Source organism: Mycobacterium intracellulare ATCC 13950 (genome assembly GCF_000277125.1).
Taxonomy (GTDB): Bacteria; Actinomycetota; Actinomycetes; order Mycobacteriales; family Mycobacteriaceae; genus Mycobacterium; species Mycobacterium intracellulare.
This window is the reverse complement of the sequence record NC_016946.1, coordinates 5,133,279-5,189,907: the sequence shown is the minus strand read 5'-3', so window position 1 is coordinate 5,189,907 and position 56,629 is coordinate 5,133,279. Positions and strand designations below refer to the sequence as shown.

Sequence of the window (56,629 nt, the reverse complement as noted above, 5' to 3'; positions counted from 1 at the left end):
ATGCGGTTCGCCCTCGACGCCGAACACGGCATCACCGAGGTCCAAGACCATGGCCTGCAGAACATTTCGATGCTCTCCGAACACGGCCAGCTGATGGCCGAGGCGGCCGACGGAGTCGCGGCCATCCTGGCCACGCCCGACGCCGACGGGCGCCGCCCGATCGACGACGAGGCGACGAAATACCGCCTCGGGCGCGCCATGGCTCGGATCGAGGCGGCCATGTCGACTCCCGGGATGTACGGGCGCGTGGGCCTCATCCAGACCATGCGGGAGGTCTCCCAGGAATTGATGGACCTGCTGGGGACGGCCTCGGCATTGCCCACCGACACAACGGGTTCCGCGGACGACGGTGCCATCGAGTTCATCTTCCGCCACGGCGTGCCCGCCGGAATCTACGGCGGCACCATGGAGGTGTTCCGCAACATGATCGCCCAGCACGAGCTGGGGCTCGGGCGTCCCAGCTACGGCCGCTGACTTTTGCCGCGAGAGTGTCACCACCGACGGTGGCACCCGGGAGATGCGTTGCCAGTTACACTCTCGCGGGATCGCGGGGGCCACCGGGCAGCTCGGCGAGCACGTCGGCGCGGGTGTCGTCGAAGCTGAGGAATCCCTTGATCGGCAGGCTTTCCGGCGGCGGATCGGGATAACACCAGGCGACGTCCTCGACGACGCGCTCACCCGAGACCAACGACCAATACGTCGCAAAGCCCTTGTAGTTGCAGTAACTCGACGTCTCGGAGCGCACCAGCAGATCGGTGCGCACGTGTGCCGGGTCGACATACAACCTCGGCTCGAGCGCCGTCTCGAAGAGGATCGTCGTGTCGTCGGTGTCGACCAGCGTGGTGCCGCCGACGCGGACGCGCAGGCGGCGCTGCGTCGGACGGCAGTCGACGCGGTGATACGGATTGGGCGGATAGTGCACGAGTTTGCGCCCCTCCTCGAACCACGTGTCCACCGCGTCCCAGGGAACGTGAACGAAACCGGGGGCCTCCGGCTCGGGCTCATTCGGCAGGTCGCCGACGTCGTCGGGCGCGAAGACGTAGCTCAGCGGTCGGCCCCGCCGGTGCACCATCAGCGCCCGCTCTGTGTCGATCACCAGCCGCCCGTCCTTGACCGCCTGCACGCGCCGGGGATGCGGCTCGACGTACACAATCCCTTCTGGCCCGTCGGGTATCGCGGGCGAGAAGCGCCCCGCCGGATCGCTGCTGAGCGGTCCCCGCCCGGCCACCAGAGTCATGCGTTCCTCCCGGTTGCAACCACTCATCTAGCTCCCGCGTAGGCCATTGTGGTGCACACCGGCCTCGATCCGACAGACCCGGTTAGGGCGGGAGCCCGACCGCAGCGCGGCCGAGTAAGCGTGGCGGCATTCGGATTCGTGATTGCGAGTCAGGATGTGACGGGATCTCCGGGTGCGAGCAGGGCCGCGTACTGCTGCTCGAGCAGCTTGGCGACGCCCACCTGCCAGCGCTGCGCCAACGAACGCGACATCGGGTCGGGAAAGATCTCGTCGTCGCCGTTCTCCAGCCCGTCGAAGATGCCTTGTGCCACGGATTGCGTTGAGGCCTTGGGGATGTCGAGGCCTCGGGTCATGTCGGTGTCGACGGGACCGGTCAGCACCGCATGAACCCGCACGCCCCGCCCGGCCAGGATGACACGCAGCGATTGCGTGAGGGAGAACGCCGCGGCCTTGGAGATCGAATACGCCGGGATCAGCGGCAACGGCGCCAGGGCGTTCACCGACAGGTTGTTGACGATCGATCCCCCGGATCGCGTCAGCATCGGCAGGAAGGCCTGAATCACGTCGTACGTGCCGAGCAGATTCACCGCAAGGTGCGTCCGCAGTGCGGAGGCGTCGCCGAGATCGTCGTACACCGCCAGGCCGGCGTTGTTGACCAGGACATCGAGCGAGTCGACCCTGGCCACGGCCCGCCGAATCTGCGCGGGGTCGGTGATGTCGAGGGCCAGCGGTGTCACGCGGGAATCGCCGTTGCCGGCCAAGGCCTTCCGGGTGCCGACGTACACCCGTCGGGCGCCCCGGCGTAAGGCCTCCGCGACCAGCGCGGCGCCGATGCCACGATTTCCCCCGGTGATCAGCACCGTCCTGCATGAGATTGTGGCCACGATGACGGCCTCCTTCATTGATTGGTGTCGGATTGGGCAGGCCGCATAGGTGAGGTGGCTTGCCGCGGCCAGTCGTTGCGCGACGCCCGCATGTATTCCGATACACGGGGCCACCCAGATTCATCGGCGGGCAGATCAGAACGGCGAACCGGATGACCCGGTGGCAACGGGCGGCCGGCGCAGGGAGTAGGAACTTACGCATGGCGGGACCGGTGGAAGGCGTCAAGGTCGTCGAACTCGGGGTGTGGGTGGCCGGACCGGCCGCCGGCGGCATCCTGGCGGACTGGGGCGCCGACGTGATCAAGATCGAGCCGCCGACGGGCGACCCGGCGCGCATGTTCGGCCGCATGCTGGGCTGCGACATGGGCCTCAACCCGCCCTTCGAAATGGACAACCGCTCCAAGCGCAGCGTGGTCCTCAATCTCGGCACCGACGCGGGCCGCGCCACCGCGTTCGAATTGCTCGCCGGCGCAGACGTTTTCCTGACCAACGTGCGACCCGGCGCGCTGCAGCGTCTGGGGCTGGACTTCGAGTCGGTGTCGGCGGCCAACCCCCGCCTGGTCTACGGGCTCATCACCGGGTATGGCGAAAACGGGCCGGACGCCGATCGCGCCGCCTTCGACGTGGCCGCGTTCTGGTCCCGGGCCGGGGTGGCCCACCTGCTCACCCGGCCCGGCGAGACGCCCCCGTTTCAGCGTGGTGGCATGGGCGATCACTCCGCGGGGATGACGATGGCCGCGGCCGTGTGCGCGGCGCTGCTCGCGCGCGAACGCACCGGGGCGGGCCAACTGGTGACCACCTCGCTGTACCGGCAGGGCGCCTACACCGTGAGCTTCGACCTGAACACCTACCTGATGAGCGGGCAGCCGATCGCGATCGGGCAACGCGAGTCGATGGGCAACCCGTGCATGAACAACTACGCCGCCCAAGACGGGCGGCGGTTCTGGATCGTCGGCCTGGAGCCCGAGCGGCACTGGCCGGCCCTGTGCCGCGCCGTGGGGCGACCCGAATGGCGCGACGACCCGCGGTTCGCCGACGCCCGCTCCCGCGCGGCCAACTCGGCGGCGCTGATCGTCGCGCTGGACGAGATCTTCGCGACGCGCCCCCTTGATGAATGGGCGCGGATCTTTGCCGGCGAACCGGATTTCTTCTGGTCGCCGGTCAACACGCTCGAGGACGTCGTGGCCGACGAGCAGTTCCACGCCGCGGGCGGCATCGTCGACGTGCCCGACGGGGACGCGGCCGTGCCGATGGTGGCCACGCCGGCGGATTTTCACGGCACCCCCTGGGCACCGCGTTCTGCGGCACCGGAACTCGGGCAGCACACCGAGGAGGTCCTGGCCGACCTCGAGGCGCGCCGCGGGTCGTGAGGACCCGACCGGACCTTTACAAATTTCGCCGGAAGTGTCACGCTGTGCGGTGAGTCGCTTCACCCGACGCGTGCAGCGGCTCCAGCCCTTGAGAAAGCCGTGACAAGCGCGTGAGGCCCGCCAACGGAGTCGTTGGGGCCGTGGTGAGGAATGGATCGATGGTCGCTCCAACGTTCGACATCAGCAAGACCGACGCCGCCCGAGCAACCCAGGCCAACGCCGACGGCCTGCGCTATCGCCTGGACGTCGTCGCCGCCAGCGCCGTCGACGTCGTGCAATCGGCCGGGGGGTGGCTCTACGACCGGGCGATGGCCGGCTGGGAGGTGACGGTGCTGCTCCCGCAGGGCCGCGACACCCGCGCGCTGCGGATCCTGGGGGTGCGGGCGTCCGACCTCGAGCCGTCCCTGGGCGCGCTGGGTGCGGGCTCGACCAGCCTGGCCGTCAGCGCCGACGCGTTCACCGCCGACGCGCGGGTGCGCGACGCGGTGCTCGAGTCGCTGGATAACCGGCTGACGGAGGTCGCGTTGTGGGGCGACGGGTGGCCGCTGGGAGTGCAGCGTGCCACGACCCGCGCCCAGCACCTGCTCAGCGGGGCGGCGCGCATGTTCAAGGGCTATGCGCTTGCGGCAGAGGGTATTTCGGACGCCACGGTCGCCCCGACGGAGACGCTGCTGTGCGACGTGGGTTCGGGGGCCGACTCCGAGCTGATCCGGCTCGACTAGGCCATGAAGAAGTACTACAAACACGCGTTGCTCTACCTGCACGAGACGATCTCGCTGGGATCCGGGCGCAGCGACCGGTTCACCGAGGTCTTCGCCGACACCTACCAGCCGATGATGGAACAACTCGGCGCCCGGCTGTTCGCGATCTGGGAATCCACCCCGTACAACGGCCACTGGCCACAGGTGACGGTGATCTGGGAGATCGACGGGTTCGCCGATTACGCCAGGATCGGCGCCGCCCAGGCCCGCGGCGGCAGTCACGAGTCCGCCGCCGGCAAATGGTCGGCGTTCCTGGCCGACCTCGGCGCCTCGGGCGAGGGACGCATCATGTACGCCGGCCCCAGCAACAGGACGCTCGCCCAGCTGCGCGAGGCCAATTTCACTGCGCCGCTGGTGATCCAGGAGATCATGCAGACCAAGCCCGGCCGGCAGGACGACTACATCCGGGAGCTCGAGCGGCTCTACGTGCCGTGGTCGGAACGCACCGGAAAACGCTGGCTCGGTTCGTTCACGACGACCTTCCGCTTCAACGAGGTCATCCACTACTGGGCGCTGGACGGGGGATGGGACTGCTTCGCCGAGCACTACCCGTCGTGGAAGGAGAGCCCACCCGCCGAGATCGTCACCTGGATGAGCGTGGCCCCCGCGTTGCGGGACGGGTGGGAAGATTCCATCCTGCAGGCCCTCCCGCCCTCACCCCTGCAGTGACCGAGCGCCAAGGACCCATGGACCACACCGACTTCAGGTACGACCCCTTCGACGCTGCGGTGATGGCAAACCCCTTGCCGTACTACCGAATCCTGCGCGACCAGCACCCGGTGTATTACATGCCGCAATGGGACACCTTCGCGCTGTCGCGTTTCGAGGACATCTGGAAGGTGCTGGAAGTCAACAACGGCACGTTCGTCGCCTCGGAGGGCACGCTGCCGGCGGCATCGGTTCTGGCCCAACACAACTCCGGACCGGTCGACGACCCGCCGCTGCACCCGCTTCCGTTCCACGCCATGTTCGACGCCGACCTGTACGGCGAGATCCGGCGCACGCACTCCCGGCCGTTTCGGCCGCGTTCGGTCACCGACCTCGAGGGCAGGATCCGCGAGCTGGCCAACGAACGCCTCGACCTGCTGTTGCCGCGCGGCTCGTTCGACCTGACCCAGGACTACGGCGGCGTCGTGGTTGCCGCGATCGTCTGCGAACTCCTCGGCATTCCCACCGATCTCGCGCCGCAGGTCCTCGCCGCGGTCAACGCCGGCAGCCTCGCCCAGCCGGGTGTCGGCGTGGACACCGGGCAGGCGCGCCCGAACTATTTCGAGTTCCTGCTGCCCGCGGTCGCGCGCCGCCGCGCCGACCGGTCCGGGCCGCCGCTGGACGTGGTCGACGGCCTGCTCGGCTACCACCTGCCCGACGGCAGCGCCCTGGACGACATGGAAGTCGCCACCCAGATGCTGTGCATCTTCATCGGCGGAACCGAGACGGTCCCCAAGATCGTCGCCCACGGGCTGTGGGAGCTCAGCCGGCGGCCCGACCAGTTGGCCGCCGTGCGCGCCGATCCCGAAGGCAACGTGCCCGTCGCCCGCGAGGAGATGATCCGATACTGCGCGCCCGCGCAGTGGTTCGCGCGAACGGCGCGCAAGCCCTTCGACATTCACGGTCAGACCATCAATCCCGGCCAGCGCGTCATCACCCTGCTCGCCTCGGCCAGCCGCGACGAGCGGGAATACCCCGAGCCCGACGAGTTCATCTGGGACCGGCCCATCCGCCGCTCGCTGGCGTTCGGCCGCGGCCAGCACTTCTGCATCGGCTACCACCTGGCCAGGCTGGAAATCGATGTGCTGCTTGCCGAATGGCTGCGTCGGGTGCCCGACTACGCGATCCAGACCCACGCCGCCACCCGGTTGCCGTCCAGCTTCCAATGGGGCTGGAACAACATCCCGGTGGAGGTCTGAGGTGTGGTCCTACCGGCTCATCGCCCCGTATCTGTTCGAGCGGACGACGATCGCCGACACCGCCCCTGAGTCCCTGACCGACGGGCAGGTGCTGCTGCGGTTCCTGGCCGCCGGCGTCTGCGGCAGCGATCTGCCCGCGTTTCGCGGCGCCAAGGGCCGAATCCCCGGCGACGACGGCCGCAGCGGACCCGAGAAGGACGGCTTCCCCATCCACGAGGTCGCCGGCGAGGTGATCGCCAGCCGCCACCCCGCGCACCGCCCCGGGGACCTCGTCGTCGGCTGGGCCTCCGGGTTCGACGGCATGATGGAACGCATCGTCACCGACGGTGACGGTTTGGCGCCCTACGACCCGGCGCTGACGCCGGCGCAGGCGATCGGCCTGCAACCGCTGGCCTGTGTGCTCTACGCCTGCGAGCAACTCGGCGATCTGGCCGGGCGGCGCGTCGCGATCATCGGCCAGGGATCGATCGGCCTGCTGTTCTCCTACGTCGCCAAGGCGGCCGGTGCGCGCCGCGTCACCGGGGTCGATCCGATCGACCGCCGCGATGTGGCAAGGGCATTCGGCGTCGACGAACCGGTGCGCGCCACCAGCGACCGCTGGGCGAGTCAGCTGGAACCGGGGGACCGCGCCGACGTCGTCATCGAGGCGGTCGGTCACCAGGTGGCCACCCTCACCCACGCCATCGACGCCACCGCCCCCGGCGGCACCGTCTTCTACTTCGGTGTCGCCGACGACGAGATGTATCCCATCAGCATGCGGGCCATGCTGCGCAACAACCTGACGCTGAAATCCGGTGTGACGCTTGACCGTCGGCGGATGCTGGAGCTCGCGAGCAAGTTCGCCGCCGAGCATCCCTGGCTGCTCGGCGCGTACCTCACCCACACGTTCGGCGTCGAGCAGGTGCAGGACGCGTTCGAGCTGGCCTGCCGACCGGTGGCCGAGCGCATCAAGATTGCGATCGCCGGGTGAGGGGCCGACCGTGACCGACGCTTCGCCGGGCAATCTGCAACTGGCGCTCAGCAGCAAGCCCGCCATCTTCGGCGGCTGGGTCACCGGCCCCACCTGGCTGGGACCCGAGGAATTCGCCCGCGCCGGTTACGACTACGTCGGATTCGACGCCCAGCACGGCTATCTCGACGACGCCGGCATCGCCCGCATGCTGCGCCGCACCGAACACCTGCCGCTGGGCACCGTCGTGCGCCTGCCCAACGCCGACGCCGCACCGATCGGGCGGGTGGCCGACGCCGGGGCCGACGCCGTCGTCATCGCGATGATCGAATCGGCCGGCGAGGCCGCCGCCGCCGTGGCCGCCACCCGCTACCCGCCGGCGGGCGTGCGCAGCTTCGGACCGCTGCGCGCCAGCCTGGGGCACGACCCCGCCGCCCACGAATCCCGGATCGGCGTGTTCGCGATGATCGAGACCGCGGCGGCGCTGGCGGACATCCGCGAGATCTGCGCGGTCGACGGCCTGACCGGGATCTACGTCGGCCCGGCCGATCTCGCCATCTCGATGGGCGCCGGCGTCCTCGGTGCGACCCGGCATCCCGAGGTGCTCGACGCGATCACGCGCATCCACCGGGCGGCCTCGGATGCGGGGCTGGTCACCGGCATTCACGCCGGGGACGGCATGACGGGCCAGGCCATGGCGCGGCTGGGTTTTCGCATGATCACGCTGGCCGCCGAGTCGCAGGCACTGCGCCGCGGGGCCGCCGAACACCTGCGTGAGGCGACGCAATGACCGCCTACCCGCCGGACGACGAGGCAGCGATCCGCGATTTGATCGCCGGCTACGCGCTCGCTCTCGACGCCGGTGATGTCGACGGTTGCGTCCGGCTGTTCGCCCCCGACGGCGAATTCCTGGCGTACGGCCGGACTTTCGCGGGCCATGACGGGATCGCCGACATGTTCCGCGCCGCGGCGCGCGGCCTGCATCTGACCGGCGTCTCGCGGATCACAGTCGACGGGGACCGCGCGAGCGCCCGATCGCAGGTGCTGTTCGTCCGGTGCGGCGATCTGCAGTTGCGGCCCGCCCTCTACGACGACGAGCTGACCCGCGTGGACGGCCAGTGGCGTTTCGCGCGGCGCCGGTGCCGCTTCATCACCAGCGGCGGACTGTCCGACAACCCCGAGGGCGCGCCGGCATGAACCCACGTGTCGCACTCGTGACCGGCGCGGCCGGCGGGCAGGGCCGGGCCATCGCCGAACGCCTACGTGCCAAGGGGTTTTCGGTGGCCGCCTGCGATCGGCGGGCCGACGAACTCGCCGCCGCGGTGCGCCAATCGGGCGACGAGGAACTGATCGCGGTGGAGCTCGACGTCACCGCGGAGCAGCAGTGGGACTCGGCCGTCGCACGCGTCGTCGACCGTTTCGGGTCGCTGAGCACGCTGGTCAACTGCGCCGGCGTGCTGCACCGCGCGTCGTTGACCGAGGAGACCGCCGAAGGATTCGAAAACTCGTGGCGGGTCAACTGTCTGGGCGCGTTCCTCGGCATGCGCGCCACGCTCGAACACCTGCGCGCGGCGCCCGACGCCTCCATCGTCAACATCTGCAGCACCGGCGCGATCCGCCCGTTCCCCCAGCACGGCGCCTACGGCTCGTCGAAGTGGGCGCTGCGCGGCCTGACCCAGACCGCCGCCGCCGAACTCGCGCCCTCCGGCATCCGGGTCAACGCGGTGTTCCCCGGGCCGATCGCCACCACGATGCTCGACGAGACCACCCAGACCCGGCTCGCTGCGGCATCGATGTTCGGGCGGATAGGCCGCGCCGACGAAGTCGCCGACGCCGTGGCGTTCCTGGTCTCCGGCGAGGCGTCGTTCATCACCGGCTCCGAACTCATCATCGACGGTGGTCAATGCCTGCAGATCCGATGACCGACCTGTCGGTCGGCATCATCGGCGCCGGCCCGGGCGGCCTGGCGCTGGGAATCATGCTGTCACGCGCCGGGTTTCGTGACTTCACCATCTTCGACCGCGAAGATGGCGTCGGGGGCACCTGGCGGATCAACACCTATCCGGGACTGGCGTGCGACGTCAAGTCGCACCTCTACTCGTTCTCGTTCGACCTGAACGCCCACTGGTCACGGCTGTGGTCGGGCCAACCCGAAATCCTGGACTACTTCCAGCGCAGCGCCGACAAGCACGGCCTGGGGACCCACCTGAAACTGCGCACCGAAATCCGTTCCGCACGATGGGATTCGGACACCCAGCGATGGTGCCTGACCACCGCGACCGGCGAACAGCACCACTTCAACGTCGTCGTCTCGGCCGTGGGCCTGTTCACCCGGCCGCTGCTGCCCGACCTCGTCGAGGAAGAGCCCTTCACCGGAACGGTGATGCACTCGTCACGCTGGGACCACTCGATCCCGCTGGAAGGCAAGAAGATTGCGGTGCTCGGCACCGGGTCGACGGCCTCCCAGCTGATCCCCGAATTGGCCAAAGTGGCCGGCACGGTGTATTCGGTGCAACGATCGCCCACCTGGATACTGCCCAAGCCCGACCGGCGCTACACCCGGGGGGAGCGCTGGGCCTTCGCGCACCTCCCGTTCGCCAAGAAGATCTACCGCACCCGGCTGTGGCTGCGCAGCGAATCCAACATCGCGGTGATCGAGCACGGCAGCGAAAAGACCGAGCAATTCACCGCCCTCGCCCTGCGGCTGCTCGAAAACACGGTCGACGATGAGGAATTGCGCCGCAAGCTCACACCGGACCATCCGATGGGCTGCAAGCGGCTGGTGTTCTCCTCGGACTACCTGCCCGCGCTGACCCGCCCCAACGTCGAGGTGGTGACCAGCCCGGCGCGCTCCCTGCGCGCCCGGTCCCTGGTGACCGAAGACGGCACCGAACGCGAGGTCGACCTGGTGGTGTGCGCCACCGGCTACGCCGCCGCCGACTATCTCGGGGAGCTGGACGTTTCCGGCGAACACGGAATCACGCTGCGGCAGGTCTGGCGCGACGGCGCGCACGCCTACCTCGGCATGGCCATGCCTGATTTCCCCAATTTCTTCATGCTGTACGGGCCGAACACCAACGTCGGCTCCAACAGCGTCATCTTCATCCTCGAAGCCCAGGCGCGCTACATCGTGCGGGCGCTGCGGCACCTGCGCCGCCGCCGCAAACGCTACGTCGCGGTGCGTGCCTCGGCGCTGGCCGAGTTCGTCGCCAAGATCGACCGCTGGATGGTGGGCACCGTCTGGACCACCCAGTGCAGCAACTACTTCCGCGCCCCCAACGGGCGCGTGGTCACCCAGTGGCCGCGCAGCGCCCGAACCTTCTGGGGGATGACGCGCAGGTTCAGGCCCGCCGACTTCCGTTTCGAACCGCCCGCCACCTCCGCCGCGTCCCCGGTCGCCGTGCCCGAGCGGGGCACCCGATGACGGAGCTCGACGGCGCTGACCGCCTCGACCCGGCGCTGCGCGCACTGGCGACCACGCGCACGGACTTCTCGGCCGCCGCGATCCAGCTGACGCGTGGACCGTTCAACGAACGCCGCCGCATCACCGCCGAGCAGACCGACGCCGGTGACGTCCGGATCGACGAGGACAACGCGGCCGGCGTCGGGGTGCGCATCTATCGCGGTGGCCCAGCCCCGGCGCCCGCCCTCGTGTATTGCCACGCCGGCGGTTTCGCGCTGGGCAACCTGGACACCGATCACCGCCAGTGCGTGGAGCTCGCCCGACGCGGTCGCTGCACGGTGGTGTCGGTGGACTACCGGCTGGCTCCGGAGCACCCCTATCCGGCCGCGCTCGACGACGCGAGCGCCGTGCTGCGCTGGGTGATCGACGACGCGGCGTCGCTCGGCGTGGACCCGGCGCGGGTGGCCGTCGCGGGCAGCAGCGCCGGCGCCGCCCTGGCCGCATGCCTGGCGCAGCGCGCCGCCGATGGATCCTTGCCGCCGGTGGTGTTCCAGCTGCTGCACCAGCCGGTGCTCGACGACCGGCCCACCGGATCCAAGTCGGAGTTCCGCACCAGTCCCGCGTTCGACGGCGAGGGTGCCGAGCTGATGTGGCGCCACTACCTCGACCCAAAGGCCGCGCCGGAGGCCGCGGTGCCCGCACGGCGACCCGAATTCGCCGGGCTGGCACCGGCTTTGATCACCTGCGCGGAGATCGATCCCTTCCGCGACGAGGCCATCGACTATGCGCTGCGGCTGCTGCACGCCGGGATCTCGGCGGAGCTGCACGTGTTTGCGCGCGCCTGCCATGGATTCGACTCACTGCTGCCGGAATGGCCGGGCTCGCAACGCCTGTTCGCGCTGCAAGGCGAGGCGCTGGCCGGCGCGCTGCACGGCGACTAGGCGTCGAATCGGATCAGCTGGCGCACGGCGGTGCCGTCGGCCAGGTGGTCCATCGCCTCGTTGATCTCGTCGAGCGCGATCGTCGACGACACCAGCGATTGCACCGGCAGCCGGCCGGAACGCCACAGCTCGACGAACCGCGGAATGTCCCGGCTAGGCACCGCCGAACCGAGATAGCTGCCGATCAGCGACCGGCCCTCGGCCACAAAACCCAACGGCGACACCGTGATCCGGGCGTCCGGCGGGGGCAAGCCGACGGTGATGGTGCGCCCGCCCGGCGCGGTCAAGGCGATCGCGGTCTCGAGCGCGGCGGGGTGGCCGACGGCCTCGACGACCACGGCCGCCTTCACCCGCGCGTCCTCGGCCTGCTGCGGCGTGTAGGCCTCGTGGGCACCCAGGGCGCGGGCGGCGGCCAACTTGTCGGGCAACTGGTCGACGGCGACGACGCGCACGTCGTCATAGGTGAGGGCGGTGAGCAGCGCCGCCATCCCGACGCCGCCCAGCCCGACCACGGCGACCGTCTGGCCCGGCCGCGGCTGCCCCACGTTGAGCACCGCGCCGCCGCCGGTGAGCACCGCGCACCCCAACAGCGCGGCGACATCGGCGGGCACGTCGGGCGGCACCGCGACCGCGCTGGCCCGATTGACGACCGCGTGCGTCGCGAAACCCGAGACCCCGAGGTGGTGAAACACCGGTTGGCCGGCCCGGCTGAGCCGGATGTCGCCGCCCAGCAGGGTGCCGGCGCCGTTGGCGGCGCTGCCCGGCTCGCACGGCGTCAGGCCTTCGGTCGCGCACGCCGCGCAATGGCCGCAGCGCGGCAGGAACACCAGCACCACCCGCTGGCCGACGGCCACATCGCCGACACCGTCACCGACCCGCTCGACGATCCCGGCGGCCTCGTGGCCGAGCAGCATCGGCACCGGGCGCACGCGGTTGCCGTCGACCACCGACAGGTCGGAGTGGCAGAGGCCGGCCGCCTCGATGCGGACCAGGACCTCGTCGCGACCCGGCGGCGCGAGGTCGACGTCGGCGATGCTGATGGGCCGCGACCGCGCGTAGGGCCGGGGCGCCCCGATGTGCTCCAGTACCGCGCCCCGAATTCCGGACATGCTGGAATACAACCATGGCGTCGGCTCCAGTAGTTCCCCCCGCCCCGGACGGGTTGACCAGCAACGACTTCCCGGTGCTGTGGCCCGTCGGGACGCGATGGGCCGACAACGACATGTTCGGCCACCTCAACAACGCCGTCTACTACCAGTTGTTCGACACCGCGATCAACGCCTGGATCAACACCGCCACCGGGCTGGACCCGATCACCACTCCGGCGCTGGGCATCGTCGCCGAGTCGGGCTGCCGCTACTTCTCCGAACTGCATTTCCCCCAAGACCTCACGGTGGGCCTGGCCGTGACCCGGCTGGGCCGCAGCAGCGTCACCTACCGGCTGGGCGTGTTCGAGTCCGGTGACGGCGACCCGCGGCCGATCACCGCGCTGGGACATTGGGTGCACGTCTACGTCGACCGGGTTACGCGCAAGTCCGTCCCGATTCCCGACCCCGTCCGGACCCTGCTGTCGACGGCCAGCGTCGGCGAATCGGCCTAGCTCCGGGCCCAGATACCGCCCTGCGCTGGGGTTTTCGCGCACCCCGTTATGCTGCGCGCATGCCAGTGTTGAGCAAGACCGTCGAGATCGGCGCCGACGCCGGGTTGATCATGAAGATCGTCGGCGATTTCGAGGCCTACCCGCAGTGGAACGAGGAGATCAAGGGTCTCTGGGTGCTCGCCCGCTATGACGACGGGCGGCCCAGCCAGCTGCGGCTCGACACCGATTACCAGGGCATGCAGAGCATGTTCATCCAGGCCGTGTACTACCCGGGGGAAAACCAGATCCAGACCGTCCTGCAGCAGGGCGACCTGTTCACCAAGCAGGAGCAGCTCTTCTCCGTGGTGGCCATGGGCGCTTCCAGCCTGCTGACCGTGGACCTGGACGTCGAAACGTCGATGCCGGTCCCGGCGCCGATGGTCAAGCAACTTCTCAACAACGTCCTCGACCACCTCGCCGAGAGCCTCAAGCAGCGCGCCGAGCAGCTGGCCGCGACCTAGAAGATGGCGGCGACCCGCTTCGCCCGACTGCGCCGCGCTCACGATCGCCGCTAGGAGATGGCGGCGACCCGCTTCGCCCGGCTGCGCCGCGCTCACGATCGCCGCTAGAAGGGATTGCCGGCGCGGTCGCGCATCTCGGTCAGCCGGGCCGCCGCGTCGGTGAACTGCCATACGGTGTGCTCGATCACCGCGGCGGTGTCGCGGTGGCGCAGCGCGGCGATCAGCTTCCGGTGGTTGTCGACGGCGGCCTTGCCCCAGTGCGGATCGGCCGCGTACACCAGCACCGGCATGTAGCGGGCGGCGTTGAGCAGGAACCACGCGAGCTTGATCCGGCCGCTGGCCTGGTTGAAGACCCGGTGAAAGGCGAACTCGATGCCCGCGATGGTCTCGGCGTCGCCGGATCCGACGGCCGCGGCGAGCGACTCGTTGATGCGGTCCAGCTCGTCGATCTCGGCGTCGGTGATGTGGTCGGTGGCCGCGGCCGCCAGCTCCTTGGCGATCGAGGCCTGCAGCCAGAAGATGTCCTCGATGTCCTGGCGGGTGAGCGGCAACACGACGTGGCCGCGGTGCGGCTCCAGCTGCACCATGCCCTCGCCGCGCAACTTCAGCAGGGCTTCGCGCACCGGGGTGACGCTGACCCCTAGCTGGGCCGCGGTCTCGTCGAGACGGATGAACGTCCCCGGACGCAGCGTTCCGGACATGATCGACGCCCGCAGATGGCCCGCGACCTCATCGGACAGCTGAGCCCGCCGCAGCGGCCGCCGGCTCCTCGGCTGCATGGACATCGGTGCGTTCACAGGGTCTGCCAGGACTTTCAGTGACTTGGCGGGACGGGATTCAAGTTTTGACGGACCTTGACGGGCGCTTGTCGAGGACTTGTCAGTGGACCGTCAAAGCCATAGTGTGACCCACACAACACTATGTTTTATCAAATATCAACCTGGCGCAAGCGGTGCGCGAGTGAAGGGAAGTGTCGAGTTTGACCGCGCAATTGGCAGACCATCTGACAGAGCAGCCGTACCTCGCCCGGCGGCAGAACTGGGTGAACCAACTCGAGCGGCACGCGCTGATGCAGCCGAACGCGACCGCGCTGAGGTTCCTGGGCAAGACACTGACGTGGGGCGAACTGCGCGGCCGGGTGGCGGCGCTGGCCGACGCGCTGAGCCGCCGGGGTGTCGGCTTCGGCGACCGCGTCATGATCCTGATGCTCAACCGCACCGAGTTCGTCGAATCGGTGCTGGCCATCAACATGCTCGGCGCCATCGCCGTGCCGCTGAACTTCCGGCTGACCGCGGCCGAAATCGCCTTCCTGGTCCAGGATTGCGAAGCGCGGGTGATCATCACCGAATCGGTGCTCGCCCCGGTGGCAACCGGCGTGCGCGACATCGAGTCGATGCTCGGCACCATCGTGGTCGCCGGCGGTTCGACCGACGACACCGTGCTCGGTTACGAAGACCTCGTCAACGAGACCGGGGAGTCGCACCAACCCGTCGACATCCCGAACGACTCGCCGGCGCTGATCATGTACACCTCGGGCACCACCGGCCGCCCCAAGGGCGCCGTGCTCACCCACACCAACCTGACCGGACAGACGATGACCGGGCTGTACACCAACGGCGCCGACATCAACAGCGACGTCGGGTTCATCGGGGTGCCGTTCTTCCACATCGCCGGCATCGGCAACTTGCTGACCGGGGTGCTGCTCGGCATCCCCACGGTCATCTACCCGCTCGGCGCGTTCGAGCCCGGGCAGCTCCTCGACGTGCTGGCGGCAGAAAAGGTCACCGGGATTTTTCTGGTTCCCGCGCAGTGGCAGGCGGTCTGCGCCGAGCAACAGGCGCGCCCGCGCGACCTGAAACTGCGGGTGATCTCGTGGGGTGCCGCCCCGGCTCCCGACGCGCTGCTGCGGGAGATGTCGGCGAGGTTTCCCGGCACCCAGATCCTGGCCGCGTTCGGCCAGACGGAGATGTCGCCGGTCACCTGCATGCTGCTCGGCGAGGACGCCATCCGGAAGCGCGGCTCGGTCGGCAAGGTGATCCCGACGGTCGCCGCCCGGGTCGTCGACGAGAACATGAACGACGTGCCCATCGGCGAGGTCGGTGAAATCGTTTATCGCGCACCAACTTTGATGAGCGGCTACTGGAACAATCCCGAGGCGACGGCGGAAGCGTTCGCCGGCGGCTGGTTCCACTCCGGCGACCTGGTCCGCATGGACTCCGACGGCTACGTGTGGGTGGTCGACCGCAAGAAGGACATGATCATCTCGGGTGGCGAGAACATCTACTGCGCCGAGGTGGAGAACGTCCTGGCCAGCCACCCGAGCATCGTCGAAGTCGCCGTCATCGGCCGGGCCCACGACAAGTGGGGCGAGGTGCCGATCGCGGTCGCCGCGGTGGCGGGCGAGGGGTTGGCGCTCGACGAGTTGGACGAGTTCCTGACCGAGCGACTGGCGCGCTACAAGCACCCGAAGGCGCTCGAGATCGTCGACGCGCTGCCGCGCAACCCGGCCGGCAAGGTGCTCAAAACTGAGCTGCGGATCCGCTACGGGGCCGCAAAAATCGACTAAATCCATTCTAGGGCAAGAGGTTTTAGGACCAGAAAGGAAATTGGGCAGGAGCTGTAACGTTTGCCAGTCGTTGGCGAAGGGTTAATTGTGCGGATGCGGTTCACACGTGCTTGGCCATCGGGTACATTCCTGTGGTCTCCGTTACTACTTGCCAGTAGGGAGCCGATGGTCACAGACGTCGAATCGGGGCGAGGAGGGGGCGTGCTATATGTTCCGCCGCGGCGCCGGACGGCGCGCGGTGACGGCCAGAGGGGGCAGCGGTGACTTCGACGTCGACTAGTCGACGGGGCCCCTACCTGGTCGGCTATGTGCGCGATCAACTGCAAACCCCGCTGGAGCTTGTCGGCGGGTTCTTCCGGATGTGCGTGCTCACCGGGAAAGCCCTGTTCCGCTGGCCGTTCCAGTGGCGCGAATTCGTCCTGCAGTGTTGGTTCATCATGCGGGTGGCGTTCCTGCCGACGATCATGGTGTCGATCCCGCTGACGGTGCTGCTGATCTTCACCCTCAACGTTTTGCTGGCGCAGTTCGGCGCCGCCGACCTGTCCGGCGCCGGCGCGGCGATCGGCGCGGTCACCCAGCTCGGCCCGCTCACCACGGTGCTGGTGGTCGCCGGGGCCGGGTCGACGGCGATCTGCGCCGACCTGGGCGCGCGCACCATCCGCGAAGAGATCGACGCGATGGAGGTGCTCGGCATCGACCCGATCCACCGGCTGGTGGTGCCCCGGGTGATCGCCGCGACCCTGGTCGCCACCCTGCTCAACGGCCTGGTGATCACCGTCGGCCTGGTCGGCGGCTACCTGTTCGGCGTCTACCTGCAGAACGTGTCGGGAGGGGCGTACCTGGCCACCCTGACCACCATCACCGGCCTGCCCGAGGTCGTCATCGCGACGGTCAAGGCCGCGGTCTTCGGCCTGATCGCCGGACTGGTCGGCTGCTTCCGCGGGCTGACGGTGCGCGGCGGATCCAAAGGCCTGGGCACCGCCGTCAACGAGACCGTCGTGCTCTGCGTCGTCGCGCTGTATGCGGTCAACGTCGTGCTGACCACGATCGGCGTGCGATTCGGGACGGGGCACTGACATGTCGACGACCACCGTCTTTCGCTCCCGCTTCCCGCGGGCCGCAGAGAATCTCAACCGCTACGGCCTGGCCGCGGCGCGCGGGCTCGACGACATCGGCCAGATGGCGTGGTTCGGCGGGGTGGCCCTGGCACACATCCCGCACGCGCTGCGCAACTACCGCAAGGAAACCCTGCGTCTGGTCGCCCAGATCGGGATGGGCACCGGCGCCATGGCCGTCATCGGCGGCACCGTCGCCATCGTCGGCTTCGTGACGTTGTCCGGTAGCTCCCTGGTCGCGATCCAGGGGTTCGCCTCGCTGGGCAACATCGGCGTCGAGGCGTTCACCGGATTCTTCGCCGCGCTGATCAACGTGCGCATCGCCGCGCCCGTCGTCACCGGCATCGCGATGGCCGCCACGGTCGGCGCCGGCGCGACGGCCGAGCTGGGCGCGATGCGCATCAGCGAGGAGATCGACGCGCTGGAAGTGATGGGTATCAAGTCGATTTCGTTCCTGGCGACCACCCGGATCATGGCCGGGCTGGTGGTGATCATCCCGCTGTACGCGCTGGCGATGATCATGTCGTTCCTGTCGCCGCAGATCACCACGACCGTGCTCTACGGACAATCCAACGGCACCTACGAGCACTACTTCCGGACGTTCCTGCGCCCCGACGACGTCTTCTGGTCGTTCCTGGAAGCCATCCTTATCACCGCGGTCGTCATGATCACCCACTGCTTCTACGGCTACAACGCCGGCGGCGGGCCGGTCGGCGTGGGCGAGGCCGTCGGCCGATCGATGCGCTTCTCGCTGGTGTCGGTGCAGGTTGTCGTGTTGGCCGCCGCGTTGGCGCTCTATGGCGTCAACCCCAACTTCGCGCTCACGGTGTAGCCATGTCAGCGCCGATCCAGACCAACGCCCCCCGGACCCCGCCGTACAAGTGGGCCGGGTTGGCGGCGCTGGTGATCGCCGCGCTGGTCCTCGGTTTCGTCTACGGCCAGTTCCGCGGCGACTTCACCCCCAAGACCAACCTGACGATGCTGGCGTCGCGGGCCGGTCTGGTGATGGATCCGGGCTCGAAGGTGACCTACAACGGGGTGGAGATCGGGCGGGTCGGCAGCATCGCGGAGACGGTGCGCGACGGCAAGCCGGCGGCGAAGTTCACGCTCGAGGTCTATCCGCGGTATTTGAAGCTGATCCCGTCCAATGTGAATGCCGATATCAAGGCGACGACGGTGTTCGGTGGCAAGTACGTGTCGTTGACGACGCCGGCGCACCCGTCGCCGCAGAAGATCTCGGCGCACACCGTGCTCGACGCGCGTTCGGTGACCACCGAGATCAACACGCTGTTTCAGACGATCACCTCGATCGCGCAGAAGGTCGATCCGGTCAAGTTGAATCTGACGTTGAGCGCGGCGGCGCAGTCGTTGGCCGGGCTGGGGGAGAAGTTCGGGCAGTCGGTGGTGAATGCGAACGCGGTTTTGGATGAGGTGAATCCGCGGATGCCGCAGGCGCGCAAGGACATTCAGCAGTTGGCGGCGCTGGGCGACACCTATGCGGACGCCTCGCCGGATCTGTTCGACTTCTTGAACAACGCGGTGGTCACCTCGCGCACGATCAACGCGCAGCAAAAGGATCTGGATCAGGCGTTGTTGTCGGCGGCCGGGTTCGGCAACACCGGCGCGGACCTGTTCACCAAGGGCGGCCCGTATCTGGCGCGCGGGGCCGCCGATCTGGTGCCCACGGCCCAGCTGCTCGACACCTACAGCCCCGAACTGTTCTGCGCGGTCCGCAATTACCACGACATCGAGCCCAAGGCCGCCTCGTTCCTGGGCGGCAACGGCTACTCGCTCAACAGCCACACCCAGGCCCTGTCCGGGCTGGGCCTGATCGCCAACCCGCTGTCGCTGGTCGCCGTCGCCGCGCTCACGCTTGGGCTCGGTGCCACGGCAGGTTTGGTCGGTGGGGCGCCCAACCCCTACGTCTGGCCCGAGAACCTGCCGCGGGTGAACGCCCGCGGCGGCCCCGGCGGCGCCCCCGGTTGCTGGCAGCCGCTCACCCACGATCTGTGGCCGGCACCGGAGTTGGTGATGGACTCCGGCAACAGCATCGCGCCGTACAACCACCTGGACACCGGATCGCCGTACGCGATCGAGTATGTCTGGGGACGCCAGGTAGGGGATAACACGATCAACCCATGAAAATCTCCGGAACCATTACCAGGCTCAGCATCTTCTCGGTGGTGCTGTTGATCTTCACCGTGATGATCTTCGTGGTGTTCGGTCAGATGCGCTTCGACCGCACCAACGGGTATTCGGCGGAATTCAGCAACATCAGCGGCCTGCGGGCGGGCCAGTTCGTCCGCGCCTCGGGCGTCGAGGTCGGCAAGGTCGACAAGGTGGAGCTGGTCGACGGCGGCAAGCGCGCCCGGGTGAAATTCAACGTCGACCGCTCCATCCCGCTGTACCAGTCGACGACCGCCCAGATCCGCTACCTCGACCTGATCGGTAACCGCTACCTGGAGATCAAACGCGGTCAGGGCGAAGGCGCGGACAAGGTCCTGCCGCCCGGCGGGTTCATCCCCTTGTCGCGGACGACGCCGGCGCTCGACCTCGACGCCCTGATCGGCGGTTTCAAGCCACTGTTCCGGGCGCTCGACCCACAGAAGGTCAACACCATCGCGACCGCGCTGGTCACCGTGTTCCAGGGCCAGGGCGGCACCATCAACGACATCCTCGACAACACCGCGCAGCTGACCAACCAGCTCGGCGAGCGCGACCAAGCGATCGGTGAGGTCATCAAGAACCTGAACATCGTCTTGGACACCACGGTCCGGCACCGGCAGCAATTCGACCAGACGGTCGACAAGCTCGAGGTGTTGATCACCGGCCTCAAGAACCACGGCGACTCGCAGGCCGCGGGGTTCGCCCACATCAGCAACGCCGCCGGGACGGTCGCCGACCTGCTCGCCGAGGACCGAGCGCTACTGCACAAGACGATCAACTACCTGGACGCCGTTCAGCAGCCGCTGATCGACCAGCAAGACCAACTGCAGGACTACCTGAAGAAGGTGCCCACAGCGCTGAACATGATCGGGCGCGCGATCGGCTCCTACGGGGACTTCGTGAACTTCTACGCCTGCGACATCACCCTCAAGATCAACGGTCTGCAGGCCGGCGGCCCGGTCCGCACGGTCCGGTTGTTCCAGCAGCCGACGGGTAGGTGCACGCCGCAATGAGAACACTGGAACCGCCGAACCGGGTCCGCATCGGGCTGATGGGCATCGTCGTGACGGTGCTCGTGATCGGCGTCGGCCAAAGCTTCACCAGCGTCCCGATGCTGTTCGCCAAGCCGAGCTACTACGGCCAGTTCACCGACTCCGGCGGCATCAACACCGGCGACAAAGTGCGTATCGCCGGCCTGGACGTCGGCAAGGTGGAGGGCATCAAGATCGACGGGGACCACATCCGGTTGAAGTTCTCCATCGGCACCAACACCATCGGCACCGAGAGCCGGCTGGCGATCAAGACCGACACCATCCTGGGGAAGAAGATCCTCGACGTCGAGGCCCGCGGCAACCAGCCCCTGCGGCCCGGGGCGAGTCTGCCGCTGGGCCAAAGCACCACGCCGTACCAGATTTACGACGCGTTCTTCGACGTCACCAAGGCCGCCCAGGGCTGGGACATCGATACCGTCAAGCAGTCCCTGCACGTGCTCTCCCAGACCATCGACCAGACCTACCCGCACCTGAGCCCGGCGCTCGAAGGGGTGGCCAAGTTCTCCGACACGATCGGCAAGCGCGACGAGGAGGTCAAGCACCTGCTCGCCCAGGCCAACCAGGTGGCCGGCGTCCTGGGGGATCGCAGCGACCAGATCGACCGGGCCTTGGTCAATGCGAAAACGCTCCTGGCCGCCTTCAACGAGCGCGGCCAGGCCATCAACGCCTTGCTGGCCAACATCGCCGCCTTCTCCGAACAGGTCAAGGGGCTGCTCGACGACAACCCGAACATCAATCACGTGCTCGAGCAATTGCGCACGCTCAGCGACATCCTGGTGCAGCGCAAAGACGACCTTGCCAATGGGCTCACCGAGGTCGGCAAGTTCCTGCCGTCGTTGAACGAGGCCATCGCCTCGGGACCGTTCTTCAAGGTGGTCCTGCACAACCTGGCCCTGTATCAGATTTCGCAGCCGTGGGTCGACGCGGCGTTCAAGAAGCGTGGGATCGACCCGGAGGACTTCTGGCGCAGCGCCGGATTGCCGGCCTACCGGTTCCCCGACCCCAACGGCACCCGGTTCCCCAACGGCGCGCCGCCCCCGGCGCCCCCGGTGCTCGAGGGCACGCCCGACCACCCGGGGCCGGCCGTCCCTCCGGGATCGCCGTGCTCGTACACGCCGGCGGCGGACGGGCTGCCCCGCCCCGACAACCCGCTGCCCTGTGCGGGTGCGGTGTCCGGGCCGTTCGGTGGACCGGGCTTCCCGGCGCCGGTGGACGTGATGACGTCACCGCCGAACCCCGCGGGCCTGCCACCCACGCCCGGCATCAATATCGCGGGCCGGCCGGGCGACCCGCCGCCGGACGTGCCCGGGACACCCGTCCCGTTGCCGACGCAGGCGCCCCCGGGTGCGCGTACCGAGAACCTGGCGCCGGCCGGACCGGTGCCGCCGCCGTCGACGTTCGCGCCGGGGCTACCGCCGGGTCCGCCGGCACCGCCCGGGCCGGGCAACCAGTTGCCGGCGCCGTTCATCAACCCCGGTGGAGCCGGAGGCAGCGGTGTCACGGGAGGTAGCCAGAATTGAGCACCATCTTTGACATCCGCAACATTCGACTCCCGAAGCTGTCCCGGGCGTCGGTGATCATCGGATCACTGGTGATCGTGCTGGCCCTCGTCGTCGGCTACGTCGGCTGGCGGCTCTACGAGAAGCTGACCAACAACACCGTGGTGGCCTACTTCCCGGCGGCCAACGCTCTGTACCCGGGGGACAAGGTCCAGATCATGGGCCTGCGGGTGGGTGCGATCGACAAGATCGAGCCCACCGGCGACAAGATGAAGGTCACCTTCCACTACGAGAACAAATACCGGGTGCCGGCCAACGCGTCGGCGGTGATCCTCAACCCCACCCTGGTGGCCTCGCGCGCCATCCAGCTGGAGCCGCCGTACAAGGGCGGTCCGGTGCTGGCCGATAACGCCGTGATCCCCGAAGAGCGCACCCAGGTTCCGGTCGAATGGGACCAGCTGCGCAACAGCATCACCAACATCATCTCGAAGCTGGGTCCCACCGCCGAGCAGCCGAAGGGCCCGTTCGGTGAGGTCATCGAGTCGTTCGCCAACGGGCTGGCCGGCAAGGGCAAGCAGTTCAACACCACGCTGAGCAACCTGTCGCAGGCGTTGACCGCATTGAACGAGGGCCGCGGCGACTTCTTCGCCGTGGTGCGCAGCCTGGCGCTGTTCGTCAACGCGCTGCACCAAGACGACGCGCAGTTCGTCGCGCTCAACCAAAACCTGGCCGACTTCACCACCCGGCTCGCGCATAACGACACCGACCTGTCCAACGCGATCCAGCAGTTCGACAGCCTGCTCACCACCGTGCGCCCCTGGCTCGACAAGAACGCCGGGGTGCTGACCTACGACGTCAACAACCTGGAGACCGCGACGAACGCGTTGCTGCAACCGGATTCGCTGAACGGTTTGGAGACCGCGCTGCACGTCCTTCCGACAGCCGCGGCGAACATCAACCAGATCTATCACCCGTCGCACGGATCGGTGGTCGCCATCCCGTCGATCACCAACTTCGCCAACCCGATGCAGTTCATCTGTAGCGCGATCCAGGCCGGCAGCCGGCTTGGGTACCAGGAGTCGGCCGAACTGTGCGCGCAGTACCTGGCGCCGATCCTCGACGCGATCAAGTTCAACTACCCGCCGTTCGGCCTGAACCTGTTCAGCACCGCCGAGACATTGCCCAAGCAAGTGGCCTACTCCGAGCCGCGGTTGCAGCCGCCCAACGGGTACAAGGACACGACCGTCCCCGGCATCTGGGTGCCCGACACCCCGACCTCGCACCGCAACACCCAGCCGGGCTGGATCGTCGCCCCGGGCATGCAGGGTCAGCAGGTCGGTCCCATCACCGCGGGCCTGATGACGCCGGAGTCGTTGGAAGAGCTCATGGGTGGCCCGAACATCGAACCCGTCCAGTCGAACCTGCAGACCCCGCCGGGTCCGCCGAACGCCTACGACGAGAACCCGATCCTGCCGCCGATGGGACTGAACGCCCCGGTGCCGATCCAGCCGCCGCCGCCCGGGCCGGGCGTGGCCCCGGGTCCCGTGGCGCCGACCCCGGCGCCGGTGTCCGCGCCCGCGCCGAACGCTGGCGGGCCGGCGTCGGCCGCTGACTTCGGAGGTGGCCAGTGACGAGCGCGATGAGGCTGATCCGGCACCGGGCCTGGCAGGGGTTGACCCTGCTGGTGGCCGCGATGGTGCTGAGCTCGTGTGGCTGGAAGGGCATCTCGAACGTCTCGATTCCGGGCGGCCCCGGCAGCGGCGCGGGATCGATGACCATCTATGTGCAGGTGCCCGACACCCTGGCGATCAACGGCAACAGCAAGGTGATGGTGGCCGACGTGTTCGTCGGCTCGATCAAGGCCATCAACCTGAAGAACTGGGTGGCCACCCTGACGCTGGGCTTGGACAAGCACACCAAGCTGCCCAAGAACGCCACCGCCAAGATCGGCCAGACCTCGCTGCTGGGTTCGCAGCACGTCGAGCTCGCGTCGCCGCCGAACCCGTCGCCCGAGCTGCTCAAGGACGGCGACACCATTCCGCTGAAGAACTCGTCGGCGTATCCCACCACCGAGCAGACGCTGGCCAGCCTTTCATTGATCCTGCGCGGCGGCGGCATCCCCAACCTGGAGGTGCTGCAGAACGAGATCTACAACATCTTCAACGGCCGCGGCGAGGCGATCCGGTCCCTGCTCGGCAAGCTGGACACCTTCACCACCCAGCTCAACGCGCAGCGCGACGACATCACCCACGCCATCGACTCCACCAACCGGCTGCTGACCTACGTCGGCGGGCGGGCGGATGTCCTGGACCGGGTGCTCACCGACATCCCGCCGCTGATCAAACACTTCGCCGACACGCAAAACCTGCTGATCAACGCCGTCGATTCGGTGGGGCGCCTGAGCCAGGTCGCCGACCAGTACCTGTCGGAGGCGCGAGCGCCGCTGTACACCGACCTGCAGGCGCTGCAATGCCCGTTGAAGGAGCTCGGCCGGGCCTCGCCGTACCTGATCGGCGCGCTGAAGTTGATCCTCACGCAGCCGTTCGACATCGACACGGTGCCGAAGATCTTCCGCGGCGACTACATCAACATCTCGTTGACGCTGGACCTGACCTACAGCGCGGTCGACAACGCGTTCCTGACCGGGACCGGGCTGTCGGGAGCCCTGCGGGCGCTCGAGCAGTCGTTCGGGCGTGACCCCGAGACGATGATCCCCGACGTGCGCTACACGCCGAACCCGAATGACGCGCCGGGTGGACCGCTGGTGGAAAGGGGGGACAGGAATTGCTGACTCCCTTCATCCGACGCCAGCTGATCGCCTTCGGGATCCTGACCGTCATCTCGCTGCTCGTGCTCGGGGTGTACTACCTGCAGATCCCGAGCCTGATGGGCATCGGCCGGTACACGCTGAAGGCCGAGCTGCCCGCCTCGGGCGGGCTGTATCCGACGGCGAATGTCACCTATCGCGGCATCACCATCGGCAAGGTCACCGACGTCGAGCCGACCGAGCGCGGCGCCGAGGCGACGATGAGCATCGACAGCCACTACAAGATCCCGACCGACACGATCGCCAACGTGCACTCGGTCTCGGCCGTCGGTGAGCAATACCTGGACCTGGTGTCGAGCGGAAACCCCGGCAAGTACCTCGCGGACGGACAGACCATCACCAAGGGCACGGTGCCCGCCGAAATCGGGCCGGCCCTGGACACGGCGAACCGCGGCTTGGCGGTGCTGCCCAAGGAAAAGATCGGCCAGCTGCTCGACGAGACGGCGCAATCCGTCGGCGGGCTGGGTCCCGCCCTGCAGCGCTTGGTCGACTCCACCCAGGCCATCGTCGGCGATTTCAAGACCCAGATCACCGACGTCAACGACATCATCGAGAACTCCGGCCCGGTGCTGGACAGCCAGGTCAAATCGCGCGACAACATCGAGCGCTGGGCACGCAACCTGAACAGGCTCGCCGCCCAGTCCGCGCAGCAGGACCAGCGTCTGAAAAGCCTGCTGCACCAGGCGGCGCCGACGGCCGATCAGGTCAACGACCTCTTCAGCGGCGTCCGGGAGTCGCTGCCGCAGACGCTGGCCAACCTTGAGGTCGTCTTCGACCTGCTCAAGCGCTACCACACCGGCGTCGAGCAGGTCCTGGTGTTCCTTCCGCAGGGCGCGTCGATCGCCCAGACGGTGGCCGCCCCATTCCCGAACATGGCCGCGCTCGACCTGGCGCTGTCGATCAACCAGCCGCCGCCGTGCCTGACCGGCTTCATCCCGGCCTCGGAGTGGCGGTCCCCGGCGGACACCAGCATTCAGCCGTTGCCGACGGGCACGTACTGCAAGATCCCGATGGAGACACCGGCCAACAGCGTGCGCGGGTCGCGCAACATCCCCTGTACGGACATCCCGGGCAAACGGGCGGCCACCCCGCGGGAATGCCGCGACCCCAAGCCGTACGTTCCGGCGGGCACCAACCCCTGGTACGGCGACCCCAACCAGATCCTGACCTGCCCCGCGCCGGGAGCGCGATGCGATCAGTCGGTGCGCCCGGGCATGGTGATCCCCGCGCCGTCGATCAACAACGGGCTCAACCCCGCGCCCTCGGACCGGGTGGCGGGGACTCCCCCGCCCACCAGCGATCCGTTGTCGCGGCCGGGGTCGGGTAGCGTGCAGTGCAACGGCCAGCAACCCAACCCGTGTGTCTACACCCCCAGCGGGCCTCCCACGGCGGTCTACAGTCCCCAAAGCGGTGAACTGGTGGGGCCAGACGGGGTTAAATACTCCGTCGAGAACTCGACCAGAACAGGAGACGACGGATGGAAGGAGATGCTGGCACCAGCCGGCTGAACCCCATCGACACGGACGACGATTCGTTGAGCCCCGAAGACAAGGACGAGGATTCGACGGCACCCGACAGCGGAGCCGAGCAGGCCGATCCGCAGGGTGACCCCCAGGATCCGGTGGAATCCGGTGAGCCCGGTGCGACCGCGCCGCGCGGCCCGTCGCGGGTGGGACGCGGGTGGCTGGCCGCCATCGCGGTGCTGCTGGTGCTGTGCGCCGCCGCGATCGGGGCGGGGGGCTACCTCGCGCAGCGCTATCACCGCGACAGCCTGGTGATCGCCCGCAACGATGCCACCGCGCTCAAGGCGGCGGTCGAATGCGTCACGGCGACGCAGGCGCCGGACACCAACGCGATGACCGCGGCTGAGCAGAAGATCATCGAATGTGGCACAGACACTTTCCGCACGCAGGCCTTGCTGTATACCAGCATGCTCGTTCAGGCGTACCAGGCCGCGAACATCCACGTTCAGGTGTCCGATGTGCGGGCGGCGGTCGAGCGCAACAACCCCGACGGGTCGATAAATATCCTTGTCGCGCTCCGCGTCAAGGTGGCCAGCGATCAGACTGAGAACGAGACCGGCTACCGCCTGCGGGTGAAGATGGCCTTCGCCGAGGGGCAATACAGGATCTCCAAACTCGACCAGGTGACGAAGTGACGGTGGTGGTCGAACAGACTGCACCCACGGACGTCCCAGAGCCACCGCGGGAAGCCTTGGCGCCCTGGCATTCTCGTGTCGGCGCCTTCGCCATCGACGTGCTGCCGGGCGTGGCGGTGCTGGCGACGCTGGCGTTGGTGTCGCTCACGGTGCCGGCGCGCGGCGTGTGGTGGTGGGTGTCCATCTGCGTCATGGGACTCGCCGTCCTGGCGATGCTGGTCAACCGGTTGCTGCTGCCGACCATCCTCGGCTGGAGCCTGGGCCGCGGCGTGGCGGGCATCGCCGTGACGCGTCGCGGCGGTGAGGCCGCGGGGCCGTGGACGCTGCTGCTGCGCGACGTCGTCCACCTGCTCGACACCGCGACGGTGGTGGGATGGCTGTGGCCGCTGTGGGATTCGCGTCGCCGCACGTTCGCCGACATGGTGGCGCGCACCGAGGCGCGACGCCTGCAGCCGGACCAGGCGCCCCGGAACGTCCGGCGCTGGGCCGCGGGCGCGGTGCTGGCCGCGACGGCGGTGTGCCTGGGCGGCGCCGCGCTCAGCTACGGCGCGGGGTACGCCCCACAGCGGGCGAGCGATCAGACCCGCGCCGAAATCGCCACGCAGGGGCCCAAGATCGTGGCCCAGATGCTGACGTATGACCCCAAGTCGCTGCAGGACGACTTCGCCCGGGCGCAGTCGCTGGCGACCGACAAGTACCGCGGACAGTTGGCGGCCCAGCAGGACCTGGTGCGCAAGGGCACCCCGGTCATCAACGAGTACTGGGTCACCAACAGCTCGATCGAATCGGCCGCCCCGAACCGGGCCACCATGCTGCTGTTCATGCAGGGACGGCGCGGCGCGGCACCCGAGGTGCGCTACATCAGCGCAACCGTGCGGGTGAACTTCGCCAAGGGCGGCGGAAACGCTTGGCGCGTCGACGATCTCACCGTGCTGTCCAAGCCGAAGCCGCCGGGGAACGGCAAATGAGCCCGCGCCGCAAGTTCACGCCCGGTGAGCGGCCACTGCTCGTCGAGCACCCGGTGCCGCCGCGGCAAGGATGGCTGGTGCCGCTGGCCGCCACGGTGGCGGCGGTGCTGATGGTCGCGGCGATCAGCGTTTGCGCGCTGATGTGGGGCTCTCACGAATCCCGGGCGCGCGCCGCGTCCCGGGACCGCGAGGTGCTCACCTACGTGACCGGATTCATGACGCAGTTCACCTCCATCGACCCATTTCACGCCAACGACTACGTGAACCGGATACTCGCCCAGGCGACCGGCGATTTCGCCAAGCAGTACGAGAAGAACGCCAACGAGATCCTGCTTCAGGTCGCCCGTGCCGAACCGGCCACGGGCAGCGTGCTCGACGCCGGCCTGGAGCGATGGAACGACGACGGCAGCGCCAATGTCATGGTGGCCACGGCCATCACCACGAAATCACCGGACGAGAAACAGGTTTTGGAGAACGCCAATCGTTGGGCGGCAACCGCGACGCAGGAAGGTAACCAGTGGAAGATCAGCAACCTGCAGCAGGTGATCTGACCGCCGAGGACGAGGCGACCGTTGACGAGGCGACCGTTGCGGCGCCGGACGACGGCGACGCCGGGGCCACCGACGACGCCACCGACGCCGAGGCTACCGAGGACGCCGGCGAGCAGGCGGCGGACGCCCCGGCGCCGGCGCCACGCAAGCGGCGCCTCGCCGGCAAGGCATGGGCAATCGTCGCCCTGGTCGCCGCCGTGCTGTTCGTCGGCTCCGCCGGGTTCGCCGGCGCGATGGTGCAGCCCTACCTAACCGACCGGGCCGTCGCCGAAACGAAAATCAACGTCGCGCGCACGGCGGCCAACGCGATCACCACGCTGTGGACCTACACCCCGGAAAACATGGACACCCTCGCCGACCGCGCATCCGCCTATCTCACCGGCGATTTCGCGGCGCAGTACCGCAAATTCGTCGACGCCATCGTGGCGCCCAACAAACAGGCCAAGATCACCAACCACACCGACGTCACCGGCGCGGCGGTCGAATCGCTCGACGACAACAACGCCGTGGTCATCATCTACACCAACACCACGTCGACCAGCCCGCTGACCAAGAACGTGCCGTCGCTGAAGTACCTGTCCTATCGGCTGTTCATGAAGCGTCAAAAGAGCCGCTGGCTGGTGACCAGGATGACGACGATCACCTCGCTGGATCTGACACCGAAAACCTGACGCCGCAGCCACGGGCACGCCGAAATAGACTGCACCCCATGGCGGTTACCTCACCGGTCTCACAACGATCGACGGTGGCGGCGCTGCTGTTGCTGACGTTCGCGACGGGACTGGCCGACGCGATCAGTATCCTGGTGCTCGGCCACGTGTTCGTCGCCAACATGACCGGCAACGTGATCTTCCTGGGTTTCTGGCTGGCGCCGAGAACCAGCATCGACCTGACCGCCGTCGTGGTCGCCCTGCCGACCTTCGTGTGCACCACCGTGCTCAGCGGCCGGCTGTCCCGGCATTTCGGCGAACGGACGCGGGCGTGGATCACCACGGTGCTGGCCACGGAGATCGTCCTGCTGGTTACCGTGTCGATCCTGGCGGGCGCGGGAGTGCTGACCTACCAACGGAATTCCACCCTCGTCATGATCGGCATCCTCGCCGTGACGTTCGGGCTGCAGCACTCGAGCGCGCGCCAGTTCGGCATCCCGGAACTCTCCACCACCGTGCTGACATCGACGATCGTCAGCCTCGGCCTGGACAGCCGGCTGGCTGGCGGCACCGGTGAGCGCCAAAGGCTGCGGGTCGGCGTTGTCGTCACGATGGGCGCCGGCGCCTTCGTCGGCGCGACGATGTCGAGGTACACGGTCGCCCCGGTGTTCGTCGTGGCCGCGGCGGTGATAGCGACGAGCCTGCTGATCTTCAGGTTCGGGCCCGGTGCAACGAAAGGCGCTGCGGCCGTGGTTAGTTGAACGCGAGCCAGCTCGGCAGCGCCCGCTCGTGTGAGTCGCAGAGTACCTGTCGGGTGTCGCACGACCCCCTGGGGGAGCCGGCGCCGGCCCACATGCCGCCGGTGTCACGGCGCAGCACGATCGCCGAGGAGCCACCGCCGTCGAGCAGCACGGCGTTGTCGCTGCCCAGCCCGCGGAAGAGGTCCTGCATGTTGTCCGGGGTGTAGTTGCCGCCCTCGAAGATGTACATCTCGTCCTTTTGCCGCGCGTAGGCCAACGCCGTTCGCGCGGCGCTGGGCCCGCCGTCGTGCAGCTGTTCGGTGTTGCCGGGTGCCAGCAGCCCGATGCCCGACACCGCCACGAACCTCTCGTTCTTGCTGAGCAGATCCTGGACGACCGGGGTCGCGGCGTCGTAGTCCTTTTTTGTCTTGGGCCACACCACATACGGCGCGCCGCCGGACGGCAGGATCATCGTCGTCAGCGCGCTCCAGCTCTCGCCGCCGCCGGAGAGACCCTGCTTGCCGGGATAGGCGAGGGTGCCCGTGACCGCCTGGTTGGCGCGGCCCCGGCCATTGGTGTTGTCCACGAAGGCGCCCAACGGTGAGCTGCACCCGGTCTGGCGCCACGAACCGCCCTTTTGCCCGCGCACGTCGAAGAAGTTGGCGTTGATCGCGATCGTCGGCTGGCCCATGCGTTGCCACGCCTGCAGCGGTGTGTAGAGCTCCGAGGCCTGCCACAGCCCCTCCCCGGTGCGGGCGCCGGGATTGTTCTCGCAGCGGGCCTGGTCGCCCTGGTGCGTGTCGACCAGCAGGTGCGGTGAGAGACGTCCGGCCGCGTTCTTGATGATCATCAGGTGGCCGCCGTTGTTCATCTCATACCAGCTGCCGGCGGCGTTGAGCATCGGCGCGGGATGGCCGGGGCCGAAGTTGTACACCAGGTAGGAACCGCGGGTGCTGCCGATGGCGTTGGCGAGCAGATCGCGCCCGTCGGCGGCTCGCGCCAGGGGCAGCCCGTTGGTGGCGGCCAGCGTGAAGCAGGCGAGGAGGGCGGTGCAGCACGCCGCCAGCCGGCGGAAGCTGGCGCGTCGGGTCAGCACGATAGCCCTTTCGGCCATGATCTGGATGCAACAGAGACATCATCAGCCTCATTAGTCACACTGTCAATAAAGATAACGAGCCGATGACGCTGGGGCCACGTGCGAATTACGTTTGTTCGCTGGAACTTTCGGGCTCGGCGACGTCCGGGGTTGATTCGGTGGCGGCCGGCGCCGACTCGGTGGCGGCGGGCTCGGCCCGCTTGCCGCGGCGGGCCTTGTGTTGAGCCTGGTGTTCCTGCGCGAGCGCCAGGGCGGCCGCGCCCTGGATCCGGTGAAAGCCCTTGCGGTCGTAGAGGTGCGTGACGATGCCGCCGAGCAGCAGGCCGATGACGAGGCCCACCGCCGTCATGGTCAGCGCCTGGCTCAGGCCCGCATCCCCGCGGCCGCCGAAGTACAGCAGCGATCGCGCGCCCAGGAAAACCTGATGCATCGGCTCGAATTCGGCCAGCCATCGGAAGAAGGACGGCGTCGCCTCCAGCGGCACCGTGGCTCCGGCCGACGGCAGGCCGAGGATCACGAAGATGAGCATGCTCACCAACATCCCCGCGGTGCCGAGCACCGAGAGCAGCGAACTGGACGTGATGCCCACCGCGGCGATCGCGAACACGCCGAACGCCCAGAGTTGCCAACTGAGATCGATGGGCATGCCGAGCGCGTCGGCGATCCAGACGTACACCGCCGAGGTGAGCAGTCCGAGCAGCACCATCATGGCCCACTTGAGCAGCAGCGTCTGGAATCTCGAGATCCTGACCTGCTCGGCGAATCGGTACACCGGGCCGAATTCGGCGGGCACGTAGCCGAGCAGCGCGTCGACCAGCGTGCTGACCACGATGCTGCCGGTGAACCCGGCAAGCAGGAGCAGCAGCGCGTAATAGAACGCGGACAGTCCGTTGCCGGTGCCATTGGGCAGCGGGTTGTAGACGACCGACTGGATCTCGATGGGGGCGGCCAGCCCCACCTGGGCCGCGCCGGGTAGCGGCGCGCCGCCGGTCTGCGCGGCGACCTCCGCCGTAACCCGTTGCCCCGCTATGCCGTTGGCCATCCCCATGGCCGTGCTGAGGGTTTGGCCGGCGATGCTCGCGCCCAGCGTGCCGGCCCGCGGGTTGGTGGAGACGGTGATCGACGGCCGTTCGGCGCGGATCGGCGCCACGGCGCTGGTCCCGAAGTCCCGCAGCTTGGACGAGAAGCTGGGCGGTATCACGACCGACCCGTAGACCCGGCCCGTGTCCAGTTGACGTTTGGCCTCGCCGCGGGAGAGCACGCGGACGTCGAACTTGTTCTTGTCCAACCCATTGACCAGCCGGTCGGTGATCTGCGCGCCCCCGGGGCCGGCGTCCTCGTTCACCACCGCGATGGGGAAATGGTGCAGGTTGGTGCTCGGGTTCAAGATGCCGCCGAGGTAGAGCGCGCACAGCGCCGACATCAGCGCCAACGTGATGATCAGGGGCGCCGCCCAGAACCGCACGGTGCGGATCGCCTTGATGTTGTGCTTGGGATTGGGCGCCGCGTGCTGCGCGTGCGACTGAGGCATGCCGACTCCTGTCTGTCGTGCCCACTCTATGGGCTGCGTCGCCGGCCCTCCATGTCTCAGTCGCCCAGCTTGGCGTGCATCTCCCACAGCAGCAGTTCCGAGGGCTCGCTCGCCGCCGCGCGGCGGCCGTCGGCGTCGGTCAATCGCACGGCGTCGCCCGCGTGCAACTCCCCGATCCCTTCGACGCTGACCCGGCCGCGGGCCAGGAAAAGATGCAGGTAGGGCGCGGCCGGGAGGTGCGCGGCCGCCCCGGCCCGCAGGCGCGTGCCGTGCAGCGCGGCGTGGCGGTTGTGCAGGGTGATGGCCGCGTCGTGGGTGGGGATGCCTGAGGCGATCGTCACCAGGTTGTCGTCCAGCATTTTCGGGTCGATCTCGTGCTGTTGGTAGCTCGGGTCGATGCCGGACTCGTCGGGTACCACCCACATCTGCACGAAATGCACCGGCTCGCTGGGGGAGTCGTTGCGCTCGGAGTGCAGGATGCCGCTGCCGGCCGACATGCGTTGCGCCAGTCCGGGATAGACGACCCCGTGGTTGCCGGTGGAGTCGCGATGGGACAGTTCGCCGCGCAGCACCCAGGTCACGATTTCCATGTCCCGGTGCGGGTGCGTGTCGAATCCCGTTCCGGGGGAGACGATGTCGTCGTTGTTGACCAACAGCAACCCGTAGTGGGTGTTGTCCGGGTCGTAGTGGTCGCCGAAGGAGAACGAGTGCCGGGAGGTCAACCACGGCGTGGTGGTGACGGCCCGATCGGCCGCGCGGCGGATCTCCGCGGTGGCAGACATGATCCCAGCGTAATGCCCGGGCGGGTCAGCCGACCGCCGCGGTGAGCAGCCGCTGGGCGTGGCGGAGCGCGGCGTCGAGCTCGGGCAGGGTCAACCCGGTGGCGTGGCCCAGGTGGATCTCGATCTGATACTCCGGCTGGCCATCGGGGGAGAAGATCGGCAGCACGACGAATTCGGCGGTGGCCAAGTCCGTTTCGAGGACATCGGTGACCGACCGCAGCGTCACCATCGTCATCAGCGTGGTGAGCTGACGCGTGACGTGGGCCGTCGGCTCCAGCGAGGCCAGCACCTCGGCCAGCCGATGGTGCAGCGACTGGTGGGTGTCGTCGAAGCGCCACGCGCCATAGCCGCGGGCACGGATATCGGCGAGCACACGCTGGTGCTCGGAGATTTCGGCGCGGGTGAGCCGGGGCATCACGCGATGCAGCCAGGCCTGGACGAAATCCTCGTCGCGCCAGGCCATGGCCACCAGGCCGAAGGGCGGGTCGATGGGGAAGCGCTGGCCCACAGCGTGTTCGCCGTCGGTGCCGTGGCCGACCGTGTCGACGGTGATCAGGTGCCGGGCGCCGATCTTCGACATCGAGCAGCCCGCGCCGAGCCTGTCGTGCAGGAAGCGCAGCGCGTCGCGCCCGCGGTCCAGCAGCGGAAACTGCTCGCGCAGCCCGTGCACCAGCCCGAACAGCCCGCTGCCCAGCACGTAGCGACGATCCCCGCGCCGCGCCACCCAGGCGCGCCGTTCCAACTCGGCCAGCACGAGGGCGCACGTCGAGGTGCTGATGGCGCAACGTTTTGCCAGTTCCGCCGATGTGAGCCCACCCGGCGAATTCGCCAGGGCGGCAAGGACATCCATCACCCGCGCCGTCGGCGGCGATTTGGGGCGTGGTTCGCCGCGCGCCTGCGCCATTGACGTAGCCACCGCCGCCTCCCTACGATCCGTCCAAAATGCCAGAATATATGTCCTAATATTAGGAGACAATCGTGTTGAAGGTGGGGGTGTGGGGGCCCGGGTCCATGGGAGTGGTCGCCCTGCGTGGCGTGATCGACCATCCGGAGCTGCAACTGGTCGACGTCGTGGTGCACAGCGATGCCAAGGCCGGCCGAGATGCCGGGGAGCTGTGCGGCATTGCGCCGGTGGGCGTGGTGGCCACCCAGGATCCGGCGGCCATGCTCGCCGGCGACGCCGACGCCGTGGTGTACGCCGCCGCCGCCAACCTGCGGCCGCTGGACGCCGTCGAGGACATGGTGTCGATCCTGCGGGCCGGAAAGAACGTGGTGTCGTGTTCGGTGGTGCCGCTGGTCTTTCCCGACGCCGTCGACGCCGCGTTCACCGAGCCGCTGCGCCAGGCCGCGATCGACGGCGGGGTGTCGTTCTTCACCACCGGCATCGACTCCGGATTCGCCAACGACGTTCTGCCGCTGATGCTTACCGGCGTGTCGCGGGTGATCGAATCGGTGCGCGTGACCGAGATGTTCAACTACGCGACCTACCCGGACCGCTCCGCCGTCTACGAGATCCTCGGGTTCGGGCAGCAACCGGACTACCCGGCCTTCGCGGCCCAGCCGGGGATTTTCACCTTCGGCTGGGGGCCCGTGTTGCACCAGCTCGCCGCCGGGTTGGGGGTCAAGATCGACAACATCGAGGAGGCCAACGAGCGGATCCCCGCCGGCGAATCTTTCGACACGCCAACGGGGCACATCGCGGCCGGAACGATCGCGGCCATGCGCTCGACGCTGACCGGTTACGTCGGGGGGAAACCGACCTTCGTCCTCGACCACGTGACGCGCATGCGCGACGACATCGCCCCGGACTGGCCCCAGCCCCGCATCTGCATCGAGCCGAAGGACCTCGGTTACGGCCCGGCGTCCGGCCGCGGGTTGTACCGCGTCGAGATCGAGGGTTCCCCCAGCATGCGCTGCGAATTCGAGATGGCCGAAGACCACGACCACGACCTGGGGGCGCGCATCGCGGGCTCCTCGAGGATGGTCAACGCCATCCCCGCCGTGTGCGCCGCCGCGCCCGGGCTGCTCTCCGCGCTGGACCTGCCGCTGATCACCGGGAACGGCCTGTTGCGTCCGGTGCCGGGCCCGCCGCCCGACAGCAGGCTGTTCTAGTTGGTGACGGCGCGAGTGAGGAGGCGGGCAATCTTGCCTCGCCCGGTGACGGCGAGCGCCGGAACGGCGCGAGTGAGGAGGCGGGCAATCTTGCCTCGCCCGGTGACGGCGAGCGCCGGAACGGCGCGAGTGAGGAGGCGGGCAATCTTGCCTAGGACCGCGCGCCGGGGTACGTCGCGGCGGCGAGCTCCAGGATCTCGGCGCGGTCGGCCGCCAGAATGAATCCGGAGCGGATCGCCGCGTCGAGCGCGCCGGTGAAGCGCTCCAGGTATTCCGTGCTCCCGCCGGGATAGAGCCGGCGCAGCGTGGCGGCGTCGAAAAGCTCGCCGGAGCCGAAGATCATGGACATGATGCTTTCCTCGCCACCCAGCCCCGACGTCCGGGCGACCGGCACGTCCACCCAGGGGGTCCTGAGCCCTCCGCGGGCGAGGCCGTTGCCATCCAGAACCGGTTGCGGCCCTTCGGTTTCCCGGGCCTTAAGGGGTTCCGCGCTCGGCGCCGGCTCGCCGCTGGCGACCCACGTGTTGAGGGCGGCGAGCGCGGCCTGCACCACATAGTGGTGTTGCGGCCCGAAGTTGATGCAGTGCGCCAACTGCTGGCCCATCAGCATGTTGGTCGGCGTGTAGGCGGCGGCGATGTCCGCGAGCGGCGCCGACCCGCTGTCGATGAACGCGACCTGGATGGTGTAGTTGTCGGCGTGGGCGGCGCCGGCGATCTCCCAGACCCGCAGGTAGTTGCTGTCGGGCTGGCGGGCGAAGTAGTAGCCCTGCCGGGCTCCGCCGAACACGTCGGTTTCCGTGACGACCGTCAGCAGCGGGACGCGCAGCTCCGGGCGGAACGCAACCCCTTGCGGCTCTTCGGTTTCCGCGAAGATCGAGGTTCCGTCGAGCGGGGCGGCTGAGCCGAAACGGGAATGGACGAGGAACCCGTCGTAGGTGCGGGCCAACGGGTCGACGGCGTTGATGTAGGTCGTGAGGAACATGGCCGATTGCGATTCGCCCAGCGCGATGACGCGCCGCACGGGCAGATCCCCCAGCAGGGCCCGGCCCTCGTCGCATTTGAGCAGGCCGCCGATCTGGGAGAAGATGTCGTAGCAGAAGGCGTCGCCCGGGTGGTGTAGGGGCGCATACCGTTGTGGGTCCTGGGTTTTCAGCGACATGTCCGCGCCGAGCAGGCTGTCGCCGCCCTCGACCCCCACCCGCTGCGCCGAGACCCCGACGTAGGCGTAGCCCGACCGGATGATTTCGCGGTGCGCCATCATCCATACCGCGGGAGCGTCGATGCCGCCGCTCACGTTGAGCCATTCGACCAGCACGGTTCCGTTGAATCGCGCCGGATCGGTGGGTGTCAACACCACGATCCGCGTCGTGAAATCGGCGGAGCCCGAGGGTGTTACGTCCCAGCGGCCATCGGGTCCCAACTCGGACACCGGAGTATAGGACGACGCCGTCGCGGAAACGAAGAATTCCTTGACGCGGTAGCCCACGTCGGCGAGGTCATAGGCGCTCAGCAGCAGCAGCGGCTTGCCGGGCGCGGCCGTGACCAGGGCGGTGGAATTCGTCATGTGCGCAACCTTCTTACTCCTGACCGGCGGACAGCGAACCGGGCAGCCCGAACTTCGTGAACAACGTCTCATCGAGGAACGCCACCACGTGAGAAACCTTCTCGCCGTGCACATCCAGCACATGCAACTGGAAGGGGACGTGCACGTCGCCGGCGCGCATGTACATCGCGGCGGCGAGCTGACCGTTGGCGACCAGCGGCAGCAGCCGCATGTCTCCGCCCGCCTCGGCCGGGCATTGCTGGTGGATCAGGGTCACGATGTCCGCCGCGCCCCGATACCAGCCGGCGTACGGCGGCATTTCCCAGATCGCCTCCGCGGTGAACAACTCCACCAGGCGGTCGATGTCGTAGGTCTCGAACGCGGCGATGTAGCGGGCCAGCAGGTCTTGGGCCTCGGGCGAATCCGGCGGCGCCAGTTGGTCGTCGGCGCTGGGACCGACGGCGTCCAGTTGCGACCGGGCCCGCTGCAGCAGGCTGTTGACGGCGGTCGTGGTGGTGCCGACCGCCTCGGCGACCTCGGCGGAGCGCCACTGCAGCACGTCGCGCAGCAGCAGCACCGCCCGCTGCCGCGGCGGAAGGTATTGCAGCGCAGCCACGAACGCCAGCCGTACCGACTCCCGCGACCCGACGACCACCGACGGGTCCGCCGGGTGATCGGTCAACTCCGGCAGCGGCTCGAGCCAGGGCACTTCGCGGCGCTCCACCAGCTCCGCGGTCGGGTCCGAGCTCGGGGCGCCCAGGCCCACCGGCAACGCCCTGCGCCCCTTGCCCTCCAGCGCGCTCAGGCAGGTGTTGGTGGCGATGCGGTGCAGCCAGGTCCGCAGCGAGGACTTGCCTTCGAAACGGTCGTAGGACTTCCAGGCCCGCAGCAACGTCTCCTGCACCAGATCTTCGGCGTCGTGCAGCGACCCGGTCATCCGATAGCAGTGGGCGAGCAGCTCGCGGCGATAGGGCTCGGCCTGGGCCGAGAAATCGGTCCCCAGCACCGCGTCGCCTTCGGGGTCTTGGGCGAGAAGACTCACGCGGATGAGCCTACGCAGTGTCCGCAACCCCGGCCGGGATCCCAGCCATTACGCTGCACCTCAATGACTAGGACCAGCCGATGAACCGCACCGAACGCAGTTTCGACGGATTCGGCGGTGTGCGCATCGTCTACGACGTCTGGACCCCCGACACGCCGCCGCGGGCGGTCGTGGTGCTGGCGCACGGTCTCGGCGAGTACGCCCGCCGCTACGACCACGTCGCCCAGTGCTTCGGGGAGGCGGGCCTGGTCACCTACGCGCTGGACCATCGCGGGCACGGCCGCTCGGGCGGCAAACGGGCGGTGGTGCGTGACATCCACGAGTACACCACCGACTTCGACACCCTGGTCGGCATCGCCACGCGCGAACACCACGGCCTCAAGTGCGTCGTGCTGGGCCACAGCATGGGCGGGGGGATCGTCTTCGCCTACGGCGTCGAGCGCCCGGACAACTACGACCTGATGGTGCTGTCGGGGCCCGCGGTGGCGGCCCAGGACCAGGTGTCACCGCTGCTGGCCCTGGCCGCCAAGGTGCTGGGGGCCGTCGTGCCCGGCCTGCCGGCGCAGGACCTCGACGTCGACGCCATCTCGCGCGATCCCGCGGTGGTGGCGGCCTACAAGAGCGATCCGCTGGTGTACCACGGCAAGGTTCCGGCCGGCATCGGCCGCGCGTTGCTGCAGGTCGGCGAGACGATGCCGCAGCGGGCGCCGGCGCTGACGGCGCCGTTGCTGGTGGTGCACGGGTCCGAGGACCGGTTGATTCCCGTCGCCGGCAGCCGTCGGCTCGTCGAGTGCGTCGGGTCCACCGACGTCGAGCTGAAGGTGTATCCCGGCCTGTATCACGAGGTCTTCAATGAGCCCGAGCGCGAGCAGGTGCTCGACGATGTCGTCTCCTGGATCACCGCTCGGCTGTGAGCGGGCGTGTCGGACCGCTCCCGTACGTTGGCGCTAATGACTCGCACGGGCGAGGAGGAACGGCGCCATGACTCGCGCCGGTGACGATGCAGAGCGTAGCGATGAGGAGGAACGGCGCTAATGACTCGCGCCGGTGACGATGCAGAGCGTAGCGATGAGGAGGAACGGCGCTAATGACTGACGACAAGATGCTGGCGCGCATCGCCGCGCTGCTGCGTCAGGCCGAAGGCACCGACAACTCCCACGAGGCCGACGCGTTCATGTCGGCCGCGCAGCGGCTCGCGACGGCCGCGTCCATCGACCTCGCGGTGGCGCGCTCCCATTCGGCCCAGCGTTCGGCCGCGCAGGCCCCGACGCAGCGCACCATCACCATCGGCGCGGCGGGCACCAAGGGGTTGCGGACCTACGTTCAGCTCTTCGTGCTGATCGCCGCGGCCAACGACGTGCGGTGCGACGTCGCGTCCAATTCGACGTTCGTCTACGCCTACGGGTTTGCCGAGGACATCGACGCCAGCCACGCCCTGTACGCCAGCCTGGTTGTGCAAATGGTGCGCGCGTCGGACGCCTACCTCGCCTCGGGCGCGCACCGTCCCACGCCGACGATCACCGCCCGGCTCAACTTTCAGCTGGCCTTCGGGGCGCGTGTGGGCCAACGGCTGGCCGAGGCCCGCGACGAGGCCCGGCGGGAAGCCACCAAGGACCGGCAACGTGCGCCGGGAACCGCTATCGCCTTGCGGGACAAGGAGGTTGAGCTCGTGGACTACTACCGCGGTGCGTCCAAGGCGCGCGGCACCTGGCAGGCCAGTCGAGCCTCGGCCGGGTATTCCTCGGCGGCGCGGCGCGCGGGCGACCGGGCCGGCAAGCGAGCGCGGCTCGGCAACAGCCCGGAACTCCCCGGGGCGCGGAGCGCGCTGAGCGGGTGACTCCCGGGAACTCCCCGCGGCGGGATTCTCAACGCTCCAGGGTCTATGCGGCCGAGGAATTCGTCCGCACGTTGTTCGACCGCGCCGCCCAGCACGGTTCACCCGCCGTGGACTTCTTCGGCACACAATTGACGCTGCCGCCGGAGGGCCGATTCGGCTCGGTGGCCTCCGCCCAGCGCTACGTGGACGACGTGCTGGCGCTGCCGGCGGTGCGCAGCCGGTGGCCCGGGGTGGCCCCGTTGCGGGTCCGGCCGCGCCGGGCCGCCACCGCCGCGCACTACGAAAACCAGGACGGCGCAGGCGTTATCGCGGTCCCCGACCGTGACACCGCCGACTGGGCGCTGCGTGAGCTGGTGATGTTGCACGAAGTGGCGCATCATTTGTGCCGGGCCGAGCCGCCGCACGGCCGCGAGTTCGTCGCGACGATCTGCGAGTTGACGGAGCTGGTGATGGGACCCGAAGTGGGGCATGTGCTGCGCGTCGTCTACGCCAAAGAGGGTGTGCGGTGAGCGATCCCGACGAGAGGGCCCGCGAGATCGAAGCCCAGATGACCGACGACGAGCGGTTCTCCCTGCTGGTCTCGGTGATGGGCGCCGGCGACCTGTGGCCGGTGCGCGACGAACGCATCCCGGCGGACACGCCGATGAGCGCGGGGTACGTGCCCGGGATTCCCCGCCTCGGGGTGCCGCCCCTGCGGATGAGCGATGCCGGTCTGGGCGTCACCAACCCCGGCTACCGTCCGGGCGACACGGCCACCGCGCTGCCGGCCGGGCTGGCGCTGGCCGCGGGTTTCGATCCGGCGCTGGCCCGGTCCGCAGGCGAAGTGATCGGCTCAGAGGCGCGCAGCCGCGGATTCAACGTGCAGCTCGCCGGGGCGATGAACCTCGCGCGCGACCCGCGCAACGGCCGCAACTTCGAATACCTTTCCGAGGACCCGCTTTTGACCGCCGCGATGATCGCGGAGTCGATCGACGGCATTCAGCGCCACGGCGTCATCTCGACGGTCAAGCACTACTCGCTGAACTGCAACGAGACCAATCGGCACTTCCTGGACGCGGTCATCGATCCCGACGCGCACCGCGAGTCCGACCTGCTCGCCTTCGAGATCGCGATCGAGCGGGCGCAACCGGGCGCCGTGATGACCGCCTACAACAAGGTCAACGGCGTCTACGCCGCGGCGAACGATGTCCTGATCAACGAGGTGCTCAAGGGCGCCTGGGCGTATCGCGGTTGGGTCATGTCCGACTGGGGCGCCACGCCGAGCTGGGAGTGTGCGCTGGCCGGCCTCGATCAGGAGTGCGGCGCCCAGATCGACGCGCTGCTGTGGCAGGCCGAGGCCTTCGGCGCGCCGCTGCGCGACGCGTACGCCGAGGGCAGGCTGCCCAGGGAGCGGTTGTCGGACATGGTCCGACGGATCCTGCGGTCCATGTTCGCCGTCGGTATCGACCGCGACGCCGCGCCGCCGGATCCGGATCGGGCCGCGCACAACGAGATTGCGCTGCGCATCGCCCGCCAGGGGGCCGTGTTGCTGACCAACCGGGGAGCGCTCCCGTTGACGCCCGAGCCGGGCATGCGCATCGCCGTCATCGGCGGATACGCGCACCTGGGCGTGCCGGCCGGCTATGGTTCGAGCACCGTCGTTCCCGACGGCGGCTACGCGGGCGTGGTCCCGATCGGCGGCGCGGGGCTGGAGGCCGGGCTGCGCAACCTGTACCTGCTGCCGTCGTCGCCGTTGCAGGAGTTGCGAAACCAGTTGCCGCGGGCGCAGATCGAATTCGACCCTGGCATCAGTCCGGCCGAGGCGGCGCTGGCGGCGCGGCTCGCCGATGTCGCGATCGTGTTCGCGGTGCGCGCGGAAGGGGAGGGATACGATCTCGCCGACCTGTCGCTGCCCTGGGGCCAGGACGAAATGATCGCGGCGGTGGCGGCGGCCAACCCCAATACCGTGGTGGTGCTCGAGACCGGCAACCCGGTGAGCATGCCGTGGCGCGACGCGGTGAATGCCGTTGTGCAGGCGTGGTATCCGGGTCAGGCCGGCGCCCGGGCGATCGCCGAGATCCTCACCGGCCGGGTCAATCCTTCGGGCCGGCTTCCGATCACCTTTCCCGCCGATCTGGACCAGACGCCTCGCCCGCGGCTACCCGGTGTCGGCACGCCGTGGGGGACCGCGAGCACGATCGAATACTTCGAGGGCGCCGATGTCGGCTATCGATGGTATGCGGCCAACGGCCACGTCCCGATGTTCGCCTTCGGTCATGGCCTGTCCTACACCAGGTTTGACTACCGTGACCTGGTGGTCACCGGCGGGGAGACCATCACGGCCAGTTTCACCGTCGTCAATGCCGGCGACCGCGCCGGGGCCGACGTGCCGCAGCTGTACGTGACGGCGGAGCCCGGCGGACCGTGCCTGCGGCTGCTGGGATTCGAGCGGATCGAGTTAGAACCGGGCGCCAGCCGCCGGCTGAGGATCGAGGCCGATCCGCGCCTGCTCGCACGCTACGACGGCGGCGCCGGATGCTGGCGGATCGAGGCGGGCGATTACGCGGCGGCCGTGGGCATTTCGGCGTTGGCCATGCGGCTCGCGGCCGGGGTCGAACTGACCGGCCGTACGTTCGGGCGATGACCCCCTCGGGCTGACGCCCGAACGTACGACCGGCCCGAGGCGTTACTCCACGGGGGTCAGCGCGTCGCCGCACGTGCAGCGGTAGCCCTCGCCGGCGCCCGAGCAGTGGCAGGGCACCTCGATGCGGACACGGCAGCCGCAGCCTTCGTGACCGCACGTCAGCAGGGTCCCGGCTTCGTAAGTTGCCATTTGACTCACCCTTTTCTCCTGGTGTGACTCGTGCGGCGCGGTTCGGCCGCACCCCCACTATATACCCCCCATGGGTATACGTAAACGGTCGCGACGGGTTTCGTGGCGGGGACGGCTGTCGTGCGGGGGCCCGGCGGGCGCGGCTAGCGTTGACGTCATGAGCGAGAAACCGACCCCCCACGACGTCGACGCATTCCTGGACAGCACGGTGGTGGGCGACGATCCGTCCTTGACCGCGGCGCTCGAGGCCAGCAACGCGGCCGGCCTACCGCCGATCGCGGTCTCGGTACAACAGGGAAAGTTCCTGAGCCTGCTCGCCGGCGCCATCGGCGCGCGGCGCATCCTCGAGATCGGCACCCTGGGCGGCTTCAGCACCATCTGGTTGGCGCGTGGCGCCGGGCCGCAGGGCCGCGTGGTGACGCTGGAGTACGAGCCGAAGCACGCCGAGGTGGCGCGGGGCAACTTGAAGCGCGCCGGCGTCGCCGATCGGGTGGAGGTGATCGTCGGCGCGGCGCTGGAAACGCTGCCGACGGTCACCGGACCCTTCGATCTGATCTTCATCGACGCCGACAAGGAGAACAACCTGGCGTATGTGGAGTGGGCGGTCCGATTGGCCCGGCCCGGTGCGGTCGTGGTGGTGGACAACGTGATTCGAGACGGGCGGATTCTGCGGCCGGATTCCGACGATGCCCGGGTGCGGGCGACCCGCGAGACGCTGCAGGCGATGGGCGAGCACCCGCGGCTGGACACCGCGGTGATCCAGACGGTGGGGGCCAAGCACTGGGACGGCTTCGCCTTGGCGCTGGTGCAGTAGCTCAGCGCGGGGACAGGTCGGCGACCGCCTGCCCGGCGGAGGTGAGTTCGCCGATCCGCAGGGCGGTTTCACCGGCGTACAGGGCGGCGCCGTCCAGCCAGGAGTCGGGCACACCGGCCACCGGTGCCAGCGGCGTGAAGAACGGCAGGGCCGGCGACTGCAGGCGCATCAGTGCGCCCGCATCGAAATAGCCCAGCGCCGACAGGGGACGACTGGCCGCGTTGAGCGCCGCCGGCACCGCCTTGGCCCGCCCGTCGGCGCGGCACCACCGGCGCGTCGCCTCGTTGGGCACGACGCGGTGCCGTAGCGGCCAGCTCAGGCCGAACAGGTTTGTCTCGATCGTCCTGTCGGCCCGAAGGATTCGCCGCTGATACTCGCGGCTCGCGTTGGCCTCGTGCGTCAACAGGAATCGCGTGCCCGCGATGACACCGCTGGCGCCGCCGTCCAGCGCGGCGCGAGTGTCGGCGGCGGTGGCGACGCCGCCGGCCAGGAACACCGGTCGGTTCCCGGCCGCGCGCAGGGCGTGCGGGAGAAAATCCAGGGCCGGCACGGTCCCCACGAGGTGCCCGCCGGCCTCGCGCCCCTGAGCGATCAAACCGTCAGCGCCGCAGGCGATCGCGGCCCGCGCCTGCGCCTCGGTGCCCACCATCACGAAGACGAAGACCCCGGCGTCGCGCAGATGCTCGACGAGGCCCCGCTTGTCGCCGAACGCCAACACCACCGCGTCCACCCGGGCGTCGACGCAGGCCGCGACGTGATGGCGATGCACAAAGGGCAGCAACAGGTTTACCGCGACGGCACGACCCGGCGCCTGCTCGCGCACCTCGTCGATCGAGGCGCGCAGCCGGCGCGGGGTGTCGATGCCCAGCGTGCCGAGCCCGCCCGCGTTGGCGACCGCGGCCGCCAGGGCCGCCCCCGCAAGACCGCCGCCCATGCCGGCCTGTCCCACCGGGTGATCGAGCCGCAATCGATCCGCGAGGTCCATGCCTCAAGAGGCTACGCGGTTTCTCGAACTGGGCCGCGATCGAGCGTAATGTTGATCACAGATGGATGGGTGCAGCCCAGCTCAAAAGGCTTGCTGCATAACAGAAAGGTCACAAAATGAGTACAGTCCATTCATCAATCGATCACCACCCCGATTTGATGGCGTTGCGCGCCCGCTACGAGCGTGTCGCCGAGTCGATGAGTGCGCATTTCACCTTCGGCCTGGCGCTGCTGACGGGTCTGTATGTGGCCGCGTCGCCGTGGATCGTGGGATTCAGCGCGACGAGGTCGCTCGCCACGTCTGACCTGATCGCCGGGATCGCGGTGGCGTTCCTGGCGTACGGGTTCGCCACGACGCTGGATCGCGCGCACGGCATGACGTGGACGCTGCCGGTGCTCGGCGCGTGGGTCATCGTGTCGACGTGGATCCTGCCGGACGTCACGCTGACCACCGGCATGACGTGGTCGAATGTCGTCGCGGGCGCGTTGCTGACCTTCCTGGGTCTCAACGCCACCTACTTCGGCATGCGCACGCGCGCCACGGGAACGCACGCCTAGCCCCGAATTCGGTTAGGGCACAGGTCGATTCGCCGCCTGGCCGGGCGATCCGGTCAGGCGGAGATCAACCGCAGACCGCGCCGATGGCGGCCGAGCTGACCAGCTTGACGTACTTGGCCAGCACCCCGGTCTTGTAGCGCGGCGGCGGCGGTGTGAAACCCGTTCGCCGCGAATCGAATTCAGCCGGATCGGCGAGCACCTCGAGCACCCGGTTGGCGACGTCCAGCCGGATGCGGTCGCCGTCGCGCAGAAACGCGATCGGTCCGGCGTCCACCGCCTCCGGGGCGATGTGACCGACGCACAGCCCCGTCGTCCCCCCGGAGAACCGGCCGTCGGTCAGCAACAGCACGTCCTTGCCGAGACCGGCGCCCTTGATCGCGCCGGTGATGGCGAGCATCTCGCGCATGCCGGGTCCGCCCTTCGGGCCCTCGTAGCGGATCACCACCGCGTCGCCCTTGGTGATGGTGCCGTCCTCGAGGGCATCGAGCGCGGCCCGTTCACCGTCGAAAACCCTTGCGGTGCCCTCGAACACGTCGGAATCGAAGCCGGCGGACTTCACCACCGCCCCCTCGGGAGCCAGCGATCCGCGCAGGATGGTGATGCCCCCGGTGGGGTGAATGGGATTGCTCAGGGCCCGCAGCACCTTGCCGTCGGGGTCGGGCGGGGCGATCTCGGCCAGGTTCTCGGCCACGGTCGCACCGGTGACCGTCAGGCAATCGCCGCGCAGTAGGCCGGCATCCAGCAACGCCTTCATCATCACCGGCACGCCGCCGATGTGGTCGACGTGCGACATCACGTGGCGGCCGAACGGCTTGACGTCGGCCAAATGCGGAACCTTCGACCCGATCCGGCTGAAGTCGTCGAGCGTCAGCGCGACGTCGGCCTCGTGGGCGATGGCCAGCAGGTGCAGCACCGCGTTGGTGGACCCGCCGAAGGCCATCACCACCGCGATGGCGTTTTCGAACGCCTCCTTGGTGAGGATGTCGCGGGCGGTGATCCCGCGCCGCAGCAGTTCGACGACGGCCGCGCCGCTGCGCCGCGCGAACCCGTCGCGGCGGCGGTCGGTCGCCGGCGGCGCCGCGCTGCCCGGCAACGACATCCCGAGCGCCTCGGCGGCGCTGGCCATCGTGTTGGCGGTGTACATGCCGCCGCAGGCGCCCTCGCCGGGGCAGATCGCCCGCTCGATGGCGTCGACGTCCTCGCGCGGCATCAGCCCGCGGGCGCAGGCCCCCACCGCCTCGAACGCGTCGATGATGGTGACCTCGCGCTCGCTGCCGTCGGAGAGCTTGGCCACCCCCGGCAGGATCGAGCCCGCGTAGAGGAACACCGAGGCCAGGTCCAGCCGCGCGGCGGCCATCAGCATCCCGGGCAGCGACTTGTCGCAGCCGGCCAGCAGCACCGAGCCGTCGAGGCGTTCGGCCTGCATCACCGTCTCGACGCTGTCGGCGATCACCTCGCGCGACACCAGGGAGAAGTGCATCCCCTCGTGGCCCATCGAGATGCCGTCGGACACGGAGATGGTGCCGAACTCGAGGGGGTACCCGCCGGCCGAGAACACCCCCTCCTTGACGGCCTTGGCGAGCCGGTCCAGCGAGAGGTTGCACGGCGTGATCTCGTTCCAGGACGACGCGACGCCGATCTGCGGCTTGGCGAAGTCCTCGTCTCCCATGCCTACTGCCCGCAGCATGCCACGGGCGGCGGCCTTCTCCAGGCCGTCGGTGACGTCACGACTACGCGGCTTGATGTCGGCGGTCCGAGCCGAATCGGTGGTGGGCATCGTTCAAGTATGCGCTGGCCAGTCGCGATGCCCGTTCCCGGGGTAATACCCCGTCGGGGTATAAGCTGGGATGGGCGGGCCAGACGGAGCGGCAGGGGTGAATCGACGATGACAGACGAACACGGGTACTCGCAGCAGAAGGACAACTACGCCAAGCGGCTGCGGCGCATCGAGGGCCAGGTGCGGGGCATCGCCCGCATGATCGAGGAAGACAAGTACTGCATCGACGTGCTGACCCAGATCAGCGCCGTCAACAGCGCGTTGCGGTCGGTCGCGCTGAATTTGCTCGACGAGCACCTGAGCCACTGCGTCACCCGGGCCGTTGCCGAGGGCGGCGACGAGGCCGACACGAAGCTCAGCGAGGCCTCCGCCGCGATCGCTCGCCTCGTCCGCTCCTGATCGCAGGGCGTGTTGCCGCGCCAAGTTGGAGGAACCGGTAGCCGGTGTGCGTACGGTATGGGGAGCGTGACCTCGGCGACGTTGCTCAGCCGATTGCGCACACCCAAGCGATGACTGTGATGACTGCCGAAACCGCCAACGCAGCCGCGCGAACGTGGACGCCACGGATCGCGGCTCAGCTCGCCATCCTCGCGGCCGCGGCCTTCACCTATGTCACCGCCGAGATCCTGCCGGTGGGGGCGCTGCCGGCGATCGCCCGCAACCTCAACGTCAGTTTGGTCCTGGTGGGGACCCTGCTGTCCTGGTACGCCCTGGTCGCGGCCCTGACGACGATCCCGCTGGTGCGCTGGACCGCGCACCTGCCGCGCCGCCGCGTGCTGGTCGCGAGCCTGACCTGCCTGACCGCCTCCCAGCTCATCTCGGCGCTGGCGCCCAACTTCGCGGTGCTGGCCGCCGGGCGGGTGCTGTGTGCGATCACCCACGGGCTGCTGTGGTCGGTCATCGCGCCGATCGCGACCCGGCTGGTGCCGCCCAGCCACGCCGGGCGAGCCACCACATCGATCTACGTCGGCACCAGCCTGGCGCTGGTCGTCGGCAGCCCGCTGACCGCGGCCCTGAGCCTGATGTGGGGATGGCGCCTGGCCGTCGTGTGCGTCACCGTCGCGGCCGCGCTCGTCACGGTCGCCGCCCGGCTGATGCTGCCGGAGATGGTGCTCACCGAGGATCAGCTGGCCCACGTCGGGCCCCGGTCCCGCCATCACCGCAACCCGCGGCTGATCATCGTGAGCGTGCTGGCGATGATCGCGGTCACCGGCCACTTCGTGTCCTACACGTTCATCGTCGAGCTCATCCGCAACGTCCTGGGCGTGCGTGGGCCGAACCTGGCCTGGGTGCTGGCCGCCTACGGGCTGGCCGGCCTGCTATCGGTGCCGCTGGTGGCGCGGCCCCTGGACCACCGCCCCAAGGGCGCCGTCATCCTGTGCATGACGGGTCTGACGGCCGCCTTCGTGGTGCTGACGGCGCTGGCGTTCGGCGGCCGGTCCGGCGCGACGACGGCGCTGATCGGCACCGCCGCCATCGTGCTGTGGGGGGCCATGGCCACCGCCGTATCGCCGATGATGCAATCCGCCGCCATGCGCAACGGGGCCGACGACCCCGACGGGGCCTCGGGCCTCTACGTGACGGCATTCCAGGTCGGCATCATGGCCGGCTCGCTGGCGGGCGGGCTGCTCTACGAGCACAGCGTCACGATGATGCTGATCGCTTCGGCGATCCTGATGGCGGTCGCGCTGGTCGGCATCGCCGCCAACCGGCGGATGCTCGACGTCCCCCCGCCGCGGCCGACAAGCTCACTCGATTCATAACCGCCCAGCTCAGAGGCGTGTTCTTGGCGGCTCCGGGGCTGCGGACGCCCGCCGGCGACGGTCGACGGCGCCCGCCCTATGCCAGACTGTGTCGGAGTAGACAAGTGGAGGTATGCATATGTCGGGCTGGACGAAGGCCTGGACTTTCAAGGGTCTCTTCGCCGCTCTGAACGTCACCGGCTGGGGCGCAGTGTTGACCCTGGCGCTGGTGCTGAGCGCCGCCCCCGCGCTGGCCGACCCGGACCCGGCTCCCGCCGACCCGGGCGCCGTCGCCGCCCCGCCCGGCCCGCCCGCGCCGCCGGATCCCTTCGCGCCGCCACCCCCGCCCGACCCGCTGGCACCGCCGCCCCCGCCCGACCCGGCGGCGGCGCCACCATGGCTCCCGCCCATGGCGGAACCCGCGGCGGCCTCGGCCGCCGGGCAGAACCCCACCCCGTTCACCGGGACGGCCCCGTTCGGGCCCCCCAAGATCCAGCCCGCCAACGGGTCGACCGTCGGCGTCGCCCAGCCGATCATCATCAACTTTCCGGGACGCGTCGACGACGCCGGCGCCGCGGAGGGCGCGGTCCACGTCTCGTCGGTGCCCGCGGTCCCGGGCAAGTTCTACTGGATGACCCCGACGCAGCTGCGCTGGCGGCCGTTGAGCTTCTGGCCCGCCCACACCGCGGTGACCGTCGACGCCGGGGGCACCGTGTCGAGCTTCCGCACCGGAGACACGCTGGTCGCCACGGCCGACGACGCCACGCATCAGCTGACCGTCACCCGCAACGGCACGGTGGAAAAGACGATCCCGATGTCGATGGGCATGACGTCCGGCAACCACCAAACCCCCAACGGCACCTACTACGTGCAGGACAAGAAGGCGTCGGTGGTGATGGATTCGTCCACCTATGGGGTCCCGGTCAACTCGACCTACGGCTACAAGGTGACGGTGGAGGACGCGGTCCGGTTCGACAACGTCGGCGACTACGTGCACAGCGCCCCCTGGTCGGTGGACGACCAGGGCAAGCGCGACGTCAGCCACGGCTGCATCAACATCAGCCCCTCCAACGCGAAGTGGTTCTTCGACAACTTCGGCGCGGGAGACCCGATCATCGTGAAGAACTCGACCGGCGGCAACTACAAGAAGAACGACGGCTCCGCCGACTGGATGAACTAGCTGCCCGAGAGCAGTCGCAGAATCGCCCGTTTCCGCCGCGAAATCGGGCGATTCTGCGTCTTGGGGCCATCACCTTCGCTGCGGGGCTTCCGCGGGCGCGGCGGTTATGTATAGCATCATATATAACTTCGGGCCCTGAGGAGCGGCGATGCGCGGTCCACGCGACCGGATGGTGGTATCTGCCGCCCTGCTGATCAGGGAGCGCGGCGCCCACGCCACCGCCATCTCCGACGTCCTCGAGCACAGCGGCGCGCCGCGCGGATCGGCCTACCACTACTTCCCGGGCGGGCGCACGCAACTGCTCTGCGAGGCCGTGGACTACGCCGGCGACCACGTCGCCGCGATCATCGCCGACGCCGCGAGCGGCCTCGACCTGATCGACACCCTGATCGACAAATTCCGCCAGCAGCTGCTCGACAGCGACTTCCGCGCCGGCTGCCCCATCGTCGCCGTGTCCGTGGAGGCGGGCGAGCAGGACGCCGAGCGCATGGCGCCGGTCGTCGAGCGCGCGGCGGCGGCGTTCGACCGCTGGACCGACCTGATCGCCCAGCGCTTCATCGCCGACGGCATAGCCCGGGAACGGGCCGGCGAATTGGCGGTCCTCGCCATCACCGCGCTCGAGGGCGCGATCCTGCTGGTTCGGGTGCGCCGCGACCTGATGCCCCTCGACGTCGTCCGCCGCCAGGTGCGCGAACTGCTCTTGGCTACGTCGTCGTATCGGGTGACCGGAAAGGATGTCCCACAGTGACCACAGACACGACCGGTGAATGGCACTCCACCGCATGCATCCTGTGCGAATGCAACTGCGGCATCGTCGTTCAGCTCGACGATCGCCGGCTGGCCCGCATCCGCGGTGACAAGGCGCACCCGGCATCGCAGGGCTACACCTGCAACAAGGCGTTGCGGCTGGATCACTATCAGAACAGCCGCACCCGGCTGACCGCCCCGCTGCGCCGCCGCGCGGACGGCAGCTACGAGGAAATCGACTGGGACACCGCGATCGTGGAGATCGCCGAGGGATTCAAGCACATCCGCGACACCTACGGCGGGGACAAGATCTTCTACTACGGCGGCGGCGGGCAGGGCAATCACCTGGGCGGGGCGTACAGCGGCGCCTTCCTGAAGGCGCTCGGCTCACGGTACCGCTCAAATGCGTTGGCGCAGGAGAAAACCGGTGAGTCCTGGGTCGACGGGCAGCTGTACGGCGGTCACACCAGGGGAGAGTTCGAGCACGCCGAGGTGGCGGTGTTCGTCGGCAAGAACCCGTGGATGTCGCAGAGCTTTCCGCGCGCCCGGGTGGTGCTGAACGCCATCGCCAAGGATCCGGCCCGGTCGATGATCGTCATCGACCCCGTCGTCACCGACACCGCCAAGATGTCCGACTTCCACCTGCGGGTGCGGCCCGGCACCGACGCGTGGTGCCTGGCGGCGCTGGCCGCCGTCCTCGTCCAGGAAAACCTCTGCGACGAACCGTTTCTCGCCGAGCACGTGCGCGGCGCCGACACCGTCCGCGACGCGTTGCGCGACGTCGCGGTCGCCGACTACGCCCAACACTGCGGGGTCGACGAGGAACTGCTGCGCGCGGCGGCGCGGCGCATCGGCGCCGCGGCGAGCGTCTCGGTCTTCGAGGATCTCGGCGTGCAGCAGGCACCCAACAGCACGCTGTGCTCCTACCTGAACAAGCTGCTCTGGGTTCTCACCGGCAACTTCGCGAAAAAGGGTGGCCAGCACCTGCATTCGTCGTTCGCGCCGCTGTTCGGCCAGTTCTCCGGCCGCACCCCGGTCACCGGCGCGCCCATCATCTCCGGGCTGGTGCCCAGCAACGTGGTCCCCGAGGAAATCCTGACCGACCATCCGGACCGCTTCCGCGCCATGATCGTGGAAAGCAGCAATCCCGCTCACTCGCTGGCCGATTCGACCGCCTGCCGCGAAGCCTTCCAGTCGCTGGAACTGATGGTGGTCATCGACGTCGCGATGACCGAGACCGCCAGGCTCGCCCACTATGTACTTCCAGCCGCATCCCAATTCGAGAAGCCGGAAGCCACCTTCTTCAACCTGGAGTTCCCGCACAACACTTTCCAATTGCGCCGTCCGCTGCTGGAGCCGTTGCCGGGAACACTGCCCGAGCCCGAGATCTGGGCGCGGTTGGTGCGGGCGCTCGGCGTGGTCGACGACGCGGATCTGCGGCCCCTGCGCGAAGCCGCCCAGCGGGGTCGGCAAGCGTACGCCGAGGCCTTCCTGTCCGCCGCCGCCACCAATCCCACGGTGGCTCAGCTACTTCCGTACGTGCTCTACGAGACGCTCGGACCGACCTTGCCGGACGGGCTGCGCGGCGCGGCCGCCCTATGGGGCCTGGCTCAGAAGACCGCGATGAACTACCCCGACGCCGTGCGGCGCGCCGGTCACGCCGACGGCAACGCCCTGTTCGACGCGATCCTCGACAACCCCTCGGGCGTGACGTTCACCGTCCACAACTACGAGGACGACTTCGCGTTGATCAGCCACTCCGACCAGAAGATCGCGCTGGAAATCCCGTCCATGCTCGACGAACTGGCCGCGCTGGCCCGGACCCCGGCCGAGCTGACCACGCCCGATTTCCCGATCGTGCTGTCGGTGGGGGAGCGGCGCGCCTACACCGCCAACGACATCTTCCGCGACCCGTCCTGGCGCAAACGCGACGCCGACGGCGCGCTGCGGGTGAGCGTGGAAGACGCCCAGGCCCTAGGGCTCGTCGACGGATGCCGGGCCCGCATCAGCACCGCGGCCGGCAGCGCCGAGGCCACCGTCGAGATCACCGAGACCATGCTCGCCGGACATGCCGCCCTGCCCAACGGCTTTGGGCTCGACTATCTCAACGACGACGGTCACACCGTCGTGCCCGGAGTGGCCCCGAACGCCCTGACCTCGACCGGGTGGCGCGACCCCTACGCGGGCACGCCGTGGCACAAGCACGTGCCCGCGCGCATCGAGGCGCTGACGCCGGTCAGTTCCAGATCTTGACCCGGCGCTCCGGCTCCAGGAACAGCGCGCCGGTGTCGGCGCCGTCGAACGCGTCGTAGAAGGCGTCCATGTTGCGCAACACGCCGTTGCAGCGAAACTCCGGTGGCGAGTGGGGGTCCACCGCCAGCCGCCGGATCGCTTCGGCCTCACGGGATTTGGTGCGCCATACCTGGGCCCAGCCGTAGAACACGCGCTGCACGCCGGTCAGGCCGTCGATCACGGGGGAGGGTTGGCCGTTCAGCGACAGCTGATAGGCCAGCAGCGCGATCGACAACCCACCCAGATCCCCGATGTTCTCCCCGACAGTGAACGCGCCGTTCACATGGTGGCCGCTCGACAGCCCCCTCGGGATGTACGTGTCGTACTGAGCGATGAGGGCCTTTGTGCGAGCACCGAATTCGGCGCGGTCGGCGTCGGTCCACCAGTCGACCAGGTTGCCGTCGCCGTCGTACTTGGCGCCCTGGTCGTCGAAGCCGTGACCGATCTCGTGCCCGATCACCGCGCCGATGCCGCCGTAGTTCGCGGCGTCATCGGCCTCGGCGTCGAAGAACGGCGGCTGCAAAATGGCTGCCGGGAAGACGATTTCGTTCATCCCCGGGTTGTAGTACGCGTTGACCGTCTGCGGGGTCATGAACCACTCGTCCTTGTCCACCGGGCCGCCGAGCTTGGCCAGCTCGCGGTCGTGGTTGACGGCGTACCCGCGCTGGTAGTTGCCGTAGAGGTCGTCGCGGTCGATCACCAGCGTGGAGTAGTCCCGCCATTTCGCCGGGTAGCCGACCTTGGCGGTGAACTTGTCGAGCTTGGCCAGCGCCCGCTCCCGCGTCTGGGGCGTCATCCACTCCAGGTCGTTGATGCTCATCCGGTAGGCCGCCTGCAGGTTGGCCACCAGCTCGTCGATGCGCGCCTTGGCGCCGGGCGGGAAATGCCGTTGCACGTACAGCTTTCCGACGGCGTCGCCCATCAGGCTCTCGACCAGCGAGACCGCCCGCTTCCACCGGTCCCGGATCTGCTCGGTGCCGGTCAACCGGCGGCCGTAGAAGTCGAAGTCCGCGGCCACCACCTCGTCGGTCAGCCAGGCGGCCCGCGCGCGGATCACCCGCCACCGCGCCCAGCTCTTCCACACCTCGAGGTCCTCGCTGCGCCACAGCTCGGCGAATGACCGAACGTAATCCGGTTGGCGCACAACGACTTCCGCGAGCGCTTCGGGCTGGGTGCCCAGCGCGGCGACCCACGTGCCCCAGGCGAAACCCACCGACTCGTCGCGCAGTTCGGCGAACGTGCGCAAGTTGTAGGTGAGGTCGGCGTCGCGGCGCTTGACCACATCCCAATGCGCCTCGGCCAGCCGGGTCTCGAGCGCGACGATGCGCTCGGCGGTCCGGATGTGGCTTTCCGGGTCGCCGCCGAAGACCAGGCCGAACATCCGGGCGATGTGCCCGGGGTACGCCTCGAGCACCTCGGCGTGCTGTTCTTCGCGGTAATAGGACTCGTCGGGCAGCCCGAGTCCGGACTGGGTGAAGTGCACCAGGTAACGGGCCGAGTTCTTGGCGTCGGTGTCCACATACATCGCGACACCGCCGCCCACCCCGGTGCGCTGCAGGGCGCCGAGGGCGGCGGCCAGCGCGTCGGCGTCGGCCGCGTCGTCGATCACGGCCAGTTCGTCGAGCAGCGGGCGCACGCCGCGCCGCTGGACGGTCTCCTCGTCGAGAAAGCTCGCATACAGGTCGCCGATGCGTTGCGCGTCCGCGTCGCCGGCGGCCGCACCCCGCTCGCTGGCCTCGACGATCAGGTCCCGCACCTGCTCCTCGGCGCGGTCGTACAGCTGCCGGAAGGCGCCGTCGGTGGCCCGGTCCGCCGGTATCTCGTATTCGGCCAGCCAGCGGCCGTTGACGTGACCGAACAGGTCGTCTTGGGGGCGGATGCTGTCGTCTACGTAGCTCAGGTCGATGCCCGAGCGGAGGGCCGTATTCGTCACCCCGCCATCCTTCCATCTTTCCCGGGTGCGACGATCGGGCCATGTCCGAGGGCGCGCGCACCGAGCCACCTGCCGAAGAAGATGTCGTCGACGCCGGCGACGACGCCGAAGAGGGCGGCCACCCGACCGCCGACGACGCTGACGACGGCGAACCCGGCGGTGGGGTCTTCTCGCATTATGGGGTGGCGTCAACGGTTCTCGGCCTGCTGTCGGTGGCCGCGGTCGTGCTCGGGGTGATCATCTGGTCCGGCCACCGCGACCAGGTCGCCGAGCGCGGTTATCTGAGCCGCGTCATGCAGACCGCCGCCGGGTGGACCAACGTGCTGATCAACATGAACAGCGGCAACGTCGACGCCAGCCTGCAGCGGCTGCACGACGGCACGGTCGGCGAACTCAACACCTACTTCGACGCCGCCGTGCAGCCCTACCGGGCGGTGGTGGAAAAGCTGCAGTCCAAGAGCGCCGGGCGGATCGACGCGGTGGCGATCGAAACCGTGCACCACGAACTGGACGCCCAGCCCGGCGCCGACAGGCCCCCGGGATCGGAGTCGGTGACCACCAAGCTGCCGCCGTTCGCCAGCCGGACCGACTCGGTGCTGCTGGTCGCCACGTCCGTCAGCGAAAACGCCGGCGCCAAGCCGCAGACCGTGCACTGGAACCTGCGGCTGGACGTGTCCGACGTCGACGGCAAGCTGATGATCTCCGGACTGAGTTCGATCCGATGAGAAACATCTGGCGACTGTTCGCATTCGACATCGCGGCCCCGCTGGCCGCGATCGCCGCGTTGGTGGCCATCGGGGTGGTGCTCGGCTGGCCGCTGTGGTGGGTGTCGGCCTGCTCGGTGCTGGTCCTGCTGATCCTCGAGGGCGTCGCGGTCAACTTCTGGCTGCTGCGCCGCGATTCGGTCAGCCTCGGCACCGACGACGACGCGCCGGGGCTGCGGTTGGCGGTGGCCCTGCTGTGCACGGCCGCCCTGGGGGCGGCCGTCGCGACCGGATACACGCACTGGACGAAGACGGACCGCGACTTCACCGACGATTCCCGCAAGGTCGTGCGGATCGCCACCGGCATGGCCGAGGCCATGGCGTCGTTCAGCCCCACCGCCCCGACCGATGCGATCGACCGGGCCACGGCCATGGTCGTCCCCGAGCATGCGGCGGCGTTCAAGGAGCAGTACACCAAGTCCAGCGCCGAGCTGGGCCAGCACAAGGTCACCGCCCAGGCCGCCACGGTCTCGGCCGGTGTCGAGGCGCTCGGGCCGACGGCGGCCAGCGTCGCGGTGATCCTGCGGGTGACCCAGAACGCGCCGGGCCAGCCACCCAGTCAGGTGGCGCCGGCCCTGCGGGTGACGCTGACCAAGCGCGGTAGCGACTGGTTGGTCGCCGACGTGCTGCCGATCAGATAGCTCAGTTGGATTCGGCCGCGGGGCCGGACTTCACCTTCACGAACCGGTCCGACAACCGGCGGATGCGGATCATCAGCGCGGCCGTCGGGCTGGTGCTGCCGTCGAGGTAGCCGCCCAGCTCCTCGGGGCTGACCCCGATGCGGGACGCGAACTCCTGCTGCGCGAGTCCCGAGCGGTCGATCAGCAGCCGCACGTGGCGGGCCACCTCGGCGCGCTCGTTGGCGTCCAGGTGGGTGCGGGCGCGCTCGAGCACCTCCCACAGCGCCTTGGCGATGCCGTAGGGGCGGGTGCCGCCGAGGACCTCTTCGACCTGGCGGGCGGTGCGCCCGTACGGGTCGCGCTTCAACGCGCCGGCGATGCGTTTCCAGGTGGCGATGTCACCGCCCTGCAGGGCCGACCGGATGGCGGCGGTCGGCCAGAACTCCACCGGCTGGTCCAGATCCGGAACGGATCCGGACGGCCCGTCGGACGGGCCACCGCCGCGGTTGCGCTGTTCGGGGGCCGGCCGGCGGGGCGGCGGTGGGGGGCGTCGGTCGGATGCCAACGTCACCTCGCCTCCTCCAGCATCGCTACCGCCACGGACAGGCAGCGTTCCCTG

At 68.9% G+C, this 56,629-nt stretch carries 56 protein-coding genes and 1 pseudogene (2 of these 57 only partly in view); 41 read left to right on the top strand and 16 right to left on the bottom strand.

The features are described from left to right. Positions 1 to 474: the end of an acyl-CoA dehydrogenase family protein gene (locus OCU_RS48980; protein ID WP_014381470.1), read on the top strand. It extends 702 nt beyond the left edge of the window; only the last 474 of its 1,176 coding nucleotides appear in the window; its start codon lies beyond the left edge, outside the window; it ends in the stop codon at positions 472 to 474. Between the two features lie 55 nt (positions 475 to 529). On the opposite strand, the gene OCU_RS48975 is transcribed toward OCU_RS48980, so the two are convergent. Beyond that, entirely contained in the window at positions 530 to 1,237 is a 708-nt protein-coding gene (locus OCU_RS48975) for a DUF427 domain-containing protein (RefSeq protein ID WP_014943130.1), read from the bottom strand. A gap of 149 nt (positions 1,238 to 1,386) precedes the next feature. Beyond that, on the bottom strand, positions 1,387 to 2,139 hold the full coding sequence (locus OCU_RS48970) for an SDR family NAD(P)-dependent oxidoreductase (RefSeq protein WP_014381469.1): 753 nt from the start codon (positions 2,137 to 2,139) through the stop codon (positions 1,387 to 1,389). A gap of 182 nt (positions 2,140 to 2,321) precedes the next feature. On the opposite strand from OCU_RS48970, the gene OCU_RS48965 reads away from it, so the two are divergent. The 10 genes from OCU_RS48965 (at position 2,322) to OCU_RS48920 (ending at position 11,452) form a co-directional block, all read left to right on the top strand. Further along, positions 2,322 to 3,491 (top strand): CaiB/BaiF CoA transferase family protein, encoded by a 1,170-nt coding sequence (locus OCU_RS48965; protein WP_014381468.1) that lies wholly within the window; start codon positions 2,322 to 2,324, stop codon positions 3,489 to 3,491. Between the two features lie 158 nt (positions 3,492 to 3,649). Further along, positions 3,650 to 4,213: a hypothetical protein gene (locus OCU_RS48960; protein ID WP_009955720.1), complete on the top strand. Its 564-nt coding sequence runs from the start codon at positions 3,650 to 3,652 to the stop codon at positions 4,211 to 4,213. A gap of 3 nt (positions 4,214 to 4,216) precedes the next feature. Beyond that, entirely contained in the window at positions 4,217 to 4,921 is a 705-nt protein-coding gene (locus tag OCU_RS48955) for an NIPSNAP family protein (RefSeq protein WP_009955721.1), read from the top strand. Positions 4,922 to 4,938: 17 nt separating this feature from the next. Beyond that, complete coding sequence (locus OCU_RS48950; protein ID WP_014381467.1) at positions 4,939 to 6,159, top strand: cytochrome P450; 1,221 nt, start codon at positions 4,939 to 4,941, stop codon at positions 6,157 to 6,159. A 1-nt stretch (position 6,160) separates the two neighbouring features. Then, positions 6,161 to 7,129 (top strand): zinc-binding dehydrogenase, encoded by a 969-nt coding sequence (locus OCU_RS48945; RefSeq protein ID WP_014381466.1) that lies wholly within the window; start codon positions 6,161 to 6,163, stop codon positions 7,127 to 7,129. Positions 7,130 to 7,139: 10 nt separating this feature from the next. After that, positions 7,140 to 7,898, top strand: a complete 759-nt coding sequence (locus OCU_RS48940; RefSeq protein WP_014381465.1) for an HpcH/HpaI aldolase family protein — start codon at positions 7,140 to 7,142, stop codon at positions 7,896 to 7,898. After that, positions 7,895 to 8,305 carry a nuclear transport factor 2 family protein gene (locus OCU_RS48935; protein WP_014381464.1) on the top strand — a complete coding sequence of 137 codons (411 nt, stop codon included), beginning with the start codon at positions 7,895 to 7,897 and terminating at the stop codon, positions 8,303 to 8,305. Before OCU_RS48940 ends, OCU_RS48935 begins: the two co-directional genes overlap by 4 nt. Continuing rightward, the gene (locus tag OCU_RS48930; RefSeq protein ID WP_009956105.1) at positions 8,302 to 9,030 is read left to right on the top strand and encodes an SDR family NAD(P)-dependent oxidoreductase; all 729 of its coding nucleotides are present in this window, start codon (positions 8,302 to 8,304) and stop codon (positions 9,028 to 9,030) included. Before OCU_RS48935 ends, OCU_RS48930 begins: the two co-directional genes overlap by 4 nt. Continuing rightward, a complete protein-coding gene (locus OCU_RS48925) occupies positions 9,012 to 10,532 on the top strand; it encodes a flavin-containing monooxygenase (RefSeq protein ID WP_085977585.1) in 1,521 nt (506 codons plus the stop codon). Before OCU_RS48930 ends, OCU_RS48925 begins: the two co-directional genes overlap by 19 nt. After that, positions 10,529 to 11,452 carry an alpha/beta hydrolase gene (locus OCU_RS48920; RefSeq protein ID WP_014381462.1) on the top strand — a complete coding sequence of 308 codons (924 nt, stop codon included), beginning with the start codon at positions 10,529 to 10,531 and terminating at the stop codon, positions 11,450 to 11,452. The genes OCU_RS48925 and OCU_RS48920 overlap by 4 nt, the downstream gene beginning before the upstream one ends. Here the strand turns inward: OCU_RS48920 and OCU_RS48915 are convergent. After that, positions 11,449 to 12,561, bottom strand: coding sequence for an alcohol dehydrogenase catalytic domain-containing protein (locus tag OCU_RS48915; RefSeq protein ID WP_009957284.1), 1,113 nt, complete (start codon positions 12,559 to 12,561; stop codon positions 11,449 to 11,451). The two genes, OCU_RS48920 and OCU_RS48915, sit on opposite strands and share 4 nt — an antisense overlap. A gap of 14 nt (positions 12,562 to 12,575) precedes the next feature. Between OCU_RS48915 and OCU_RS48910 the strand changes: the two genes are divergently transcribed. Both OCU_RS48910 and OCU_RS48905 read left to right on the top strand, forming a co-directional pair. Then, positions 12,576 to 13,052, top strand: a complete 477-nt coding sequence (locus OCU_RS48910) for an acyl-CoA thioesterase (protein WP_044059224.1) — start codon at positions 12,576 to 12,578, stop codon at positions 13,050 to 13,052. Between the two features lie 59 nt (positions 13,053 to 13,111). Next, the gene (locus OCU_RS48905) at positions 13,112 to 13,552 is read left to right on the top strand and encodes an SRPBCC family protein (protein ID WP_008261971.1); all 441 of its coding nucleotides are present in this window, start codon (positions 13,112 to 13,114) and stop codon (positions 13,550 to 13,552) included. A gap of 104 nt (positions 13,553 to 13,656) precedes the next feature. Here OCU_RS48905 and OCU_RS48900 read toward each other — a convergent pair whose 3' ends face one another. After that, positions 13,657 to 14,337 carry a GntR family transcriptional regulator gene (locus tag OCU_RS48900; protein WP_014386033.1) on the bottom strand — a complete coding sequence of 227 codons (681 nt, stop codon included), beginning with the start codon at positions 14,335 to 14,337 and terminating at the stop codon, positions 13,657 to 13,659. A gap of 194 nt (positions 14,338 to 14,531) precedes the next feature. Between OCU_RS48900 and fadD5 the strand changes: the two genes are divergently transcribed. The 14 genes from fadD5 to OCU_RS48830 all read left to right on the top strand — a co-directional run bounded on the left by fadD5 (position 14,532) and on the right by OCU_RS48830 (position 29,865). Continuing rightward, entirely contained in the window at positions 14,532 to 16,118 is a 1,587-nt protein-coding gene (gene fadD5, locus OCU_RS48895; RefSeq protein WP_009957279.1) for a fatty-acid--CoA ligase FadD5, read from the top strand. A 260-nt stretch (positions 16,119 to 16,378) separates the two neighbouring features. After that, positions 16,379 to 17,194, top strand: a complete 816-nt coding sequence (locus OCU_RS48890) for an MlaE family ABC transporter permease (RefSeq protein ID WP_014381458.1) — start codon at positions 16,379 to 16,381, stop codon at positions 17,192 to 17,194. 1 nt (position 17,195) lies between these two features. Further along, positions 17,196 to 18,065, top strand: a complete 870-nt coding sequence (locus tag OCU_RS48885) for an MlaE family ABC transporter permease (protein ID WP_008261964.1) — start codon at positions 17,196 to 17,198, stop codon at positions 18,063 to 18,065. A gap of 2 nt (positions 18,066 to 18,067) precedes the next feature. Then, positions 18,068 to 19,375, top strand: a complete 1,308-nt coding sequence (locus OCU_RS48880; protein ID WP_014381457.1) for an MCE family protein — start codon at positions 18,068 to 18,070, stop codon at positions 19,373 to 19,375. Beyond that, positions 19,372 to 20,412: a virulence factor Mce family protein gene (locus OCU_RS48875; protein WP_009957839.1), complete on the top strand. Its 1,041-nt coding sequence runs from the start codon at positions 19,372 to 19,374 to the stop codon at positions 20,410 to 20,412. Before OCU_RS48880 ends, OCU_RS48875 begins: the two co-directional genes overlap by 4 nt. Further along, positions 20,409 to 21,971, top strand: coding sequence for a virulence factor Mce family protein (locus OCU_RS48870; protein ID WP_009957841.1), 1,563 nt, complete (start codon positions 20,409 to 20,411; stop codon positions 21,969 to 21,971). Before OCU_RS48875 ends, OCU_RS48870 begins: the two co-directional genes overlap by 4 nt. Beyond that, positions 21,968 to 23,581, top strand: coding sequence for a virulence factor Mce family protein (locus OCU_RS48865; RefSeq protein ID WP_014381456.1), 1,614 nt, complete (start codon positions 21,968 to 21,970; stop codon positions 23,579 to 23,581). Before OCU_RS48870 ends, OCU_RS48865 begins: the two co-directional genes overlap by 4 nt. A gap of 8 nt (positions 23,582 to 23,589) precedes the next feature. Continuing rightward, positions 23,590 to 24,741: a virulence factor Mce family protein gene (locus OCU_RS48860; protein WP_014381455.1), complete on the top strand. Its 1,152-nt coding sequence runs from the start codon at positions 23,590 to 23,592 to the stop codon at positions 24,739 to 24,741. After that, the gene (locus OCU_RS48855; protein ID WP_014381454.1) at positions 24,735 to 26,285 is read left to right on the top strand and encodes a virulence factor Mce family protein; all 1,551 of its coding nucleotides are present in this window, start codon (positions 24,735 to 24,737) and stop codon (positions 26,283 to 26,285) included. Before OCU_RS48860 ends, OCU_RS48855 begins: the two co-directional genes overlap by 7 nt. Continuing rightward, positions 26,255 to 26,935 (top strand): MFS transporter, encoded by a 681-nt coding sequence (locus OCU_RS48850; RefSeq protein ID WP_014381453.1) that lies wholly within the window; start codon positions 26,255 to 26,257, stop codon positions 26,933 to 26,935. Before OCU_RS48855 ends, OCU_RS48850 begins: the two co-directional genes overlap by 31 nt. Next, a complete protein-coding gene (locus tag OCU_RS48845) occupies positions 26,932 to 27,903 on the top strand; it encodes an RDD family protein (protein WP_014381452.1) in 972 nt (323 codons plus the stop codon). Before OCU_RS48850 ends, OCU_RS48845 begins: the two co-directional genes overlap by 4 nt. Further along, positions 27,900 to 28,454: a hypothetical protein gene (locus OCU_RS48840; RefSeq protein ID WP_009955421.1), complete on the top strand. Its 555-nt coding sequence runs from the start codon at positions 27,900 to 27,902 to the stop codon at positions 28,452 to 28,454. Before OCU_RS48845 ends, OCU_RS48840 begins: the two co-directional genes overlap by 4 nt. Next, positions 28,421 to 29,125 carry a hypothetical protein gene (locus tag OCU_RS48835; protein WP_014381451.1) on the top strand — a complete coding sequence of 235 codons (705 nt, stop codon included), beginning with the start codon at positions 28,421 to 28,423 and terminating at the stop codon, positions 29,123 to 29,125. Before OCU_RS48840 ends, OCU_RS48835 begins: the two co-directional genes overlap by 34 nt. A gap of 74 nt (positions 29,126 to 29,199) precedes the next feature. After that, entirely contained in the window at positions 29,200 to 29,865 is a 666-nt protein-coding gene (locus tag OCU_RS48830) for a YoaK family protein (protein ID WP_009955423.1), read from the top strand. Here OCU_RS48830 and OCU_RS48825 read toward each other — a convergent pair. From OCU_RS48825 to OCU_RS48810, 4 genes are all read right to left on the bottom strand, one after another. Beyond that, positions 29,858 to 30,967 carry a phosphodiester glycosidase family protein gene (locus OCU_RS48825; protein ID WP_085976465.1) on the bottom strand — a complete coding sequence of 370 codons (1,110 nt, stop codon included), beginning with the start codon at positions 30,965 to 30,967 and terminating at the stop codon, positions 29,858 to 29,860. The two genes, OCU_RS48830 and OCU_RS48825, sit on opposite strands and share 8 nt — an antisense overlap. 79 nt (positions 30,968 to 31,046) lie before the next feature. Then, positions 31,047 to 32,471 (bottom strand): YhgE/Pip domain-containing protein, encoded by a 1,425-nt coding sequence (locus OCU_RS48820; protein WP_014381450.1) that lies wholly within the window; start codon positions 32,469 to 32,471, stop codon positions 31,047 to 31,049. Positions 32,472 to 32,527: 56 nt separating this feature from the next. Continuing rightward, complete coding sequence (locus OCU_RS48815) at positions 32,528 to 33,253, bottom strand: pirin family protein (protein ID WP_009955428.1); 726 nt, start codon at positions 33,251 to 33,253, stop codon at positions 32,528 to 32,530. A gap of 25 nt (positions 33,254 to 33,278) precedes the next feature. Then, positions 33,279 to 34,157, bottom strand: coding sequence for a MarR family transcriptional regulator (locus OCU_RS48810; protein WP_009955429.1), 879 nt, complete (start codon positions 34,155 to 34,157; stop codon positions 33,279 to 33,281). Between the two features lie 74 nt (positions 34,158 to 34,231). On the opposite strand from OCU_RS48810, the gene OCU_RS48805 reads away from it, so the two are divergent. Continuing rightward, the gene (locus OCU_RS48805; RefSeq protein ID WP_029384940.1) at positions 34,232 to 35,365 is read left to right on the top strand and encodes an NAD(P)H-dependent amine dehydrogenase family protein; all 1,134 of its coding nucleotides are present in this window, start codon (positions 34,232 to 34,234) and stop codon (positions 35,363 to 35,365) included. A 151-nt stretch (positions 35,366 to 35,516) separates the two neighbouring features. On the opposite strand, the gene OCU_RS48800 is transcribed toward OCU_RS48805, so the two are convergent. Beyond that, positions 35,517 to 36,929 carry an alpha/beta hydrolase domain-containing protein gene (locus tag OCU_RS48800; RefSeq protein WP_014381449.1) on the bottom strand — a complete coding sequence of 471 codons (1,413 nt, stop codon included), beginning with the start codon at positions 36,927 to 36,929 and terminating at the stop codon, positions 35,517 to 35,519. 13 nt (positions 36,930 to 36,942) lie between these two features. After that, a pseudogene (locus OCU_RS48795) lies at positions 36,943 to 37,999 on the bottom strand (sigma-70 family RNA polymerase sigma factor). Positions 38,000 to 38,030: 31 nt separating this feature from the next. On the opposite strand from OCU_RS48795, the gene OCU_RS48790 reads away from it, so the two are divergent. The 4 genes from OCU_RS48790 (at position 38,031) to OCU_RS48775 (ending at position 42,410) form a co-directional block, all read left to right on the top strand. Next, positions 38,031 to 38,864 carry an alpha/beta hydrolase gene (locus tag OCU_RS48790; protein WP_014381448.1) on the top strand — a complete coding sequence of 278 codons (834 nt, stop codon included), beginning with the start codon at positions 38,031 to 38,033 and terminating at the stop codon, positions 38,862 to 38,864. A 173-nt stretch (positions 38,865 to 39,037) separates the two neighbouring features. After that, entirely contained in the window at positions 39,038 to 39,787 is a 750-nt protein-coding gene (locus OCU_RS48785; protein ID WP_009955435.1) for a DUF2786 domain-containing protein, read from the top strand. Then, complete coding sequence (locus OCU_RS48780; RefSeq protein WP_009955436.1) at positions 39,784 to 40,296, top strand: TIGR04338 family metallohydrolase; 513 nt, start codon at positions 39,784 to 39,786, stop codon at positions 40,294 to 40,296. The genes OCU_RS48785 and OCU_RS48780 overlap by 4 nt, the downstream gene beginning before the upstream one ends. Next, entirely contained in the window at positions 40,293 to 42,410 is a 2,118-nt protein-coding gene (locus tag OCU_RS48775; RefSeq protein ID WP_014381447.1) for a glycoside hydrolase family 3 protein, read from the top strand. The genes OCU_RS48780 and OCU_RS48775 overlap by 4 nt, the downstream gene beginning before the upstream one ends. A gap of 42 nt (positions 42,411 to 42,452) precedes the next feature. On the opposite strand, the gene mymT is transcribed toward OCU_RS48775, so the two are convergent. Next, positions 42,453 to 42,599 carry a copper-binding metallothionein MymT gene (gene mymT, locus OCU_RS50800; protein WP_008261926.1) on the bottom strand — a complete coding sequence of 49 codons (147 nt, stop codon included), beginning with the start codon at positions 42,597 to 42,599 and terminating at the stop codon, positions 42,453 to 42,455. A 157-nt stretch (positions 42,600 to 42,756) separates the two neighbouring features. Between mymT and OCU_RS48770 the strand changes: the two genes are divergently transcribed. Beyond that, a complete protein-coding gene (locus OCU_RS48770) occupies positions 42,757 to 43,413 on the top strand; it encodes an O-methyltransferase (protein WP_014381446.1) in 657 nt (218 codons plus the stop codon). Between the two features lies 1 nt (position 43,414). Here the strand turns inward: OCU_RS48770 and OCU_RS48765 are convergent, their stop codons facing one another. Further along, positions 43,415 to 44,398 carry a nitronate monooxygenase gene (locus OCU_RS48765; protein ID WP_014381445.1) on the bottom strand — a complete coding sequence of 328 codons (984 nt, stop codon included), beginning with the start codon at positions 44,396 to 44,398 and terminating at the stop codon, positions 43,415 to 43,417. 116 nt (positions 44,399 to 44,514) lie between these two features. Between OCU_RS48765 and OCU_RS48760 the strand changes: the two genes are divergently transcribed. Beyond that, a complete protein-coding gene (locus OCU_RS48760; protein WP_008261919.1) occupies positions 44,515 to 44,955 on the top strand; it encodes an SPW repeat protein in 441 nt (146 codons plus the stop codon). A 64-nt stretch (positions 44,956 to 45,019) separates the two neighbouring features. On the opposite strand, the gene ilvD is transcribed toward OCU_RS48760, so the two are convergent. After that, positions 45,020 to 46,732, bottom strand: coding sequence for a dihydroxy-acid dehydratase (gene ilvD / locus OCU_RS48755; RefSeq protein WP_014381443.1), 1,713 nt, complete (start codon positions 46,730 to 46,732; stop codon positions 45,020 to 45,022). Between the two features lie 108 nt (positions 46,733 to 46,840). Here ilvD and ricR point away from each other — a divergent pair, with 108 nt between their 5' ends. The 5 genes from ricR (at position 46,841) to OCU_RS48730 (ending at position 52,654) form a co-directional block, all read left to right on the top strand. Further along, positions 46,841 to 47,131 (top strand): copper-sensing transcriptional repressor RicR, encoded by a 291-nt coding sequence (gene ricR, locus OCU_RS48750; protein WP_008261917.1) that lies wholly within the window; start codon positions 46,841 to 46,843, stop codon positions 47,129 to 47,131. A gap of 119 nt (positions 47,132 to 47,250) precedes the next feature. Further along, positions 47,251 to 48,495 (top strand): MFS transporter, encoded by a 1,245-nt coding sequence (locus OCU_RS48745; RefSeq protein WP_008261916.1) that lies wholly within the window; start codon positions 47,251 to 47,253, stop codon positions 48,493 to 48,495. 118 nt (positions 48,496 to 48,613) lie between these two features. Beyond that, the gene (locus OCU_RS48740) at positions 48,614 to 49,654 is read left to right on the top strand and encodes a L,D-transpeptidase (protein WP_008261915.1); all 1,041 of its coding nucleotides are present in this window, start codon (positions 48,614 to 48,616) and stop codon (positions 49,652 to 49,654) included. Positions 49,655 to 49,802: 148 nt separating this feature from the next. After that, positions 49,803 to 50,402 carry a TetR/AcrR family transcriptional regulator gene (locus OCU_RS48735; RefSeq protein WP_026071125.1) on the top strand — a complete coding sequence of 200 codons (600 nt, stop codon included), beginning with the start codon at positions 49,803 to 49,805 and terminating at the stop codon, positions 50,400 to 50,402. Next, positions 50,399 to 52,654, top strand: coding sequence for a molybdopterin-dependent oxidoreductase (locus tag OCU_RS48730; protein WP_014381441.1), 2,256 nt, complete (start codon positions 50,399 to 50,401; stop codon positions 52,652 to 52,654). The genes OCU_RS48735 and OCU_RS48730 overlap by 4 nt, the downstream gene beginning before the upstream one ends. Here the strand turns inward: OCU_RS48730 and OCU_RS48725 are convergent. After that, complete coding sequence (locus OCU_RS48725; RefSeq protein ID WP_014381440.1) at positions 52,638 to 54,626, bottom strand: M13 family metallopeptidase; 1,989 nt, start codon at positions 54,624 to 54,626, stop codon at positions 52,638 to 52,640. The two genes, OCU_RS48730 and OCU_RS48725, sit on opposite strands and share 17 nt — an antisense overlap. Positions 54,627 to 54,667: 41 nt before the next feature. On the opposite strand from OCU_RS48725, the gene OCU_RS48720 reads away from it, so the two are divergent. Next, on the top strand, positions 54,668 to 55,351 hold the full coding sequence (locus OCU_RS48720; protein WP_014381439.1) for a hypothetical protein: 684 nt from the start codon (positions 54,668 to 54,670) through the stop codon (positions 55,349 to 55,351). Beyond that, positions 55,348 to 56,031: a hypothetical protein gene (locus OCU_RS48715; RefSeq protein ID WP_014381438.1), complete on the top strand. Its 684-nt coding sequence runs from the start codon at positions 55,348 to 55,350 to the stop codon at positions 56,029 to 56,031. Before OCU_RS48720 ends, OCU_RS48715 begins: the two co-directional genes overlap by 4 nt. Before the next feature lies 1 nt (position 56,032). On the opposite strand, the gene OCU_RS48710 is transcribed toward OCU_RS48715, so the two are convergent. After that, positions 56,033 to 56,581: a helix-turn-helix domain-containing protein gene (locus tag OCU_RS48710; protein WP_014381437.1), complete on the bottom strand. Its 549-nt coding sequence runs from the start codon at positions 56,579 to 56,581 to the stop codon at positions 56,033 to 56,035. Further along, positions 56,578 to 56,629, bottom strand: the final stretch of a protein-coding gene (locus tag OCU_RS48705) for an MMPL family transporter (RefSeq protein ID WP_014381436.1). Its footprint extends 3,005 nt past the window's final position; the window shows 52 of its 3,057 coding nt (coding positions 3,006-3,057); its start codon lies off the right edge, out of view; the stop codon is at positions 56,578 to 56,580. The genes OCU_RS48710 and OCU_RS48705 overlap by 4 nt, the downstream gene beginning before the upstream one ends.

Bases quoted from the DNA above. Each gene is read 5' to 3' on its own strand.
- OCU_RS48975 (WP_014943130.1), bottom strand. From the start codon at position 1,237: ATGACTCTGGTGGCCGGGCGGGGACCGCTCAGCAGCGATCCGGCGGGG.
- OCU_RS48970 (WP_014381469.1), bottom strand. From the start codon at position 2,139: ATGAAGGAGGCCGTCATCGTGGCCACAATCTCATGCAGGACGGTGCTG.
- OCU_RS48965 (WP_014381468.1), top strand. From the start codon at position 2,322: ATGGCGGGACCGGTGGAAGGCGTCAAGGTCGTCGAACTCGGGGTGTGG.
- OCU_RS48960 (WP_009955720.1), top strand. From the start codon at position 3,650: ATGGTCGCTCCAACGTTCGACATCAGCAAGACCGACGCCGCCCGAGCA.
- OCU_RS48955 (WP_009955721.1), top strand. From the start codon at position 4,217: ATGAAGAAGTACTACAAACACGCGTTGCTCTACCTGCACGAGACGATC.
- OCU_RS48950 (WP_014381467.1), top strand. From the start codon at position 4,939: ATGGACCACACCGACTTCAGGTACGACCCCTTCGACGCTGCGGTGATG.
- OCU_RS48935 (WP_014381464.1), top strand. From the start codon at position 7,895: ATGACCGCCTACCCGCCGGACGACGAGGCAGCGATCCGCGATTTGATC.
- OCU_RS48930 (WP_009956105.1), top strand. From the start codon at position 8,302: ATGAACCCACGTGTCGCACTCGTGACCGGCGCGGCCGGCGGGCAGGGC.
- OCU_RS48925 (WP_085977585.1), top strand. From the start codon at position 9,012: ATGCCTGCAGATCCGATGACCGACCTGTCGGTCGGCATCATCGGCGCC.
- OCU_RS48920 (WP_014381462.1), top strand. From the start codon at position 10,529: ATGACGGAGCTCGACGGCGCTGACCGCCTCGACCCGGCGCTGCGCGCA.
- OCU_RS48915 (WP_009957284.1), bottom strand. From the start codon at position 12,561: ATGTCCGGAATTCGGGGCGCGGTACTGGAGCACATCGGGGCGCCCCGG.
- OCU_RS48910 (WP_044059224.1), top strand. From the start codon at position 12,576: ATGGCGTCGGCTCCAGTAGTTCCCCCCGCCCCGGACGGGTTGACCAGC.
- OCU_RS48905 (WP_008261971.1), top strand. From the start codon at position 13,112: ATGCCAGTGTTGAGCAAGACCGTCGAGATCGGCGCCGACGCCGGGTTG.
- OCU_RS48900 (WP_014386033.1), bottom strand. From the start codon at position 14,337: ATGTCCATGCAGCCGAGGAGCCGGCGGCCGCTGCGGCGGGCTCAGCTG.
- OCU_RS48885 (WP_008261964.1), top strand. From the start codon at position 17,196: ATGTCGACGACCACCGTCTTTCGCTCCCGCTTCCCGCGGGCCGCAGAG.
- OCU_RS48880 (WP_014381457.1), top strand. From the start codon at position 18,068: ATGTCAGCGCCGATCCAGACCAACGCCCCCCGGACCCCGCCGTACAAG.
- OCU_RS48875 (WP_009957839.1), top strand. From the start codon at position 19,372: ATGAAAATCTCCGGAACCATTACCAGGCTCAGCATCTTCTCGGTGGTG.
- OCU_RS48870 (WP_009957841.1), top strand. From the start codon at position 20,409: ATGAGAACACTGGAACCGCCGAACCGGGTCCGCATCGGGCTGATGGGC.
- OCU_RS48860 (WP_014381455.1), top strand. From the start codon at position 23,590: ATGAGGCTGATCCGGCACCGGGCCTGGCAGGGGTTGACCCTGCTGGTG.
- OCU_RS48850 (WP_014381453.1), top strand. From the start codon at position 26,255: ATGGAAGGAGATGCTGGCACCAGCCGGCTGAACCCCATCGACACGGAC.
- OCU_RS48840 (WP_009955421.1), top strand. From the start codon at position 27,900: ATGAGCCCGCGCCGCAAGTTCACGCCCGGTGAGCGGCCACTGCTCGTC.
- OCU_RS48820 (WP_014381450.1), bottom strand. From the start codon at position 32,471: ATGCCTCAGTCGCACGCGCAGCACGCGGCGCCCAATCCCAAGCACAAC.
- OCU_RS48815 (WP_009955428.1), bottom strand. From the start codon at position 33,253: ATGTCTGCCACCGCGGAGATCCGCCGCGCGGCCGATCGGGCCGTCACC.
- OCU_RS48810 (WP_009955429.1), bottom strand. From the start codon at position 34,157: ATGGCGCAGGCGCGCGGCGAACCACGCCCCAAATCGCCGCCGACGGCG.
- OCU_RS48800 (WP_014381449.1), bottom strand. From the start codon at position 36,929: ATGACGAATTCCACCGCCCTGGTCACGGCCGCGCCCGGCAAGCCGCTG.
- OCU_RS48790 (WP_014381448.1), top strand. From the start codon at position 38,031: ATGAACCGCACCGAACGCAGTTTCGACGGATTCGGCGGTGTGCGCATC.
- OCU_RS48785 (WP_009955435.1), top strand. From the start codon at position 39,038: ATGACTGACGACAAGATGCTGGCGCGCATCGCCGCGCTGCTGCGTCAG.
- mymT (WP_008261926.1), bottom strand. From the start codon at position 42,599: ATGGCAACTTACGAAGCCGGGACCCTGCTGACGTGCGGTCACGAAGGC.
- OCU_RS48770 (WP_014381446.1), top strand. From the start codon at position 42,757: ATGAGCGAGAAACCGACCCCCCACGACGTCGACGCATTCCTGGACAGC.
- OCU_RS48765 (WP_014381445.1), bottom strand. From the start codon at position 44,398: ATGGACCTCGCGGATCGATTGCGGCTCGATCACCCGGTGGGACAGGCC.
- OCU_RS48760 (WP_008261919.1), top strand. From the start codon at position 44,515: ATGAGTACAGTCCATTCATCAATCGATCACCACCCCGATTTGATGGCG.
- ilvD (WP_014381443.1), bottom strand. From the start codon at position 46,732: ATGCCCACCACCGATTCGGCTCGGACCGCCGACATCAAGCCGCGTAGT.
- ricR (WP_008261917.1), top strand. From the start codon at position 46,841: ATGACAGACGAACACGGGTACTCGCAGCAGAAGGACAACTACGCCAAG.
- OCU_RS48745 (WP_008261916.1), top strand. From the start codon at position 47,251: ATGACTGCCGAAACCGCCAACGCAGCCGCGCGAACGTGGACGCCACGG.
- OCU_RS48740 (WP_008261915.1), top strand. From the start codon at position 48,614: ATGTCGGGCTGGACGAAGGCCTGGACTTTCAAGGGTCTCTTCGCCGCT.
- OCU_RS48735 (WP_026071125.1), top strand. From the start codon at position 49,803: ATGCGCGGTCCACGCGACCGGATGGTGGTATCTGCCGCCCTGCTGATC.
- OCU_RS48720 (WP_014381439.1), top strand. From the start codon at position 54,668: ATGTCCGAGGGCGCGCGCACCGAGCCACCTGCCGAAGAAGATGTCGTC.
- OCU_RS48715 (WP_014381438.1), top strand. From the start codon at position 55,348: ATGAGAAACATCTGGCGACTGTTCGCATTCGACATCGCGGCCCCGCTG.